The following is a 56,658-nucleotide window of genomic DNA, read 5'->3' as shown; positions in this document are numbered from 1 at the left end:
CCATGTCACGGCCAAGCATGCCCTGGCGCGGGCCGAGCTGGAGCAGCGCTCCGAGCTCGTCAGCCGCGTCGTTTCGGAGGTGCTGAACGATCCGGGCGCCAGCAAGATCGCCCGCAACGAGGGCCAGGTCACGCTGGCGAGCTTCTCGCGCACGCAGGAGCTGGAGGCCGACCGTATGGGCGTGGCCACCATCGGCAGGGCCGGGTTCGATCCTTACGGCGCCTCGCGGTTCCTGGTTTCACTCGGCCGCAACGCCGGCACCTCGGCGGGGCAGCGTCGCCGCGGCATGGACTTCCTGTCCTCGCACCCGTCGACGCCCGAGCGCGTCACCGCCGCCATCGCGGCCGCCCGCCAGATCGGGCCTCCCGGTTCCGGCGACAACGAGCGCAACCGCTATCTCACCGCCATCGAAGGCCTCGTCTACGGCGACGACCCGGCGGAGGGCATGATTCGCGGCCGCCGATTCGCCCATCCCACGCTGATGGTCGGCTTCACCGCGCCGGAGGGGTTCAGCCTGGAGAACACCTCCGAGGCGGTGCTGGGCGTCAATCATGCCAATGGCCAGGCACTGCGTTTTGACAACGTGCAGGTGGCCGAGACGGAGAGCCTGGAGTCGTTTCTGGCCTCGGGCTGGATCGATGGCCTCCAGAATGCCAGCATCCATTCGACGACGGTCAACGGCATGCCGGCCGCCACGGCCGTGGCCAGGGGCAAGGAATGGTCGTTCCTGCTCGGGGCGGCGCGCTCGGGCGGCCGCGTCTTCCGGCTGCTGTTCGCCACCAAGACGCTGACATCGGAAGCGGAGGCAGCGTTCCGCACCGCCTTCCAGAGCCTGCACCAGCTGAGCCCGGACGAGCTCGCGGCGATCAAGCCGTTCAGGATCGAGGTGCTCACCGCGAGCGAAGGCGACACGACGGAAACCATGGCGAGCCGCATGGCCTCCATCGACAACGGGTATGAGCGCTTCCTCGTCCTCAACAGCCTGACCAGGGGCCAGGCGCTGAAGCCGGGCCGGCGCTACAAGGTCATCGTCGAGTAGAGCCGATCCCAAAAGCCCGCTCTCGCCTCAGGCGTAGGCCGCGGCGTCGGCGGGCTGCCAGTCGCAGAGCGCCGCGCGGAGCTTGGCCAGCGCGCGATTCTCGATCTGCCGCACGCGTTCCTTGGAGATGCCGAGCCGCTGACCGAGCGCTTCGAGCGTCGTCGCCTCCTCGTTGAGGCGGCGCTCGTAGACGATCTCGAGCTCGCGCTCGTTCAGCGTCGACAACGCCTGGCGCAGGCGCGCGAGCCGGCGCTCGTTGTCGATCGTCTCGCCGACGCGCTCGTCCGGCAGCGGCTCGCCGTCGACGAGGAACTCGATGTGCTCGGCCTGGTCGGGGCCGGCCAGCGGCGCGTTGAGCGACAAGTCGGGCCCGGACAGGCGCGCATCCATGGCTTCGACGTCCCGCCGCGACACGTTGAGCGCTGCGGCGATGTCGCCGTACATGGCGTCGCCGACGGTTTCGCCGTTGCGCTCGGCGCGCGCCTTGACGCGGCGGAGATTGAAGAAGAGCGCCTTCTGCGACGAGCTCGTGCCGCCGCGCACGATCGACCAGTTGCGCAGCACATAGTCCTGCATCGAGGCGCGGATCCACCAGGCGGCGTAGGTGGAGAAGCGGATGTTGCGTTCCGGCTCGAAGCGCAGGGCCGCCTCGAGCAGCCCGACGCTGCCCTCCTGCACCAGGTCGGAGGCCGACAGCCCGTAGCGGCGGAAGCGGGCGGCGACGGCGAGCACCAGGCGCAGATGAGCGGACGTCAGGCGGTGGAGGGCCGCATCGTCGCGATGGTCGCGCCAGCGAACCGCCAGCTCGCGCTCCTCGTCGTGCTCGAGGTAAGGGGCTTTCGTCGCGGCATGCATGACGTGGCGCGCCACCCCAGCGATCTCACCCATCCTCGCTCCCATGTCCGACGCCCGTCCGGCGAGCGCCGCCTGGCCAAGCAGCCGACGCTCGCCGGACGGTGCACGGATCGCGCACGCTGGAGCATGTCCCGATCGGATCAGCTCCAGCCGCGACCGATGTCCTAAACGCGCCAACCTGACGCAGGTTCCACGGCCGACTGGCGCGCCCGACGGCGGGCAAAAAAAAGCCCGGCCTGGGGCCGGGCTTGTCCGAAGCATGATCCGCAAGGCGGGAGCGCCGCCTGAAGCGCTCACGGGCGCCGTGTCGTCACGAGCGGTGTGACGGCCCGAGGCTCGTCACCTCCGCCCCACGCATGACGGCTCAGGCCGCCTCTTCCTGCAGGTCGTCGCTGTCGGCGTCGATGTCCGCATCCGCCGCTGCCCCGGCCTCGCTCTTAGGGGCGTTGCGCGGGCTCTTCGCCAGGCTCTGATCGACGAGCTTGCGGGCTTCCGTGTCCGTGATGCGGTTGACGGCCGCAAGCTCACGGATGACCCGATCGAGCGCGGCCTCGTAGAGCTGGCGTTCGCTGTAGGACTGCTCGGGCTGCGCCTCGGAGCGATAGAGGTCGCGCACCACCTCGGCGATGGCGACCAGATCGCCGGAATTGATCTTGGCCTCGTATTCCTGCGCCCGGCGCGACCACATGGTGCGCTTGATGCGCGCCCGCCCGGAGAGCGTCTGCAACGCCTTCGACACGATGTCGGTATCGGCCAGTTTGCGCATGCCCACGCTCGCCGCCTTGGCGGTCGGAACGCGCAGCGTCATTTTGTCCTTCTCGAAACTAATGACGAACAGCTCAAGCTTGAACCCGGCAACCTCCTGTTCCTCGATCGCTTGGATGTGTCCTACGCCGTGAGAGGGATAAACAATTGCTTCGCCTGTCTTGAAACCTAGCCGGTGAGCTGTTTTCTTTGAAGTCATGATTCGGAACGCCTCCTGATCACGGTCCTTGAAGGACGCAGCCGACGCCAAATTGTCATCAGGCGTCGATATATGCCGGCCGACAGCTCTCGCTGCCGGCCGCCGAGCAGTCGATGAAGTCAAAACCCGTTCGCTTGCGGCCGGAAAACGTATCCGGGCCACACGTTGGGGGGTATCTATCTTCCGGAAACGCGCAAGCCCTCAGATGCCACGCATTGGGCACGCTCGACTGGAAGCGTTTGTATATCACAAATTAGCGAAGAATCAAAGCACGCGCTATTGACCGCCCTCCGGCGGCCACACCGCAGGGCGTCATTCAGCCTCTCGAATCCACTTGAAGCCGCCGCCTCCGGCAGCCGCCGTTTCAGTCGCCCTGGCCTGGTTCCGGCGAGAGCAGCTTGAGCTTGTCGGGCTTGCCGTCCCACTCCTTGGCGTCAGCGGGCGCGTCGCGCTTCTGGGTGATGTTGGGCCAGCTCTTGGCGTAGTCGGCGTTGAGCTTGAGCCAATCCTCGAGTGACCGCTCGGTGTCGGGTTTGATCGCTTCGGCAGGGCATTCCGGTTCGCAGACACCGCAATCGATACATTCGTCCGGATGGATGACGAGCATGTTCTCGCCCTCGTAGAAGCAGTCCACGGGGCAGACTTCCACGCAATCCATATACTTGCACTTGATGCAATTCTCGGTGACGACGTAGGTCATCGGTGCCTCTCGGGGACCTTTCCGGTGCCGTGGTGGGACGATCGGCCGTTGCGATCGAGGAGTTGCCGTTCGGGCCGAGGCCAGGTGTCCACCCGTGCGCTCTCGAGCGACTCCCGCCCGTCGGGCTTTCGCGAAAGGGCGCTCTAGCGGCTCCGCTCTACCGGCGCAAGCGTCGCTGCGTCGCAATGACTAGAGCGCTTCCAATCAGTGGCCTCGTCCGACCGGCAAGAAGCGCTCCGGATTCGAGGCGCTGGAGCATTTCCGACCGATCGGATCCCCAGCTGATGGGGCATGCCCAAGCGCCTCGCGCAGATCGACCCGCCATCGGGCGGGCGCGTGTCGGAAGCCTGGAGCGTCCCTGGCGACGGTCGCAGCCTGACCGGGAGGGCTCCGGCCGCGACGTCAGCCACCGCCTCCTCCGATGTCGTCATAGAGCTCGACGGCTTCAAGGGCCGGCCCACGCCGCTCGCCGAGATCCTTGATGGCGACCACCCGGGTGGCATGCGGCAGCGCCAGCGTCAGCACGTCGCCGATCTTGACGGCGCGGGCCGGGGCCTCGGCCCGAACGCCGTTGACCCGCACGGCGCCGTCGCTGACGAGCCTGGCCGCGGCGCTCCGCGTCTTGGCCATGCGGGCATACCAGAGCCACTTGTCCAGACGCTGGCGCGCGGGCGCTTCGTTCACCGCTCGCCCGACTCCATGCGCTCCTTCAGGATCAGCAGCTTGGCGAAGGGTGAATTGGGATCCGGCGCCTTGTCGTGCTTGGGGCCGCCGCCCCGCCGGTCACCCCGGTTGTCGGGCCGGAACTCGGGCCGACGATCGCCGCGGCCGCCGTCCTTGCGGCCGCCGCGGCCGCCGTCCCGGTGCTCGCCCGCCCCCGCCTCCGCCGGCCGTTCGGGCCGCTGGTCACGGCGCTGGTCCGGGCGCTGGCCGCCCCGCCAGCGGCCGGGACGTCCCGCCCCGCCGCGCTGCCCGTCGCCCCGGTCGTCACCTTGTCCGTCAGGGCTCTGGCCGGCGCGCTGTTGCTCGCCCTGGGGGGCGCCGCCCTGCGCTGCCCCGTCACGGCGGAAGCCGCGGCCCTGCGAGCGCGCCCCGTCATGCCGTGGCCGGTTCTGCCGCTGGTGCTGGTGGCGGTGCGGACGCCAGACCTCGATCACCTCGGGCTCGGCGGGCTGCGCGGGCGCCGCGGCGACCGCATCGGCCTCCGCCGGGGCCGCCGCCTCGGTCGTGACCTCAGCCTCCGCCGTGACGTCCGTCTCGGCGGTGGCCTCCGTCTCCGCATCGGCCTCCGTCTGCGCAGTGGTCTCCGTCTGCGCAGCGGCCGCCGTCTCGGTCGCGGCCTCGGCCTCCGTCACGGCCGGCTCGTCGGCCGGCCGGTCCGGTTCGGCGGCAGCGAGCTCGGCAGCCGGATGGTCCGTTGCGCCCGCGTCGGCCGCGGCCTGATCGTCGCCGCTCGTCGGTTCGGCCTGCTCCTGAGCCGCCGTCGCCGGCTCCGCGGCCGCAGCGGCCGGCGTCTCGGCCGCCGTTTCGGTCTCGACGGCCTGCGGCGCGTCGGCGTGAGGCGGCTGCGGCTCGGCCGTCACGTCGGCAGCCTCCTCGGGCGCCGTCGCTATCGCTTCGGGTGCCGCCGCGGCGTCGGCCTCGAGCCCCTCGTCCGGGCTTGCGTCGTCGTCCACCGCGGTGCCGGCCAGCGTCTCGACGCCGCCGTCGACCTCATGATCCGCGTCGGCCTCCGGGTCCGCCGCGGCCGCCGCATCGGTGACCACGACCGGCGTCACCGGTGCCTTGGGCACCAGCGGCACGGTGATGGGTGGGCCGGGCCGCCGCTCGGCCACATAGCCGAGCGAGCGCAGGATCGACCCGAAGTCCTCGCCGGAGCAGCCGACGAGCGAGGTCATCGACACCGTCACGACAAAGCCTTCGCCGTCGGCGGCGCCGGCCGGCGGATCGCCGGGCGTGACGCCCGGCCGATAGGTCACGGCGGGACGGATGAGATCCGCCAGCCGCTCCAGAATGTCGACGCGCACGGCGCGGTTGCCGCAGACGCGGAAGCCCGCGGCGCGGTAGAGCTGCCGATCGACCTCCGGGTCCACGGGGATCGACGTGCGGCCGGAGGCGGCGAGGTGCGGCAGGTCGTCGACGCCCTTGGCGGCGGGGCCGCCGTGCTTGAGCGCCCAGAGCTGCACCGAGAGCGCCCGCGGCGCCGGCTTCAGCAGCTGCGGCGCATAGATATGGTAGGCGCCGAAGCGCAGGCCGTGCTTGCGCAGCTGCGCCCGTCCGGCCTGGTCGAGCGCCTTGACGTCCTGCACGACGCGCGAGCGCTCGAGCACGCCCAGCGCCTCGACCACCTGGAAGGCGATGCCGCGGGCGAGGCCCGTCAGGTCGGCGGCCTCCTCGAGGGCGAACAGCGGGCCGAGCAGCTTGGCGACGTGGGCCTTGAGCCACAGCTCGAGCCGTGCCTCGACCTTGTCGTGGGCTGCGCCGGTGAGCTGCTCGTCGGCGATGAGGATGAGCCGCGGCGTCAGCAGCTTCTCGCCGGCGGCGAGCTTGGCGACCGCATCGCCGAGCCAGCGGACGGTGCCGTCGTTGGACAGCACCAGCGCTTCGTCGGCGGCGGCCGAGAGCCGCTCGGCCCGTGCCTCGATCTCGCTCGCCAGCGCCTTCTGGGCGGCGGCGCGCAGTGCTTTCACTTCCGGGCCGCTCGCGTCCGGGTCGGGCGCGAAGTGGAATCCGCTGAGCTGGCCGATGTGCTGGCCTTCTACGCTCACGTCGCCTGCCGGCGTTACTTCTGCTTCCATGTGCGCATTCTCTCTGAGGCGGCGCATCAGAACGCTGGTCCGCCGGTCGACGAAACGGCTCGCCAACCGCTCGTGCAGGGCATCGGAAAGCCTGTCCTCTACCTGACGGGCGCGCCCCTGCCAATGCTCCGGATCAATCAGCCAGTCCGGCCGGTTGGCCACATAGGTCCACGTCCGCACCTGGGCGATGCGAGCAGACAGCGCATCGATGTCCCCATCGGTGCGGTCCACCTGGTCGATCTGGCGCGCAAACCACGTATCGGCAATGACGCCGTCGCGCATGAGCGAGCGGAACAGGGTGCCCACCAGCTCGGCATGCGCCTGCGGCGAGACCTTGCGGTAGTCGGGCACCTGGCAGACGTCCCACAAGCGCGTGACGTCCGCCGGCCGCTTGGCATAGTCGCGCATTTCCGCGTCGGCGGCGAGCACTTCGAGCACCGCCACGTCGTCGGCGATCGGCGCGCGCGTGAGGCCGGGCTCCTTGGGCACCACCGACAGGCTGGCCTGCAGGGCGCGGATGGAGCGCATGTCGAGGCTGGCATTGCGCCATTGCAGCTGGCGCAGCGGATCGAAGCTGTGATTTTCGAGCGCCTGCACCAGCTCGGGCTCGAAGGCCGGGCAGCGGCCGGTGGTGCCGAACGTGCCGTCGCGCATGTGGCGCCCGGCGCGGCCGGCGATCTGGCCGAACTCGGCCGGGGTCAGGCGGCGGAAGCCGAAGCCGTCGAACTTGCGGTCGCCGGCGAAGGCGACGTGGTCGAGGTCGAGATTGAGGCCCATGCCGATGGCGTCGGTCGCCACCAGGTAGTCGACGTCGCCCGATTGGAACAGCTCCACCTGGGCGTTGCGGGTGCGCGGCGAGAGCGCGCCGAGCACCACCGCCGCACCCCCCTTCTGGCGCCGGATCAGCTCCGCGACGGCGTACACCTCCTCGACCGAGAAGGCGACGATGGCCGAGCGCGGCGGCAGCCGCGTCACCTTCTTCTCGCCGGCGAAGGCGAGCGTCGAAAGCCGCGGCCGCGATACGATGTTGGCGCCCGGCAGCAGGTGCTCGACCAGCGGCCGGATGGTCGCCGATCCGATGATCAGGGTCTCGGCGCGGCCGCGCATGTTGAGCAGGCGGTCGGTGAAGACGTGGCCGCGGCCGAAGTCGGCGCCGAGCTGGATCTCGTCGATGGCGCAGAAGGCCACGTCGATGTCGCGCGGCATCGCCTCGACGGTGGCGATCCAGTAGCGCGCTCGCGCCGGCTTGACCTTCTCCTCGCCGGTGACCAGCGCCACCGCTTCGGGGCCGACGCGTTCGACCACGCGCTGGTAGACCTCGCGCGCCAGCAGCCGCAGCGGCAGGCCGATCATGCCGGTCTCGTGAGCCACCAGGCGCTCGATGGCGAGGTGCGTCTTGCCCGTGTTGGTCGGGCCCAATACGGCCGTGACGCCGCGGGCACGCACGGAGGCGGGAAGTGTGGTGATGGTCATGGGCCGGGCAGGGCGCAGACGGCGGCGCCGGGAGGAAGACCGTTCGGGGCAGGGCCTGGAGCGCTTCGCGATCGGATCGCGATGCTCCGGGCCCCACGCCCACGGGGCGAACACGCCGGCCTGCCGGCCGGCCTGCGGGACGCCGTCCGCCGTCGCTACAAGCGGAACGAGTCCCGAACGAAACGCGGCCGAATCGACGACCCGGCCGGAGTCACGTTCTGTTCACCGCTAGATATGGGACCGGATTCGAAATCCGCCACAACGCCAGCGGCGACGCTCAGCCTTGCCGGGCCGCGATGGCGTCGGCCACGGCGACGATCCGCTTGCCGATCTCGGCGTGCAGGATCTCCACCATGCGCCCGTCGAGCGACAGCACGCCCTTGCCGGCGTTCTCCGGCAGGGCGAAGGCGGCGATGATCTTGCGCGCCCGCTCCACCTCTTCGGCGGGCGGCGAGAAGATGTCGTTGGCGGGCTCCACCTGGCTCGGATGGATCAGCGTCTTGCCGTCGAAGCCGAAGTCGCGGGCCTGCTCGCACTCGGCCTTGAAGCCGTCCAGGTTGGCGATGTCGTTGTAGACGCCGTCGAGGATGTCGAGGCCCTCGGCCCGCGCCGCCGTGAGCGCCAGCGACAGCCACGGCAGCATCGGCGCCCGGCCCGGCACCAGGCGTGCCCGTGTCTCCTTGGCGAGGTCGTTGGTGCCCATGACGAAGCAGGCGAGCCTCGTCGACTTGTCGCGCGCCGCCGCGGCGATCGCGGCGATGTCGAGCATGGCAGCGGGCGTCTCGATCATCACCCACACCGCGAGGCCCGCGGGCGCGCCGGCGAGCCGGCGGCCGACGTCGGCGAGCACGGCCGGGCTCGACACCTTGGGCACCAGGATGGCGTCCGGGCCGGCGGCGGCCGCAGCCTCCAGATCCTCGCCGCCCCAGGGCGTGTCCAGGCCGTTGACGCGGATGATCAGCTCGCGCGGGCCGTAGCCGCCGGCCTTGACCGCGGCGCACACCTGCTCGCGGGCGGTCTGCTTGGCGTCCGGCGCCACCGCGTCCTCCAGGTCGAGGATCAGCGCATCGGCCGGCAGCGTCTTGGCCTTTTCGAGCGCACGGGCGTTCGAGCCGGGCATGTAGAGCACGCTGCGGCGGGGGCGGATGGCGGTCATCTATGCTTTCTCCTACCTATGGCGATGCAGCATAGTCATCCGTTGGCCGATGTCAGCCTGCGGCGCAAGCGCTATAGCGAAGGCGGGCGCGCATTGCGACCGGGCGCCATCACCCGGCCGCAGGACCAGCGCCCCTGGCCCGCGACCTCGGTGGATTTCCAGATCGGATGTGCATCCGGTCTGGAAATGCTCTAGGCAACGGGCCTGTCCGCTTCGGTTAAGGAGATGCAATGGCCCGAGCGCTAATCTCATCCGAATTCCCGGCCCAGCTCAAGAACGGCTATCGCGCCTTTCTCGACAGCCGCTTCCCCGGCGAGCGCCGGCGCTTCGAGATCCTGGCCGAGAAGGGCCAGAGCCCCGAGGTCATGATCATCGGCTGCTGCGACAGCCGCGTCTCGCCCGAGGTCATCTTCGATGCCAGCCCGGGCGAGATGTTCGTCGTCCGCAACGTGGCCAACCTGGTGCCGCCGTTCGAGACGGGCGGCGACTACCACGGCACGTCGGCGTCGCTCGAGTTCGCGGTGCAGGCGCTCAAGGTGAGGCACATCGTGGTGCTCGGGCATCAGAGCTGCGGCGGCATCAAGGCCTTCGCCAACAAGGCCGATCCGCTCTCGCCCGGCGACTTCATCGGCAAGTGGATGACGCTGATCGCGCCTGCCGCCGAGCGCCTCGACGAAAGCCTCACCGCGGAACAGCGCACGGCCGCCGACTACGTGACGCGGCTGGAGCTGGCGGCGATCGAGCTCAGCCTGCGCAACCTGCTGACGTTTCCGTGCGTGCGCATCCTCGTCGAGCGCGGCCAGTTGGCCTTGCACGGCGCTTATTTCGGCGTGGCCAACGGGGTGCTGCTGATCCGCGATCCGCAGACCGGCACGTTCGCCCCCGCGGTCGAAGGCGCGGCCGGCAGCGCCGGCCAGGGCATGCGCTGGAGCTGAAGCAGGGGCTTTTGTTGCTCAGCGGATGGATGGCCGGGTCAAGCCCGGCCATGACGCGGAACGGTATGCGCTTCGCCTGGGGTCGTCATGGCCGGGCTTGACCCGGCCATCCATCGTCTAAGGCGAAAGCTTCTCAAGCCGCCTTGCGCTTGGCCTGGATGAGCTTGCGGTTGATCAGCGCCTCGGCGATCTGCACCGCGTTGAGCGCCGCGCCCTTGCGCAGATTGTCCGACACCACCCACATGGCGAGGCCGTTGTCGATGGTGGGGTCCTCGCGGATGCGCGAGATGTAGGTGGCATCCTCGCCGGCCGCCTCGTGCGGCGTGATGTAGCCGCCGGGCTCGTGCTTGTCGATGACGACGCAGCCCGGCGCATTGCGCAGGATGGTGCGCGCCTCCTCCGCCGTGATCGGGTTCTCGAACTCGATGTTCACGGATTCCGAATGGGAGACGAACACCGGCACCCGCACGCAGGTTGCCGTCAGCTTGATCTTGGGATCGAGGATCTTCTTCGTCTCCACCACCATCTTCCACTCTTCCTTGGTGAAGCCGTCCTCCATGAAGACGTCGATGTGCGGAATGAGGTTGAAGGCGATGCGCTTGGGGAACTTCTTGGTCTTGAGCTCGCTCGCCGTGAAGACGGCGCGGGTCTGCTCGAACAGCTCGTCCATGCCGTCCTTGCCGGCGCCGGAGACCGACTGGTAGGTGGCGACGACGACGCGCTTGATCACCGCCTTGTCGTGCAGCGGCTTCAGCGCGACGACGAGCTGCGCGGTGGAGCAATTGGGATTGGCGATGATGTTCTTCTTGGTGTAGCCGCGCACCGCCTCACCGTTGACCTCGGGCACGATGAGCGGCACGTCGGGATCCATACGGAAGGCGGAGGAATTGTCGATGACGACGGCGCCCTGGGCGCCGATGCGCGGCGACCATTCCCTGGAGACATCGCCGCCCGCCGACATCAGGCAGATGTCGACGTCGCCGAAATCGAACGTCGCCAGATCCTTCACCTTCAGCAGCCGGTCACCGTAGGAGACCTCCTGCCCCATGCTCTTGCGCGAGGCGAGCGCCACCACCTCGTCGGCGGGGAAGGCGCGCTCGTCCAAAATGTTGAGCATCTCGCGGCCCACGTTGCCCGTGGCGCCGACGACAGCGACCTTGAAACCCATGACGTCAATCCTTTCGGCGAATCTCGGCTATCCTCCTCGACCGCCCGGCGGCGGGGCGCTTCCTCGCCCGGCGGAGGAAGCGGGGAGGACGTGCGTCAGCGTTTCGCGGCTTTTTTGGCCGCGTGCGTCGTGGTCAACGCAGTCGTTCGTTCGCTGAGCATCATGCGATGCATGTCGGCATGTCCAGTGCGCGGGTCAAGCCCGGCAATCGCCCCAAAAACACCGGCCGCCGCGCCGTGTCAATGTGGATGTCACAGCCACGAGGCCGGGCCCTTCGGCAGGCGGCCCTCGGGGTCGACGACGGTGAGCCGGGCGCCTGCGCCCCGGTTCCAGCGCCAGAGCGCCACGCAAGTGCCGCCGGGCGACATGAAGGAGGGATAGATCACGCCGTCGAGGCCCCTACGTCTGAGCCGCGCCGCCGCCCGATGGGTGGCCGGCACGCGCCCGGCGTCGAGCTCGGCCCGCCATTCCGTCCGATGCACTGCGTCCGATAGTCGGAGGCGTGCGAGCACCTGCGGATCCGTAAGGTCCGCCACGCAGAATTTCCGAACTCCGCCCGCGGGGCGGGCTCGGAAATTCTGCATGATCTCAACATCTTGGCAGAGATTCGCGGGTTGAAACCAAGTTCCGACCCGCGAATCTCTGCTTAGGCTCGCATCGTCGAGGACCAGCTGCACGACGGTCGCGGGATGCTGCACGAAACCCTGATTGTACTCTGCCCAGGCGGTCGAAAGCTCCCGCGCGGCATAGAGGCAGGGCTCCCCCACGCGGTTCCAGCGGCCGCCAAACCGCGCCGCCCCAGCTCCCGCCAGGGGATCGTACGCCCATTGCGGGACGTAGGCGCGCCAGAGGATGAGCCGTTCGGTCGGCTCGGGCTCAGGCATAGACGCCGGAGCGCACCGCTTCGAGGTAGGCGATGACCTTGTCGGCCTTGCGTTCGCGCACAAGATCGTAGGCGGTCTTGCCGGCCCAGCCTGGAATCGGCTGGTGCTTGAACCAGATCGCCGCCCGCGCTTCGTCGCCGGCCATCTCGGCTGCCATGGCGATGATGCGCACCACCGGGCTCAAGGCCTCGTCGACGGTGCGCGACGGACCCTTGGCGCTGAGTGTGTTGCGCGCCACGCCGGCGAGGGCTGCAAGCTCGGTCAGCGTCACGCCGAGGCCATCGGCCACCCGCCGTGCCGAGAGGTATGGAGCATCCGCGTCTTGAAAGCGGGACGTCGCCGCCTGCAGCCTGCCCATGATCTGTTCCTGGCGCATTTTGATCTCTTCCCGCTCAATATGTGCGCAAGATGCGCCCCACTCAAGCGCACGCCACCGCGACGTTTCCCGGATCGGTGAGCGAGGGCCCCGAGGGCCGCGCCGTTGACCGGCCGTTAACCATGTTTTCAGGGCGCCACGCGCGGTAACGGACAAAACACTCCTTTGCGGCAGCTTACGTAACGCAAGGCACGAGCCGCCTGAGACATCCCCTCGGCTCCGCTCCGCCGCGCGACCTCGCCCCGACGAGGCAAGCCAGAGCAACGCAAGGAAGTCGCGTCCATGAACCGTCACGGCCTCGCCCGTCCGGCGGCGGCACGTAGCATGGCCGAGCGCCCGCCCGCGCCCACCGTCGCAGCGCCGATGCCGCGCCGGCGGCCGCGGCGGCCGCCCGCGCGCCGCTCGTCCTGGCGGTCGATCCCCTATCTCATGCTGGCGCTGCTGGCGGGGCTGGGCCTGCTGATGGTGCTCACCTCCCGGAAGCCGTCCCACGACGGTGCGCCCGCGGCCGCCTCCCGGGCGGACGCCGGCCCGAGCGTCGACGCCGCGGCGGACAAGCCTGCCATCGGCGCCGACAGCAGGGCGGCGGCTGCCGGCAAGCCGGCGCCCGATCCCACGCCGGCCAAGGCGGCCATTCCGCAACCGACGGCCACCGGTCGAGCCGCGGCCGCGCAAACGCCTGCCGCCGAGACGGCGGCGGCCGGCGGCGCCGGGGCGCCCGAGCCGGCGGACGGGAGCTGGGAGCGCCTTGCCGACGCGCCCGCCGCCTTCATCCTGAGCGCCCTGCCCGACACCGGCGTCACCGCCGGGCTGGTCGAGCTGCCGCAGCGCGAGGAGGCGGTGCTGCATACCGGCGGCGGCGGCCGCGACGATGCGGTCGGCCTCGGCACGGTCGAAGGCGAGCCGCTGCTGCGCCTGTCGGTCTACCGCCCCGGCAGCGAGGCGTCGGCCCCGCCCTCGTTCTACATCGATCTGGCGCGGCGCGCCGGCGAAGCCGGCCTGTGGGTGCAGCGCCTGGCGGCCATCGCCGACATCGACACGCGTTTCGGCGCGGTCGCCGCGGCCGACGTGGTGTTCGGCTCCCGCCAGGGGGAGCGCGCCTGCATCGCCTTCCGGCGCCTCGGCGCCGAGCCGGCCGTGCGGATCTCCGGCTGGCTCTGCGGGGCCGGCCTGAAGCAGCCGACGCCGGAGGAGCTCGCCTGCGTGCTCGAGGGCGTGCGCTGGACGCGGACGGAGGAGCCGGACCTGGCCGCCATCTTCAACGGCAAGACCGGCCGCTCGGGCTGCAAGCCGGCGGCGCCGGCGACGACCGGGTCGATCGCCACCGGCTCGACCGCGGCCGCCGCCACCGCCGCGTCGGGGGTCGAGCCGGCCGCCGGCCCGCCGCCGCGCAAGCACAAGCGCCGGCATCGCCGCTGGCGGCACTGACCCGGCCATCCATCGACTCAAAGACGCGAAACCTCGGTGCAGGGCTCCCGGCAAATAAGCTGAAGCGGGCGACGATTACCGCGCCTGGGTGTGATAGTCCGGGTTGGGCCGCATATCGACGGCCGAGGCCATGCGGTTCGACATGTTGAAGAACGAGGCGACGGCGCCGATGTCCCAGACGTCGCGGTCGCTGAAGCCGGCGGCCCGCAGCCGCTCGCGGTCGGCTTCGACGATGGTCGCCGGCGCTTCCGTGAGCTTGACGGCGAAATCCAGCATGGCGGTGTGCCGCGGGCTCAGGTCGGCGGCGCGGTAGTTCATGACCATCAGCTCGCCCAGCGCCGGGTCCTCGGACAGCTGCCGCACGGCGGCGCCGTGGGCGGTGAGGCAGTAGAAGCAGCGATTGATGCTGGACACCGCCACCGCGATCATCTCGCGCTCCAGCTTCGATAGTCCCGACGGCGCCAGCATCAGGTCGTTGTAGAACGCGGCGAACGCTTCCAGCTTGGCGTTGTCGAAGGCATAGGCGCGCAGCACGTTGGGCACGAAGCCGAGCTTTTCCATGCACTTGTCGAAGTAGGCCTGCATCGCCGGCGACAGCTCGCCCTGGCCGAGCTCGACCGCCATCAGCCGCGTCTCGTGCTGGCGCGGCGGCCGGTTCGGGTCGATCTTGGGCGCAGCCTTGCTGTTCTTCGTGCGCTTCTTGCTCTCGGTCATGGCAGTCCTCCCTTGGGATCGGAAGCTTGAGTGCGTCGCGATCGCTCCAGCCCGAAAATGGTCGTCATAACGTTGCAGTGTGAGTTCGGCTATCACGGGCGGGCGAACGCGAGCGAGGGAGGACGAGCATGGATCTCGGCGAGACGAGGACGGCCGAGGCCGTGGGCATCGCACCCGGCCAGCCGCTCGAGGTGGCCGACGGCTTTGCACGTCTGATCTACGGCCGCTCCGCCGGCGAGGACATGGCGCACTACGCCGTCGAAGCGCTGGACCAGCTGGCCTGGAGCGCCTGGCAGCATCTGGTGGCGCCCCGCGCGCCGGGCGAGGCGCGCATCCGCCTGGTGGACGTCGAGGTGCAGCACGCCGGCCGCCTGCGAGCCGTCACCGTGCTGGAGGTCGTCAACGACGACATGCCGTTCCTGCTCGATTCGACCCTGGCCGAGCTCGGCGAGCAGGGCCGCGAGCCGCTGCTGGTGGCCCATCCCATCGTCGACGTGGTGCGCGGCCCCGACCACATGGTCGCCCGCTTCATCGGCGCCGCCCACGGCGCCGCGCCCGCCGGCGCCCAGCGCGAGAGCCTGATCCAGATCCACCTGCGCCGCATCCACGAGCCGGCGGCGCGCGACCGCCTGGTGGAGGCGCTCGGCAAGGTCTACGCCGACGTCGCCCATGCGGTCGGCGACTTCAAGGCCATGCGCGCCCGCGTCAAGGATGCGGCGCGCGACTACCGGGGCGGCCGGGCCAGGAAGCTGCCGCTGCCGGACGACGAGGCGGAGGAGGCCGGCAAGTTCCTGCGCTGGCTGGTCGACGACAATTTCACCCTGCTCGGCACCCGCCACTACCGCTACCCGGAAGGCGACGCGGCGGCCGACCCGGTGGAGGGCAGCGGCCTCGGCATCCTGCGCGACCCCGACGTGCGCGTGCTGAAGCGCGGCAACGAGCTGGTGACCATGACGCCGGCGCTACGCGCCTTCCTGCTCAAGCCGGTGGCGCTGATCATCAGCAAGGCCAACGTCAAGTCGCGGGTGCATCGGCGCGTCTACCTCGACTACATCGGCGTCAAGCTGTTCGACGACCACGGGCGGCTGGAGGGCGAGCTGCGCATCGTCGGCCTGTTCGCCTCCAACCTCTACACCCGTGCGGCGAGCGAGCTGCCGTATCTCGGGCACAAGGTGGCGCGCGTCATGGCGCTCGCCGGCTTCGACCCGCAGAGCTACTCGGGCCGGGCGCTGCTGCACGTGCTCGACACCTACCCGCGCGACGAGATGTTCCAGGTCGACGTGGAGGCGCTGCACGGCTTCGCGCTCGAGCTGCTGAAGCTGACCGAGCGGCCGCGGGTGCGGGCGCTGGTGCGCATCGACGAGTTCGACCGCTTCGTCTCCGTGCTCGTCTTCGTGCCCAAGGATCATTACGACACCTCGGTGCGCATCCGCATCGGCGAGCTCCTGGCGGAGGTGTTCAAGGGCCACATCTCAGCCACCTACCCGGCCTATCCGGAGGGGCCGCTCACCCGCACGCAATACATCATCGGCCGCCGTGGCGGGGCGACGCCCGAGATCGATCCGGCCGAGCTCGAGACCCGCATCCGCGCCATCGTGCAGACCTGGAGCGACGCGCTGGCCGACGTGGCGGAAGCCGAGCTCGGCAGCGACAAGGCGCACGAGATCCTGGCCCGCTACGGCGGCCAGGCCTTCAGCGCCGGCTACCGTGAAGGCGCCAGCGCCGAGGTCGCGCTGGCCGACATCCGCATCATCGAGGGCCTGTCGGCCGACCAGCCCCGCGCCGTGGACATCTATCGGCGGCCCGGCGAGCCGGCCCATCGGGCCAACCTCAAGGTGTTCACCCGCTCCAAGCCGATGCCGCTGTCGGAGCGCGTGCCGCTGCTGGAGAACCTGGGCTTCCAGGTCGTCAACGAGCGCACCTTCCGCCTGTTTCCGCCGGCGGCGGCCCAGGACGAGCGCGTCTGGCTGCACGACATGACGCTGGAGCGGCCGGCCGAGCAGCCCATCGACCTCGCCGTGTTGACGCCCCTGCTCGAGGACGCGCTGACGGCGTTGTTTGCCGGCAAATCGGAATCGGACCGGTTCAACACGCTGATCGCCGAGGCGCGGCTGCCGTGGCGGGACGCCGCGGTGCTGCGCGCCTATGGGCGCTACCTGCAGCAGATCGGCACGGCCTATGCGCAGAGCTACATCGCCGGGGCGCTGGTTCGCCACAGCGCCATCGCCGGCCTGCTCGTCGAGCTGTTCCACGCCCGCTTCCGGCCGACGGAGGAGCGCCCGCGGGCCGAGGAAGAGGCGCGCCTGCGCGGCGAGATCGAAGCCCGGCTGGCCGACGTCGCCAGCCTCGACGACGACCAGATCCTGCGCCGCGTCCTCAACCTGATCGTGGCCACGCTGCGCACCAACGTCTACCAGCGCGACGACGCAGGCGGCGAACGGCGCACCATCGCCTTCAAGATCGCCAGCCGCGACGTGGAGCAGCTGCCCCTGCCGCGGCCGCTCTATGAGATCTGGGTCTATTCGCCGCAGGTCGAGGGCGTCCACCTGCGCTTCGGCAAGGTGGCGCGCGGCGGCCTGCGCTGGTCGGACCGGCCGCAGGACTTCCGCACCGAGGTGCTCGGCCTGGTCAAGGCGCAGCAGGTCAAGAACGCGGTCATCGTGCCGGTCGGCGCCAAGGGCGGCTTCTTTCCCAAGCGCCTGCCGCCCGCCTCAGACCGCCAAGCCTGGATGGCGGAAGGCGTCGCTGGCTACAAGACCTTCGTCTCCACCCTGCTCGACCTCACCGACAACATCGTCGGCGACAGCATCGTGCCGCCGGCGGCGACGGTGCGCCACGACGGCGACGACCCCTACCTGGTGGTGGCCGCCGACAAGGGCACGGCGACGTTCTCCGACATCGCCAACGGGCTCTCGGAGGATCACCACCATTGGCTCGGCGACGCCTTCGCATCGGGCGGCTCGCACGGCTACGACCACAAGAAGATGGGCATCACGGCGCGCGGCGCCTGGGAGGCGGTGAAGCGCCATTTCCGCGAGCTCGACGTCGACATCCAGTCGCAGTCCGTCACCGTCGTCGGCGTCGGCGACATGTCCGGCGACGTCTTCGGCAACGGCATGCTGCTGTCGCGGGCGATCAAGCTGATCGCGGCCTTCGACCATCGCGATATCTTCATCGACCCGGACCCCGACGCGGCGGCGAGCTTCGGCGAGCGGCAGCGCCTGTTCGACCTGCCGCGCTCCAGCTGGCAGGACTACGACAAGAGCCTGCTGTCGGCCGGCGGCGGCGTGTTCTCGCGCCAGCTCAAGTCCATCCCCCTGTCGCCGCAGGCGCGCGCCGCGCTCGGCATCGCGCGCGCCGAAGGCACGCCCCAGGAGATCATCAACGCCATCCTGAAGGCGCCCGCCGATCTGCTGTGGTTCGGCGGCATCGGCACCTACGTGAAGGCCAGCGACGAGACCAACGAGGGCGTCGGCGACAAGGCCAACGACGCCATCCGCGTCTCGAGCAGCGACCTGCGCTGCAAGGTGATCGGCGAAGGCGCCAACCTCGGCGTCACCCAGCGCGGCCGCATCGAGGCGGCGCGGCGCGCGGTGAAGCTCAACAGCGACGCCATCGACAACTCGGCCGGCGTCAACACCTCCGACGTGGAGGTGAACATCAAGATCGCGCTCGCCGGCCCGCAGCGTGACGGGCGCCTGGCGGAGGATGCCCGCAACGCCCTGCTGGTGGAGATGACTGACGAGGTCGGGGCGCTGGTGCTGCGCAACAACTATCTGCAGACGCTGGCCATCTCGCTGGCGGAGCGCGGCGGGGTGGGCGAGATCGGCTTTGCCCGGCGGCTGATGCAGACGCTGGAGCAGGCGGGCCGCCTCGACCGGGCGGTGGAGAACCTGCCGGACGATGCCGGCCTCGCCGCCCGCGAGGAGCGCGGCGAGCCGCTCACCCGGCCCGAGCTCGCCGTGCTGCTGGCCTATGCCAAGCTCGACCTCTACGACCAGATCCTCGACAGCGCGGTGCTGGACGAGGCCTATCTCGCCCGTGAGCTCACCCGCTATTTCCCGCCGCAGCTCGTCGAGCGCTTTCCGGCGGACGTTCAAGCCCATCGGCTGCGGCGCGAGATCATCGCCACGCAGCTCGCCAACGCCATCGTCAACCGCGGCGGCCCTACCATCGTGACGCGGCTGGTCGACCAGACCGGCGCCGATGCGGCGACCATCGTCCGCGCCTATGTCACGGTGACCGAGGTCTACCGGCTCGACGAGCTCAACGCCGGCATCGATGCCCTCGACGGCCACATCGAGGGCCAGCGGCAGCTGACGCTGTATGCCGAGGTGCAGGAGCTGCTGATCGGCCGCACGATCTGGTTCATCCGCAACGTCGACTTCGCGCGCGAGGATCTGGCGGAGATCGTCGCTCTCTACCGGGACGGGGTTGCCGCGGTGGCCATGAGCCTCGCCGACACCCTGCCGGCGGACGAGCGGCAGGATCTGCGGCGGCGCGTCGCCGCGCTCGCCGAGACCGGTGTTCCAGCCGCGCTGGCGGAGGACCTGGGCGCCATCTCGTCGCTCGACGAGGCGCCGGAGATCGTGCGTATCGCGCGCCGCACCGGGGCCGGCATCGCCGAGGTGGCGGCCACGCACTTCGCCGTCGCCGGCAGCTTTGGCCTCGAGCACCTGGTGGAAGCGTCGCGCCAGATCGCAGTGGCCGATTACTACGATCGCCTGGCGCTCGGACGGGCCGTCGATGCCATTGCCGCCGCGCACCGGCGGCTGACCGCCGAGGTGCTGGCCGACAGCGGCCGCGGCGTGGATGGGGTGAGGGCCTGGGCGGAGCGGCGCGGCAGCGCCGTCGACCGCATCCGTTCCACCGTGGACGGCATCGCCAGCTCCGGGCTCAGCCTGTCCAAGCTCACGGTGGCCGCGAGCCTGATGGGGGATCTGACGCGCGGGTGACGGCGCCGGCGCCCTCGCACGTCTGCGCGGGCGTCGTCGGCGTGGCGAATGTGGTACGATAGGCGATGTGCGCATCCCGTTCCGTCCCGCCCACCTTTGGCGCGGAGTTCCGTGAACAGCTGGACGAGCTGCTGTGCTGGCGGCGCGACGTGCGGCGATTCCGACCGGATCCGGTCGACGACGCCCTGCTGCGCGAGCTCATCGCGTCCGCACGGCATGCGCCGTCGGTCGGCAACAGCCAGCCGTGGCGGTTCGTCGCCGTCGACAGCGAAGGGTTGCGCGACGGCGTCCGGGCCGAGTTCGAGCGCTGCAATGCCGAGGCGCTGGCGTCCTATGCGGGCGAGCGGGCGGCGCAGTATGCCAGGCTGAAGCTCGAGGGGCTCAAGGTGGCGCCGGTGCACCTGGCCGTGTTCTCCGACCTGGCGACCGGTGCGGGCCACGGCCTCGGCCGCGCCACCATGCCGGAAACGCTCAACTATTCCACGGTAACCGCGGTGCACGCGCTGTGGCTGGTGGCACGGGCCCGCGGCCTCGGCGTCGGCTGGGTGTCGATCCTCGATCCGGCCCGCGTCAAGGCCCTGCTCGAGGTGCCGGAGTCCTGGTGCTTCGTCGCCTACCTGTGCATCGGCTGGCCGCTGGAAGAGCACCTCGACCCGGAGCTGGTCCGGCACGGCTGGCAGGAGATGCTGCCGTTGGAGGCGGTGTTCAGCCGGGTGTGATCGGCGGTGCGCCTCACCTCGCCCCGCTTGCGGGGAGAGGTCGGCTTGCGCGAAAGCGCAAGCGGGGTGAGGGCGGCTTCAGAACAAGGCTCTGCCGGCCACGCATCGCGGGACGCCCCCTCACCCCAACCCTCTCCGCAAGCGGGGCGAGGGGGCGGCGCGTCAATGCCGGAAGTGGCGGTGGCCGGTCAGCACCATGGCGAGGCCGGCCGCGTCGGCGGCCGCGATGACCTCGGCGTCGCGCATCGAGCCGCCGGGCTGGATGACCGCGGTGGCGCCGGCCTCGGCCGCGGCGAGCAGCCCGTCGGCGAAGGGGAAGAAGGCGTCGGAGGCGACCACCGAGCCCACGGCCAAGCTTTGGGGCAGGCCCGCGGTGCGCGCCGCTTCGGCCGCCTTCCATGCGGCGATGCGCGACGAATCGACCCGGCTCATCTGGCCGGCGCCGATGCCGACGGTGGCGCCGTCCTTGGCATAGACGATGGCGTTGGACTTGACGTGCTTGGCGACGCGGAAGGCGAAGCGCAGGTCGGCGAGCTCCTGCGCCGTGGGCTGGCGCTGGGTGACCGTCGTCAGCTCCATGTCGTCGACGACGGCGTTGTCGCGCCCCTGGACGAGAAAGCCGCCGGCGACGGTGCGGAATGTGAGCCCGCGGCCCCGCGGGTCCGGCACACCGCCGGTCAGCAGCAGCCGCAGGTTCTTCTTCGCGGCCACGAGGGCGATGGCTTCCGCGCTGGCGGCCGGTGCGATGATCACCTCGGTGAAGATGTCGACGATGCGTGCCGCGGCGACGGCGTCGAGCGGGCGGTTGAGCGCGACGATGCCGCCGAAGGCCGACACCGGATCGCAGCGCAGGGCCCGCTCGTAGGCTTCGAGCAGGGTCGCGCCTTCGGCCACGCCGCAGGGGTTGGCGTGCTTGATGATCGCCACCGCCGCGGTGCGGGTCGGGTCGAACTCGGCCACGCACTCGAAGGCCGCGTCGGTATCGTTGATATTGTTGTAGGAGAGCTGCTTGCCCTGCACCTGCCGGGCGCTGGCGACGCCTGCGCGCCGCTCGCCGGTGCGATAGAACGCGGCGCCCTGGTGAGGGTTCTCGCCGTAGCGCAGCTCCTCGACCAGCGTGCCGCCCAGCGCCCGGTAGGGCGGCGCCTTCTCGCCGAGCGCGTCGGCCAGCCAGTTGGAGATCGCCGCGTCGTAGGCGGCGGTGCGGGCATAGGCCTTCTGCGCCAGGCGGCGACGCAGCTCCAGGCAGGTGGAGCCGTCGTTGGCGGCCAGCTCGCCCAGCACCGCGCCGTAATCGGCGCCGTCGACCACGACGGCCACGTCGAGGTGGTTCTTGGCGCCGGCCCGGATCATCGCCGGCCCGCCGATGTCGATGTTCTCGACGCAGTCGTCGAAGGAGGCGCCCTTCGCCGCCGTTGCCTCGAAGGGATAGAGGTTGACCACCAGCAGATCGATGGCCTCGATGCCGTTGGCCAGCATCGCCGCCTGATGCTCCGGGTTGGCGCGGATGGCGAGCAGGCCGCCATGCACGGCCGGGTGAAGGGTCTTGACCCGTCCGTCCATCATTTCCGGGAAGCCGGTGACCTCGGAGATGTCGGTCACCGGCAGGCCGGCGTCGGCCAGCGCCTTGCGCGTGCCGCCCGTCGAGATCAGCGTGATGCCGTGCGCCAGAAGGCCCCGGGCGAAGTCGATCAGGCCCGTCTTGTCGGAAACGGACAGCAATGCGCGGGTAGCGCGCCGAAGTTCAGTGGTCATGGCTTGTGAACCGATGCTGCCGCGGCTCTCGAACGAGGGTCAGGAGAGCGGGGGTTTGGCGAGGACGTGCCTTCCAGTCGGCCGGCGGGTTTTCCGGCGCGCGCTCTAGCACATCAAAGCGCCAGCCGACAAATTGCGCGGAATCCGCCATCCTTCGACGTCATGGCCGGGCTTGACCCACGGGTGTCCATCCACTCGAAAAACGAGCCGACAAAGCCGGCCGGGAGCGGCGTTTCCCCGTGGATGGCGGCGGGGAAGGCTTCAGCTAGCCGCGGTCGCGTGGCTGGTGGCGGCCGAGGCGGGCGAAGCGCCAGATGACCTCGTCCACCGCGCCGCCCGCGATGGCGATGACGATCTGCTCGGTGCGACGCGGCCCTTCGGCAGCGGCGAAGTAGACGCTTTCCTCCAGATCGGGCTGGTAGCCGGGCGCCTCGAAGCTCCAGGCCTCGCCGTCGGGCAGCAGCAGCATGACCTTGCGTCCGTCCTGGGAGCGGCTGGCGCGGACGCTCGGATGCAGATGGAAGCGCAGGGCGAAGGACGAGGGCCGGTTCGCCGCCGCGAGCAGGCGGTCGGCGCCGTCGAGCCGCTCGCCGTTGTCGGCCAGCACCAGCCGCCGCTCGTGCACGACGCCGAAGCGCTGCAGATAGCCGTCGTGGGAGGCGACCAGGGTCTGGCCCGCCTCCTCCTCCCCGCGATGCGCCTCCACGCGGCTCGGCCCGGACAGGACGACTGGCCCGAGCCAGCGCCCGAGCCGCTCGCCCAGGGCATCGCCCGTGCCCTCGCCGGCAAAGTGGCAGGAGGACGCGTCGTTGACCACCAGTGTCGAATGCGCTGCGGTGGAGCGCGCGGCGAGCCGCGCCGCCGGCCGTTCCGCGGCGGTGGCACCGCAGTTCACCACCAGGTGGCAGCGCGCCGCCGACAGCTCGAAGGACAGGCAGCCGGCATGCGCCTCGCGTGAGAACAGCCGCGGCGGCGGCTTGCCGACGTCGGTGATCACCAGCGTGCCATTGGCCGCCAGCCGCTCGTAGCCGCTGGTGGGCGCGTGCTCCAGGGGCTGGGCGCGCGCGTCGTCGTAGGCCAGCAAGGTCGCCAGCAGGTCCGGCGCCGAAACGCCCATGCCGTTGAACAGCGCCAGCTCGCCGTCGCCGTGCCGGAACAGCCGCAGCATCGGCATCATGCGGTCGATCGCCGTCAGTAGCGCGATCGGCGGCTCGAGCCCGCGGCCCGCATAGGTCTGGCGCAGCGGCAGCAGATCGCTGAGCAGCTCCGTCAGGCGCCGCGGGTTGCGGCTGATGTGGCCACCGTCGGCGAGGATATGGGCGGCGAGCGCATCGCTGAGCAGGGCGTTGGCCCGCCCCTGCAGCCGCTGCGGATCGTGCAGGCACAGGCCCGCGTAGGCCAGCGCGATGGTGACCAGCAGCCGGTCCTCGTCGGGGCTCCTGGCCAGGATCGAGCGGCGCAGCTGGGTCACCGAGCGGCCCAGCGCCCGCATGAAGCGATGGTAGAAGGCGCGGTCGGCGCCTTCGAGCACGAGCGGCGCCTGCGACAGGAACGAGATCAGCCGTCTGGCGACGATGCGCGGCTCGGCGCCGATGCCGCGGCGATCGCCGTCGTGGCGCAGGAAATCGTCGACCATGGCCCGGCCGTTGGCGCGCGCCAGGGCGCTGTCGGCGGCGCGCAGGTGGCGCAGCCAGCTGAAGCCCATGAGCGCCTCGGCCCAGGCGAGGCTCGGCGGCTCGATGGCAAACGGCGAGCGACCCTTGGCCTCGACCAGCCGCCCCGCGAAGACGAAATAGCCGGCATAGATGTCGCCGGCGACGGTCGGGTCGCTGGTCCTGAGGTCCTGCGGTGCCACCAGCAGCCGCTCGGGGGCGCGCGCCGGCATCGGCCAGAATCCGACCGCGGCTTCGCGCAGGCCGGCGCAGAGACGCCGGATGCCCTCGCGGACGACCAGTGCATAGAGGCTCAGCCTTTCGCCCATGACCCTCTTTATCCACAGCACCGGCATGAACGCGGGGTTCGAGCGGAACTTCGGGCACTTTATGCGGAGATGGTTAACGTTTCGGGCTGGCTGCGTGGACTGCGTCGAGGCCTGCCCCGCGGCGCTGCCGGCGCGACGCCGAGCGGGCGGCGGAGGTGGGCTCAGGCGCGGCGCGGACGTCCTCGAGGGCCGCCGGCTCGGCGGCCCGGGGATCAGCCGGCGCGCACGAGGCGGGCTGCGAAGAAGCCGTCGAGGCCGGCGAGGCGCGGATCGGCGTCGGGCAGCATGGAGGGCAGGGTGCGCAGATCGCCCTGCGGCGTGAGCGCGCCGGTGAGGCCGCCGATCTCGTCGGCGGCGATGGGCAGGCGCCGCAGGGCGGGGGTGCGGGCCAGCAACGCCTCGATCTGTCCCTCGCCCTCCTCGGGCTCCAGCGAGCAGGTGGAGTAGACCAGCCGGCCGCCGGGCCGCAGCAGGGCGACGGCCTTGTCGAGCAGCTTGTGCTGCAGCTCCACGAGGCTGGCGATATCCTCGGGCCGCTTGACCCAGGCCACGTCCGGGTGGCGGCGGATGGTTCCGGTCGCCGAGCAGGGCGCGTCGAGCAGGATGGCGTCGAAGGGATCGGCCTCGAGCGTCAGGACGTCGGCGACGACCTGCTCGGGCGCAAGCCCGAGCCGCTCCATGTTGGCGGCGAGCCGCGCCATGCGCTCGGGAGAGCGGTCGACCGCGACGACGCGGGCTCCGGCGGCGGCGAGCTGGGCGGTCTTGCCGCCCGGCGCCGCGCAGAGATCGGCGACGCGCTCACCGGGGCCGACGCCGAGCAGCCGCGCGGGCAGGGCGGCGGCGGCATCCTGCACCCACCACCGGCCCTCGTCGAAGCCGGGCAGGGCGACGACCGGCCGGCTGTCACGCAGGCGCAGCGTCGCCGTTGCGGCGGGCGGCCCAAGCGGCAGCGCGAGCGCGTCGAGCCGCTCGGCCCAGGCGGCCGGATCGCCGACGACGCTCAGGTCCAACCCCGCTTCGTGCCGGTGGGCCGCCGCGATGGCGCGGGCCTGCTCGGCGCCGTAGGCGGCGGTCCAGCGAGCGGCGAGCCAAGCCGGCGTGTCGTCCGTCAGGGGATCGGTCTCAGCCTCGTCCCCGGCGCGGGGCAGCCGGCGCAGGACGGCGTTGGCGAGGCCCGCGAAGGGCGCCGCGTTACGGTCCGCCTTGGCCAGCGACACCGCGGTGTCGACAGCGGCGTGATCGGGAACGTCGAGGTAGAGGATCTGTGCCGCCGCGGTCACCAGGATCGGCTCCAGCTGGCCGCATTTGCGGGGATAGCCGCGCTCCAGCCGGCGGCCGAGGAGCGCCCGGATCGAGCCGAGGCGGCGCAGGGCGACGGTGGTGATGGCCCGGGCGAGCGCCCGGTCGCGGTCGGGGAGGCCGGCGGTGGCCTCGGCCAGCACGCCGTCGAAGCCTTCTCGCCCGCCGAGCACGGCGGCCAGAGCCGTCACGGCGGCCCGCCGCGGCGCCAGGCCCGCCGCCTCCGCCGGCCGGCGCGCGCCGGCCCCGGCTCTCGCGCCCGCTCGGGCGGGTCGCGCGGCCCCCGGTTTCAGCCCCATGGGCCGGCCCGGCGCGACCACGGATTGCGTGTGGCGGTACCGATGAAGCCGCCGGGTGTGTCGGCGGGCGTGGTCGGCTGCCGGCCCCATGCGGCGGCGAGCGCTTCCAGCTGGGCGACGCGGTTGGCGGTGGAGGGATGGGTGGAGAACAAATTATCCATGCCGCGTCCGGACAGGGGGTTGATGATGAACAGCGGCGCCGTCGCCGGGTGGGCTTCGGCCCGCTCGTCGGGGATCTGCTCGACGCTGCGCTCGATCTTGACCAGGGCCGAGGCGAGCCAGCCGGGATCGCCGCAGATCTCTGCGCCGATTCGATCCGCTTCGTACTCCCGCGAGCGGCTGATCGCCATCTGGATGATCATCGCCGCCATCGGCGCGACCACCGCCATCAGGATCGAGCCGATCAGGCCGGGCCCGCCGTTCCCGCGGTTGCCGCCGCCGAAGAACATGCCGAACTGGGCGATGGACGAGATGGCGCCTGCCACCGTGGCGGCGATGGTCATCGTCAGCGTGTCGTGGTTGCGGATGTGCGCCAGCTCGTGCGCCATGACGCCGGCGAGCTCCTCCCGCGTCAGCGTGCGCAGGAGCCCGGTCGTTGCCGCGACGGCCGCGTTCTGCGGGTTGCGGCCGGTGGCGAAGGCGTTGGGCTGCGGGCTGTCGATCAGGTAGACCCGCGGCGGCGGCAGCCCGGCCCGGCCCGCCAGGTCGTGCACCAGGCCCACGAAATCGGGCGCGCTCGTGCTGTCGACCTCGTGCGCACCGTGCGCGGCGAGCGCCAGGCGGTCGGAGTTCCAGTAAGTGAAGAGGTTCATGGCGACGGCGATGCCGAGTGCGATCACCATGCCGGTGGCGCCGCCCAGCAGCAGGCCGACCACGCCGAACAGAGCGGTCAGCGCCGCCAGCAGCAAGCCGGTCTTGACGTAGTTCATCGCGTCCTCCGAACCCACCCCCGCGATCGACATGATCATCCGATCGGGAGATGCTCCCACACTCTGGAGCGCTGCTCCCGGGACGCGTTGCAGCCGCCGGGCGTCCGCCGCCGGCCCGCGCCTGCTCGCACCGGGATTGCCCGACACCTATGTGGGGGGCATAGGCATGCGGCCGCAAGAACGATGTGGCGGCCGATGCAAGCGCAAGGTGAGCAAGATGAGGAGTTCGCGAGCTTGAAGCGCGTACCGACCCCGCCGCCGGCCGAGGCGGCCGACCGCACCGCCGCGCCGCCGACCGAGGCGCCGGAGCCGAGCCGGGTGCTGAGCCCGGCCGCGCAGCGGGCGCTGGCGGAAGCGGCCGAGCGGCGCGCCGCGCTGGACAGGAAGGCCGAGGAGCTGGGCCGGACCAAGGAGGTCGCCGGCCGCGGCGGCCCTGACCCCGTCCGCTACGACGACTGGGAGGTCAAGGGCATCGCCAGCGACTTCTAATGCCATCGGTCCCGGGCGCTGGCCGGCTCGGAACGGGTTCGCCGAGCGCCGCGCGGGCCGGATCGAGGGCGACGCGTCGAGCCCATCCGCCTCCGGGAAAGGCCGGTCGCCGAATTGTTGTAATTATGAAACAGCCGCGGACCGGTCGCACCGGCGGCGGTGCCGCATTGACCTGGATCAAATCGCGTCAGCCCAGGTTTTTTACAGCTCGCTTCAGTGATTTAGATGCTGGGGCTGCGTTCATCGATGACTGGACCTGATCAGTTGCGTCACCTGGCGTGGGCGCTTTTAGCTGCAACGGCGCTCTCCGGGCCGGCCTTCGCCGCCGATGCGGCGCCGCCTCTTATGCCGGTCGCGTACGCCCCGAGCCCCTGGCAGTTGCGCGTGCGCGGCGTCGTGGTGCTCCCGTCCGCGAGCGCAGATCTCAACGTCGCCGGCGCCCCGGTGATCGGCGGCGACGTGCATATCTCGACGTCGGTCGTTCCCGAGCTCGACATCAGCTATTTCTTCACGCCGAACATCTCGGCCGAGCTGATCCTCGGCGTCACGCCGCACAAGATCAAAGGCAAGGGGGCCCTGGCCGGCACCCCGGTCGGCAACGCCTGGCTGCTGCCGCCCACGCTTCTGCTGCAGTACCACTTCGATCTGGGCGGCCCGCTCAAGCCCTATATCGGCGCCGGCGTGAACTACACCATCTTCTTCGACGAGCAGGCCAGGGGCGACGTCGTCACCAGCCTCGACGTCAAGAACCAGTTCGGCGCGGCGTTGCAGGTCGGCGCCGACTACTTCATCGACGAGCACTGGGCCTTCAACGTCGACGTCAAGAAGCTGTTCCTGCAGCCCGACGTGAAGATCAGCAGCGTCCTCGGACCCATCCGCGGCAAGGTCAAGATCGATCCCTGGCTGATCGGCGCCGGCGTCACCTACCGCTTCTGACCAGCTCTAAGGCAATCCTCCGGCACCGGCGGTTTCGTCCGGCTGCCGCATCATGCCGGCATGCCGCGCCGCCCTTGGGGTTGACGCTTGCCGCCCGAGCGGGTTGAAAGCCGGCTGCGCCGCAGCCGGCACCGCCCCGTGCGGACCAGCCCGCACGCGGGCGCCGCGTGAGGGAGTTGCCATGCAGGCTGTAGACAAGCGGCTCGAGACGCTCAAGAAGCTGCTCGCCCATGTCCACCAGGAGATGCGCCTCGAGTTCGGCTTCTACCTGTGGGACGGCTCGACCGTGCCGGCCACGCTCGCCCCGGGGGCGCTCGGTGTATGGATCGGCGACGAAGGCACCGTCGCTGCCCTGATCCGCCGGCCGAACGCAGAGACCCTGTCCAACCTCTGGGCCTCGGGCCGCCTCGACATCCGCAACGGCACCATCTTCGACATCGTGGCGCGCAAGCCGAAGGTCCGCACCCGCGACTTCCGCAAGAGCCTCAACCGCCTGCTGGCGCTGCGCACGGCCAGCAAGTTCCTGTTCGTCGGTCGCGGCGGCCCCTGGCCGCTGGAGGAGATCTCCGACGAGAAGCCGAGCTCCGGCGACGCGGCCGAGAACAAGAAGAACATCGGCTACCACTACGACGTCTCCAACGCCTTCTACGAGCTCTGGCTCGACCCGGAGATGGTCTACACCTGCTCCTACTACACCGACTGGGACAACAGCCTGGCGCAGTCGCAGCTCGACAAGCTGGAGATGGTCTGTCGCCGGCTGAGGCTGAAGCCGGGCGAGACCGTGCTCGACATGGGCTGCGGCTGGGGCGCCTTCTCGGTCTACGCGGCGACGCGCTACGGTGTGAAGACCTATGGGGTGACCCTGTCGGAGCAGCAGGTCGCCTACGCCAACGACAAGATCAAGCGCCTCGGCCTCACCGACCAGTGCACCATCGAGCTCAAGGACTTCGCCCATATCGAGGGCCACGAGCGCTTCGACAAGGCGGCGGCCATCGGCATGATCGAGCACGTCGGCCTTGCCAACTTCCCCACCTATTTCGGCACCGTGCACCGGGTGTTGAAGCCGGGCGGCCTGTTCCTGCACCACGGCATCGTGCGCCCGGGCAAGAACGCCACCAAGAAGAAGAAGCGCGCGGAGTTCGCGGCGCTGACCAAGTACATCTTTCCGGGTGGCGAGCTCGACTCGATCAGCGGCAACCTGACGGCGCTCGAGCGGCACGGCTTCGAAGTGCACGACGTGGAGGCCTGGCGCGAGCACTACATGCGCACCTGCCGCCAGTGGCACGACCGGCTCTACGAGAACCGTGAGGCGGCGATCCGCGAGGTGGGCGAGGTGAAGTACCGCATCTGGCTCATGTATCTCGGCGCCTGCTCGATCTCGTTCGACCGCAACAACGTGGGCCTCTACCAGACCCTGGCGTCCAAGCGCGTGCGCGGCTCGGCCGGCCTGCCGCCGACCCGCGCCGACCTCTACCGCGAGCCCTGGCAGTACAAGGGCTGAAGCGCGCCGCCGCCGCTCCTCAGCCGCCCTGGCCCGCCCGCCGGGCGGCGACCTTGGCCAATGCGGCGAAGTCGCGGGCGCCGTCGCCCTGGGCGATTGCGTCGACCAGCTGGTCGCGCAGCACGCTCGCGAACGGCATCGGCGCGTGGACGCCTTCGGACGCGGCGAGCGCCAGCTTGATGTCCTTGAGCCCGAGCGTCAGGGCGAAGGCGGCCGGCTCGTAGGTGCCGGCGGCGATCAGGGCGCCGTAGTTCTTGTAGACCGGGCTGGCGAACAGCGTGCCGGTCAGCATGTCCAAAAGATCGCTCGCCGCGACGCCATGGCCGCGGGCGAGCGCCGCCGCCTCGGCCATCGCCTCGATGGCCGACCCCAGCATGAAGTTGCCGGCGATCTTGACGACGTTGGCCCGGTAGGGCTCGTCGCCGAAGGGCCAAGTCTTCTGGCCGACCGCGTCGAGCAGCGGCTGCACCGCCTGGAGCGCGGCGGGCGCGCCGGCTGCGACGACATGGAGCTTGCCGGCCGCGGCCACGTCGGGGCGGCCGAAGACGGGGGCCGCGACATAGCCCACCCCGTGGGCGCGGTGGGTGTCCGTCAGCTCGCGGGCCAGCTCGACGGAGATCGTCGCCATGTTGACGTGGACCGGCGGCTTGGCCGCCTTGGCCGCGGCCGCCAGCGCGCCGCTGTCGAGCACCACGGACCGCACCGCCTCGTCGTTGGCGAGTATCGAGAGGACGGCGTCTCCGGCGAAGGCCTCGGCGACCTCATCCACGACCACGGCACCGTCGGGGGCCGCACCCGGCCGCCGCGACCGGTTCCACACCCGCACCCGGTGGCCGGCCGCCACCAGATTGGCGGCGATGCCGCGTCCCATGGCGCCCAGTCCGATAAAGCCGACGTCCATGGCGGTCTCCCTTCGCCCGCTCGACCGTTCCACCTCGTCAGGCCCGAGCTTGGCGGGGCGGCCGGGTCGAGCCCGGCCGTAACCTGGTCTCAGCCGGCGACGGCGTCCAGCTTGCCGAAGCGCTCGGCGAGCAAATAGTAGAACGTCAGGCGCGACTTGGTCCGGTCGGCCTTCATGGCCTTGCAGGTCTCCTCGATGGCGGCGTCGAGGTCGGCGCTCGACAGGCCGAGCTTTTTCTTGAGGAAGTTCTCACGCACGCGCTCGCGCTCGGCCTTGTCCTCGCAGGCGACGTAGCGGGCGTCGGGCTTGCTCAGCACGAGTCGGTAAGTCTTGAGAAGTCCGGCAACGGCCGCTTCGTTGACGGGACCCTTGGCATACTTCTTCACGTCTTCGAGATGCTCGGTCATCGCTACTCCCCTGGTGATGTATGATTCTATCATTTGCCGGCGTATTCGTCACCTTTTGTCACGCATAAGCTTGGGACGCTCGTCCTGCGGCCCGGGTGCCGCGGCTCACCGCATCGCACCTCGGTTGACGCCGCCGCCAGCGCAGGGCAGACAGCCACCGTGTCGAACACCGCCCGTCATCTCAACCCGCTGCTGAAGTTCGCCCTCGAGCTCGGGCCCCTGGGCGTGCTGCTGCTGGCCAACGCCCGGCCGGCGCTGTTCATTCCGGTGCTCGGGCCGCTGCTGCCGGCGAACCTGTCGCCCGACCAGCTCGGCATCTTCACCGCCACCGCGGCGTTCATGATCGCCACCCTGATCGCGCTGGCGGTCCACTATGCCCTGGTGCGGCAGCTGCCGATCATGCCGCTCGTCTCCGGCGTCGCCGTGCTGATCTTCGGCACGCTGACGCTCGTGCTCAAGGACGAGCTGTTCATCAAGCTGAAGCCGACCATCGTGAACTGCCTGTTCGGCGGCGCGTTGCTGGGCGGCCTGGCGTTCGGCCGGCCGCTGCTGTCCGTGCTGTTCAATTCGGTGCTGCGGCTGACGGACGAAGGCTGGCGCAAGCTGACCTTGCGCTGGGGCATCTTCTTCTTCGTCCTGGCGGCGCTGAACGAGATCGTGTGGCGCACCCAGTCGAACGACGTCTGGCTCAACTTCAAGTCGCTGGGGGTGATGCCGCTGACGATCGTCTTCGCCCTGGCGCAGACGCCGCTGCTGATGCGCTACGCCCCGCCCGAGGACGCGCCGGACGAGCCCGCCAAGAACCCGGATTCGCTGGTCGAGTGAGCGCGGCCGGCCCCGAGCGGGCACGCACGCCCGACGGTCTTGCCGTTTTCGCACTTGCGATAGGCGCCGCCATTGTCCAGGACGGATCCGAGCTGTTCCGATTTGGAGTGCTGACGCGATGACCACGCAACCTTCCGCCCCCGGCAAGCTGGACGAGGCGGCGCTCGACCTCGTCTTCCGCAACGCCCGCACCCACAACGGCTGGCTGGACAAGCCGGTGCCGGAGGCGCTGCTGCGCCAGGCGGTCGATCTGGCCAAGATGGGGCCGACGAGCGCCAACGCCTCGCCGCTGCGCCTCGTGTTCGTGCGCTCGCCCGAGGCCAAGGAGCGGCTGAAGCCGGCGCTCTCGGCCGGCAACCTGGAGAAGACCCTGGCGGCGCCGGTCACCGCCATCGTCGCCTACGACACGCAGTTCCACGAGCTGCTGCCGCGCCTGTTTCCCCACGCCGACGCCCGCGCCTGGTTCGCCGGCAACGATGCGCTGATCGAGGAGACCGCCTTCCGCAACGGCTCGCTGCAGGGGGCCTATCTCATCCTGGCGCTGCGCGCCGTGGGGCTCGACACGGGCCCCATGTCGGGCTTCGACAAGGCCAAGGTCGACGCCGCCTTTTTCGCCGGCACCAGCGTGAAATCCAACTTCCTCGTCAACATCGGCTACGGTGACGAGAGCAAGCTGTTCGCCCGCAGCCCGCGCCTCGACTACGACGAGATCGTCACCACGCTGTAGCGCCGAGGGGCGGCGGCGCCCCGCGCCCTCGCCCCCTTGCGGCTATTCACACGTCCGGGCGAGGCAAGTTCTGGTGGCGTCGAGGTTCACCCCCACCAGTCCCTTCCGCTTCGCACGGGACAGCCTCCCCACAAGGGGGAGGCCGCTCGCCTAGCTTCTCCAAGCTAAAAGGTGAGGCGGCTCCCTCCCCCTTGTGGGGAGGGGTCGGGCTGGGGGTGAACCGCGACGCTTTCAGAACAAGAGCTTAGACTGAACGCCTCACGCCGCCGGCGGGTCGCGGTAGTAGACGATCTGGTGGGTGCTGACGAACAACGTGCCGTCGGCGCCCCACAGCTCGGCCGACTGGTCGTGGAAGCCGCGGTCGAAGACGCGGCTGTCGGCGCGGGCGCGCAGGGGCTCGGTGCCCTGGCGCGCCAGATCCGCCTCCGTGGCGTGGAAGAATATGCTCATCGACACCGTCCCGGCGGGCACGAGCGCGCCGCGCACCACGAAGATGCGGGCGAAGAAGGTGTCGGCGAGCGCCGCCAGCGCGACGAAATCGAGCGGCCGCGGCGGCACGTCGGCGATCCACAGCTCCTGGGCGGCGGGCAGAGGCTCCGTCCGGGGCGTGCGGCCGAGCGGCAGTAGCTCCGCGAAGCGGAAGTCGTAGTTGCGCAGCCAGGCCGAGCCCGCGAGATGGGACGGGAACGGCGCCAGGCTCTCGCGCGGCGGCAGCGTCGGCGGCGTGGCCGGGGCATGGGAAAAGGTCTCGGGCCGGGCGCCGAACACGGCGGTGGCGGTGGTGCTGGGGGGCTCGTCGCCCTGGGTGATCTCCAGCGACCAGTGCTGGGTGGAGCGGTTGGTCCGCGCTTCCCGCGGCGTGATGCGGAAGGCGCCCTCCGCCACCGGCGCGCAATAATTCACCGTGAGCGAGATGGGGCTGCCCTGGCGCCGCGGGTGATCCAGCAGGGCGCGCATCAGGCAGGCGGCGGTGACCCCGCCGAACGGGCCGGTGAAGTTCCAGTAGGCCGCGCTGGTATGGCCGTCATAGCTGCCGTCCGGGCGCACGGCGAGCTGTGTGGCCACATCGAGCGGGTGCAGGTTCGCGGGCTGGTCAGGGTCGGCGATCGTCGGTTCGGTCAGGCTCATCGGTCTCTCAGGGACGGGTGCAGCAACGCTCCGGCAGCATGGCCCGCGGGCGAGCCCGACGGCCATTACCGGCCATGTAATCGACGCGGCGCGGCGGCCGCGCATGATGGGCTCCAGAGCATTTCGTCATTGGATGGGACCATCCACTGACAGAGAAATGCTCATAACGTCCTGAATCTGGAGCGCTTCTCTTGCGATTGGGTGAGTCCACCCAATCGCGAAGCGCTCCAGGCGCCGGCCGATCAGCAGCCTCAGCACGGAGCTCAGCCATGACCGACACGACCGCGATTGTCGACCGCTACATCGACATGTGGAACGAAACCGACGATGCCCGCCGCAAGGCCATCATCGCCAAAACCTGGACGGACGCGGCGACTTACCGCGATCCGATGATGGCCGGCGAGGGCCAGGACGGCATCGACGCGATGGTGCGGGGCGTGCAGGAGCGCTTTCCGGGCTACCGGTTCCGCCGCATCGGCGGCGTCGATCAGGTCGGCGATGCCCTGCGCTTCAGCTGGCAGCTGGCGCCGGAGATCGGCGACGCGCTCGCCGGCGGCACCGATTTCGGCGTGCTCGCCGGCGACGGACGCTTCAAGGCCATGACCGGCTTCATCGACCAGGCGCCGGCCGCGTGATCGCCGCCGCCACCTCTTAGCCCTACCCCCCGCCAGCCTCGTGGCCTGCGCCAGACAAGGACCGCCGCCATGCATACGATCGTGCCCTCCGCTTTCCTCCGCCGCGTGCTCATGGTCAACGCTTTGTCCTGCGCCGGCCTCGGCGTGCTGTTGTTCGGGCTGGGCGGCTTGCTCGAGCCGCTGCTCGGCATCCCCGCCTGGCTCAGCCAGCCGGTGGGCTTCAGCCTGGTCTGCTTCGGCGGCGTGGTGGGGCTCGTCGAGGTCCAGGAGCGGGTCGCGCCCGCCCTGGTCTGGGCGATCATCGCCGTCAACGCGCTGTGGGCGGTGGATTCCCTCGTCGCGCTCGCGGCCGGATGGCTCACGCCCACGCCGCTCGGCATCGCCTTCGTGCTCGCCCAGGCGCTCTGGGTCGCCGTCGCCGCCGAGGTGCTGGCCGTCGGCCTCAACCGGGCGCGCCTGCAGCCGGCCTAGCGCGGCCGCCGATCATGCCGTGACCGTCTAGTTGCGGTCCTCCGGCAGGATCGGCACGGGCAGCACCTCGATGCCTTCTTCGATCAGCGAGGCGATCTCGTGCATGGGCGCTTCGCCGCGGATCGCCCGCTTCTCGATCTCGCCCGTGTGCATGGCCCGCGCTTCGGCCGGGAAGCGGCTGCCCACGTCGTCGGAGTGCGTCTCGACGTAGTGGCGGATGGCCCGCATCATGGCGCCGATCTCGCGCTCCCGCTCGCTCATCAACGCCACCGGCGCGGCGGCGCCGGGCGTCTCCGGGGCTGCGCCGCGGCGCGCCAGGGCCGGAGCCATGATCGACTTATGCACCTTGGCCGAGCCGCAGGTGGGGCACGTGACCAGCCCCGCCTCGGCCTGCGCCGAGAACGCCTCGCTGTCGCGGAACCAGCTCTCGAAGCTGTGCTCTGCCTCGCATACAAGCGAATAGCGAATCATGTCGGGACGACCTCCTCGTCGTCGCAGGGTCTCATTCGATCCGTAAGCAGACGGCTGCCCGCCTGCAGGATCTCTTCATGGCCGCCCTGTCCATTATATGTGGCCGGGCCGGGCCCGGTTCACGTCTGCCCTCGAAAACCGATGCCGCGACGGCCCCCGTGTGTCTTCGTTGCAATTCCGAGACGGGCAGCCGACGAGGCGCGAAAGGATCGACATGATCGAAGTTACGGATGCCGTCAACGCGCCCGGTGCCGCGGTCAATGAAGATCGCATCGGCCACCGGGAGTCGGGCACGCCGGCCGCCTGGGTCATCGATGGGGCGACGGGCGTCGCCGAGCGGGAGCATGTGTCCGGCGGGCCGGGCAGCGACGCGGCCTGGCTCGCCGAGACGACGGGTGCGCTGCTCGCCCGGCGCGATCCGGGCCGCATCCCGGCGCAGGACTATTTCGCCGCCGTCATCGGCGAGGTGCGGGCCGCCTATGCCGCGGCGGTGCCGGGCTTTGCCGCGCTGCCGCCGCACGCCCTGCCGTCCGCGACGATCACCTGGATGCGGCCCGCGCCGGGCGGGCTCGAGTTCGCCCGCCAGGGCGATTGCACCGCGGTCGTCGTCGCCGGCGGGGCGGTGCGCGTCGTCGGCCTCCGCGAGCCCGGCACATGGGAGGCGCTGATCGACGAGCGCGACCGCGCCCTGCTCGCCCGCCAGGGCGACGACAAGGCCCGTATCGCAGCGGTCATCGACGAGCTCCGGGACGCCCGCTCCAAGCTCAATCAGCCCGGCGGCTACTGGATGCTGGGCATCGAGCCCGAAGCAGCCCGGCGCATGACCGTCGAGCACGTGCCGTTCGACGGCGAGGCGACCGTGCTGCTGGCGTCGGACGGCCTGTGGCGGCTGGTCGATGCCTTCCGCCTCTACGATGCCGCGGGCCTGGTCGGAGCGGCGCGCGCCAGAGGCCTCGGCGCCCTGCTGGCTGAGCTGCGGCAGGTCGAGACCGATGATACGGCCGCCACGCGGGCGCCGCGCGTCAAGGTGCACGACGACGCCAGCGGCCTGCTGCTCACGGTGTCGGCCCGATAGCGCGGCGGCCTGCCGGCGTCACGCGTCGAGCGCCGCGGCCACGCCGGCGGACCGCACCATGACCGGCCGGGTGTGCTGCAATGACGGAATGCGCTGGCGCGCCTCGGCCACGGCTGCCGGGTCGATCTCGGCCAGGATCACGCCCGGCTCGGTGCCGCCTTCGGCCAGGACGCGGCCCCACGGGTCGACGATCAGCGAGTGGCCGTAGGTCTCGCGGCCGTCGGCGTGCAGGCCGCCCTGCGCCGCGGACAGGACGAAGGCGCCGTTCTCGATGGCCCGCGCCCGTTGCAGCACGTGCCAATGCGCCTCCCCGGTCTGGCGCGTGAAGCAGGCCGGCGCGGTGAGCACGGTGGCTCCGGCCTCGGCGAGCGCCCGGTAGAGGTAGGGGAAGCGCAGATCGTAGCAGATGGTGACGCCCAGCGCCCCGATCGGCGCGGGCACCACCGGCGCCTCGGCGCCGCCGACGTAGGTCGCCGATTCGCGCCAGCTCTCGCCGCCCGGCAGGTCGACATCGAACAGGTGGATCTTGGTGTAGGTGGCGACGATGTCGCCGGCGGCATCGATGACGATGGCGCGGTTGGCGACCTTGTCGCCGTCCTTCAGCGCCAGCGAGCCGATGTGGACCATGACGGCCCGGGCGCGGGCGATGTCGCGGGCCGCGGCGATCAGCGGATCGTCGGCCTCGGTCCGGATGTTCTCCATCAGGCTGCGGCGCGAGCGCTCCACCAGCCCGGTCATCTCCGGCGTCTGGACATAGGTGGCGCCCGCATCGGCCGCCTGGCGGATCAGCGCGATCGCCGCGTCGCGATTGGCTTCGGGATCGCGGCCCGAGCGCATCTGCACGCAGGCGGCGACGAGCGGCGGGCGGGCGTCCGGGCTCATGGACCGGCCCTCAGCTCGCGACCGTAGCCGCGTCGGCCAGCAGCGGGTCGAGCCCGCCGCGGCCGTCCAGGGCGTAGAGGTCGTCGCAGCCGCCGACGTGGCGCTCGCCGATGAAGATCTGCGGGACGGTGCTGGCGCCACCCGACCGTTCGATCATGGCGGCCCGGGCATCGGCGTTGCCGCTGATCTCGATCTCCTCGAAGGCGACCCCCTTCTCCCGCAGCAGCTCCTTGGCCGCGGTGCAATAGGGGCACCAGGACTTGGTGTAGATGGTGACGGGCGCCAACGCGTGTCTCCTTTGCAGTCGCTCGTCATCATATAGGCGAGCCGGGCACCGCCGCCATCCTTGATCGGTGCCGCGGCATCAGGCGCCGTCGCGCACGACGCGTGCGAAGGTGAGCACGTCGACGGCCGCCGCGCCGCCGCGCAGCAGCGTGCGGGTGGCGGCATTGAGGGTGGCGCCGGTGGTCAGCACGTCGTCGAGCAGGATGACGCGCCGGCCCTCGATCCGGGGCCTGGCGTCATCGGGCACGGCGAAGGCGCCCTGAAGGTTGGTGCCGCGCTCCGCTCGGGTCAGCCCCACCTGGGGCCGCGTGCGCTTGCGCCGGACGAGCGCCGCAGGGTCGCTCGGCACGTCCGCCAGCCGGCTGATGGCGGCGGCCAGCAGGGCCGCCTGGTTGAAGCGGCGCGACCACAGGCGCAGGCGGTGCAGCGGCACCGGCACGATCAGGTCGGCGTCGGCCAGGAGCTCGCGTCCGGCCTGGACCATCAGCCGTCCGAGCAGGCGGGCGAGCTCGGGCCGGTCGTTGTACTTGAGGTCGTGCAACAGGTCGCGGGCGATGCCGTCGTAGCGGGCTGCGGCGCGGGCGCGCGCGAACACCGGCGGATCGGCGATCGCCGCCGGCGAGAGTAGCGGCCCGCCGTAGTCGACCGCGAACGGCGTGCCCAGGCGCTCGCAATAGGGCCGCTCGATGAAGGCGAGGCCGGCCCAGCATGCGGCGCACAGCCCGTGCGGCTCGGCGGTGGCGCCCCGGCAATGCACGCAGGCCGGCGGGTAGACGAGATCCAGCGCGCCGCGGCCGGCGCCGAGGACGGCCGCAGCGACACGGGTGAGCCCGAGCCTGACCGTTAGCGGCACGTCGGCTGCGCGGGCCGGGCTCTGCTCGGGTGCATCGTCAACCGCCATGGCGTCCGCCTGCGTTGCGGGTGTAATAGCCCTGCGCCGTGATTTTGAGCCGCCATGGCCGGGCTTGGCCCCGGCCATCCATCGAAGCTAACGGCGTCAGCCCCCAGAGCTGACATTATACTTTTATTTTCAATAAGATGGATGGCCGGGTCAAGCCCGCCCATGACGCCGGACCCTTGAAGGCCTCGCCACCGATGCCCGCACCGCCACTCGTTTTCGACCGTCCGCTCGCCCGCCGCCGCCTGCAACGGGCGCATGCCGCCGGTTTCGTCGATTTCCTGGAACAGCGTGCGGCCGAGGACCTGGCCTTCCGCCTGTCCACGGTCAAGCGCCGCTTCGGCACCGCCCTCGACCTGGGCAGCGTCACGGGCGCCATCAGCGAGACGCTGGCGCAGGCGGGCAGCGCGCGGATCGTGCGGGCGGCGCCCGCCGTCGGCCTCGGCGGCGACGTGGTCGCCGACGAGGAGGCGCTGCCCTTTGCCGCCGAGGCCTTCGACCTCGTCGTCTCCGTGCTGGCGCTGCAGGGGATCAACGACCTGCCCGGCGCCCTGGTGCAGATTCGCCGCGCGCTCAAGCCCGACGGCCTGTTCATCGCCTGCCTGTTGGGCGGCGGCACGCTGGGCGAGCTCCGCCAGGCGTTCACCGCCGCCGAGGCCGAGGCGGAGGGCGGCGTCAGCCCGCGCGTCGCGCCGTTCGCCGACGTGCGGGACATGGGCGGCCTGTTGCAGCGTGCCGGCTTCGCGCTGCCGGTGGCCGATACCGAGACGGTCACCGTCCGCTATCCCCACGCCCTGGCGCTGCTGGCCGACCTCAGAGGCATGGGGGCCACCAGCACGCTCGTCGACCGCCGCCGGCAGCCGCTGCGCCGCGCCACCCTGATGCGCATGGCGACGGTCTACCGCGACCGCTTCGCCGCGCCCGATGGCCGCATCCCGGCCACCTTCGAGATGATCTGGCTGTCCGGCTGGGCGCCGCACGACAGCCAGCAGCGGCCGCTGCGGCCGGGCTCCGCCAAGGCCCGGCTGGCCGACGCCCTGGGGGCGCACGAGATCAAGGTGCCGCGCGGCGACGGCTGAGAGCCGCGCAGCGACGGCTGAGCCGTCCAGCTGCTGTCGTTTTCGCCCCGCCGGGATATAGGGCTATCCTGAAAGGCAAACCGACGCAGCGGCGAGGAACGAGCGATGCACCCCTTCACCTTCAACACCGCCAAGTCGATCGTCTTCGGCCCCGGCACGATCGGGCAGCTCGGCGATATCGCCAAGGCGCAGCTCGGCGCGCGCGTCATCGTCGTCACCGATCCCGGGATCATCGGCGCCCATCTGCTCGAGCCTGCCGCCGACGCCCTCAAGGCGGCCGACGTCGCCTTCACCGTCTATGACCGCGTGGTCGCCGATCCGCCCGAATCGATCGTGCAGGAGGCGGTTGCCGCCGCCCGCGACTTCGGCGCGACCGGCGTCGTCGGCTACGGCGGCGGCTCGTCGATGGATACGGCCAAGCTGGTGGCGCTGCTGGCGCGGGGCGAGGAGGCGCTCGCCGACATCTACGGCGTCGGCAACGTCAAGGGCGCGCGCCTGCCGCTGGTGCTGGTGCCGACCACGGCCGGCACCGGCTCGGAGGTGACGCCGATCTCGATCGTCACCACGGGTGAAGCGGAGAAGAAGGGTGTCGTGTCGCCGGTGCTGCTGCCCGACGTGGCGCTGCTCGATCCCGAGCTGACCTACGGGCTGCCGCACCACGTCACCGCAGCCACCGGCATCGACGCCATGGTGCACGCCATCGAGGCCTACACCTCCACCAGCGCCAACAACAACCCGCTCTCCAAGCTGCTCGCCAAGGAGGCCCTGCGCCTGCTCAGCGACGGCATCCGCTCGGCCGTGCGCGAGGGCTCGCACCTGGAGGCGCGCGGCCAGATGCTGCTCGGCGCCATGCTGGCGGGCCAGGCCTTCGCCAATTCGCCGGTGGCGGCGGTGCATGCGCTCGCCTATCCGATCGGCGGGCACTATCACGTGCCGCACGGCCTCTCCAACGCGCTGGTGCTGCCGCACGTGCTCCGCTTCAACTGCGAGGTCTGCTACAAGGACTACGCGGCGCTGGCGCCGTACGCCTTTCCGTTCCTCGCCGACGTGGCCGTGGCCAAGCGCGGCCACGCCTTTGCCGACGCGCTGGCGCATCTCTCCGCCGAGATCGGCCTGCAGGCCCGGCTGCGGGAGGTGAACATCCCGGAGCACGACCTGCCGCGACTCGCGGCCGACGCGATGAAGCAGACGCGGCTCCTGGTGAACAATCCGCGCCCGCTGACCGAAGCCGACGCCCTTGCGATTTATCAAGCGGCGTGGTGAGTTAAGGGTATAGATGGACCGGTGCGGGGGCCGGCTATTCTCGGTCGACTTGCGATCGCGAGCGGCCATCCCGTATACAACGATCCGAGCAACAGGCGGCCGCTTCGCCGCCTTCCCGACGTTTCGGTTGCCCCCCAGGCCGCCGCCTATTGGAAATCCGGCTCATGCGAGGTGCTCTTGGTGGCCCCCGCGTGCTCCTGCGCCGCCTCCGGGAGGTCATGGCGGAGCCGGTCAGCGCGCAGGAGAAGCTCGACAGGATCGTTGTCCTGATCGCCGGCAACATGGTGGCCGAGGTGTGCTCGGTCTACGTGCTGCGCGCCGACAACAATCTCGAGCTCTACGCGACTGAAGGCCTGAAGCCCGAAGCGGTCCACCGCACCATCATCTCGACCGACGAGGGCCTGGTCGGCCTGATCGCCTCGAGCGCCGAGCCGCTCGCCCTGTCCGACGCCCAGAGCCACCCGGCCTTCTCCTACAAGCCCGAGACGGGGGAGGAGATCTATCACTCCTTCCTTGGCGTGCCGGTGCTGCGGGCGGGCAACACCCTCGGCGTGCTGGTGGTGCAGAACCGCGCCTACCGCGTCTACACCGAGGAGGAGATCGAGGCGCTCCAGACCACGACGATGGTCATCGCCGAGATGGTCGCGTCGGGGGACGTGCAGGCGTTGGCCCCGCCCGGCCAGGACATCGCCGTGCGGCGCCCCCTGGCGCCCAAGGGCATCAGCCTGTCCGACGGCATCGGGCTCGGCTACGTGGTGCTGCACGAGCCGCGCATCATCGTCCAGAAGATGATCGCCGAGGACGTCAACCAGGAGCTGACGCGCCTCGACCGTGCCGTGCAGGCGCTCAGGGCCTCGATCGACCGGCTGCTGGAGCGCGGCGACGTCGCCCATCACGGCGAGCACCGGGACGTGCTCGAGACCGTGCGCATGTTCGCCAACGACCAGGGCTGGCTCAGGCGCATCCGTGAGGCGGTGATCACCGGCCTCACCGCCGAAGGCGCGGTCGAACGGGTGCAGTCGGACACCCGCGCGCGCATGCTGCGCCAGACCGACCCCTACCTGCGTGACCGGCTGCACGACCTGGACGAGATCGCCAACCGGCTGCTGCACAGCCTGGCGGGCACCTCGTTCGGCACCCACAAGGACGCGCTGCCCGACAACGCCATCCTGGTGGCCCGCTCGATGGGCCCGGCGGCGCTGCTCGACTACGACCGCTCGCGGCTGCGCGGCCTGGTGCTCGAGGAGGGCGGGCCGACCAGCCACATCGCCATCGTCGCCCGCGCGCTCGGCATTCCCGCCGTCGGCGAGGTCGGCAACATCGTGGGCATCGTCGAGACCGGCGACGCGATCATCGTCGACGGCACCAGCGGCGACGTACAGGTCCGGCCGCAGGCCAACGTCGAGGCCGCCTACGCCGAGAAGGCCAGGCTGCGCGCCCGGCGCCAGGAGCAATACCGCCGGCTGCGGGACCTGCCGGCCGTGACCAAGGACGGCGTCGCCATCTCGCTCAGCATCAACGCCGGCCTCATCGTCGACATGCCGCACCTGGCGGAAACCGCGGCCGACGGCGTCGGCCTGTTCCGCACCGAGCTGCAGTTCATGGTGGCCGAGCGGCTGCCCTCGACCAGCGAGCAGCAGGCGCTCTACGAGCAGGTGCTGGCCGAGGCCAACGGCGCACCGGTGACGTTCCGGACGCTCGACATCGGCGGCGACAAGATCCTGCCCTACATGGAGATCACCGAGGAGGAGAACCCGGCGCTCGGCTGGCGGGCCATCCGCATCGGCCTCGACCGGCCGGCCCTGCTGCGCTCGCAGGTCAGGGCGTTGCTGAAGGCGGCGGCCGAGCGCGACCTGCGCATCATGTTTCCCATGGTGGCCACCGTCGACGAGTTCCTGCGCGCCAAGGCCATCGTCGGCAAGGAGAAGGCCTACCTCAAGCGCCACGGCTACCGTAAGCCCGCCAGCGTCTCCCTCGGCGTCATGATCGAGGTGCCGTCGCTGCTGTTCCAGATCGAGGAGATCTGCCGCGAGGCCGACTTCGTCTCCATCGGCTCCAACGACCTGATGCAGTTCCTGTTCGCCGCCGACCGCGAGAACCGCCAGGTCGCCGGGCGCTTCGACCCGCTGAGCCCCGCCGGCCTCAGGGCCCTCAAGATGATCGTCACCCACGCCAAGCAGCACGATTGCAATGCCTCGGTCTGCGGCGAGATGGGCGGCCGGCCGCTGGAGGCGATGGCGCTGATCGGCCTCGGCTATCGGGGCCTGTCGATGCCGCCGGCGTCCGTCGGGCCGGTGAAGGCGATGATCCTGGCGCTCGACGCCGGCGCCCTGACCAAGACCCTCGACGAGGCCTTGCGCAAGGAGGGCGACGTCACCAGTCTGAGGACGAGGCTCGAAACCTTCGCCGCCGACAATGCGATACCAGTCTAGCCGCGGCTCGTTTCTCCTGCCATTGCACGTCCCATGAACGGTTTTACGCCACCTGAGGATCGGCTGGACGCCATCCTCGCCCGCCACGCCCTGCTCACCGCGACGCTCGCCGCAGGACCGGACGCCCAGACCTTCGTGTCCGCCTCGCGCGAGCTGGCGGAGCTCGAGCCCGTCGCCGAAGCGATCCACAACTACCGCGCCGCCTGCCGCAACCGCGCCGAGCTCGAGGCGCTGGCCGGCGACGCGGCGGCCGATGCCGAGCTCCGGGCGCTGGCGGAGGAGGAGCGGTCGGCGGCCGACGACGAAGAGGAGCGCCTCGCCCGCGAGGTGCGGCTGATGCTGCTGCCGCGCGACGAAGCGGACGAGAAGAGCGCCATCCTCGAAGTGAGGGCCGGCACCGGCGGCGACGAGGCTTCGCTCTTTGCCGGCGACCTCTTCGCCATGTATTCGCGCTACGCCGCGCTCAAGGGCTGGACCGTCGAGTTGCTGTCGGCGAGCGAGGGCACCGTCGGCGGCTTCAAGGAAATCGTCGCCGAGATCCGCGGCCGTGGCGTGTTCGCCAAGCTCAAGTTCGAATCGGGCGTGCACCGGGTGCAGCGCGTGCCGGCGACGGAGGGCTCCGGCCGCATCCACACCTCGGCCGCCACCGTCGCGGTGCTGCCGGAAGCCGAGGACGTCGACGTCGACGTCGACGAGAGCGACCTCCGCGTCGATACCATGCGCGCCGGCGGCGCCGGCGGACAGCACGTGAACAAGACCGAATCGGCGATCCGCATCACCCACCTGCCGACGGGCATCGTCGTCCTGGTGCAGGAGGAACGCTCCCAGCATCGCAACCGCGCCAAGGCGATGGCGCTGCTCAGGGCCAAGCTCTACGACGCCGAGCGCGGCCGCAAGGACGCCGAACGGGCGGCCGACCGCCGCTCGCAGGTGGGGTCGGGGGATCGCTCCGAGCGCATCCGCACCTACAACTTCCCGCAGGGCCGGGTGACCGACCACCGCATCGGGCTGACGCTCTACAAGCTGGACGAGGTGATGGCCGGGACCGCGCTCGACGAGCTGGTCGATGCGCTGACCGCCGAGCACCAGGCGGCGCTGCTGGCCGCCGACGGATGAGCCGGGCCGTATCGAGGCCGGCGCCGGCCAACGGCGCGGCGGCCGGGATCGAAGCCGGGACCGGGCGGGCCGACGCGCTGCGCCGGCTGGGCGGCGCCTTCGGGGCTGCCGGCATCGCCACGCCCGAGCTCGACGCCCGCATCCTGCTGACCGAGATCCTCGGCCTGCCGTTTGCCGCCGTGCTGGCCGAGCCCACGGCCCCCCTGGGCGAGGCCGTGGCGGCACGGCTGGCGGCGGCGGCAGCGCGGCGGCTGGCCGGCGAGCCGGTGGGCCGCATCCTCGGCGAACGGGAATTCTGGGGCCTGCCCTTCGCCCTGTCGCCGGCGACCCTGGAGCCCCGGCCGGATACGGAGACGTTGGTCTCGGTCGCGTTGGCGCACGAGCGCCGGCGGGGCGAGGCCGCAACGCGCGTGCTGGACCTGGGAACCGGCACCGGGTGCATCCTCGTGGCCGTGCTGAGCGAGCTGCCCCACGCCTGGGGCCTGGGTGTCGACCGCGCCGCCGACGCCGCCGCGGTCGCCCGGCGCAATGCCCGGCGCAACGGGGTCGGCGACCGCGCGCGCTTCGTGGTGGGCGATTGGGCCGCAGCGGTCGCCGCCCCTTTCAATCTGGTTTTGTCGAACCCACCTTACATAACGAGGAAGAATATCGCGACGCTGGCCGCAGAGGTGCGTGATCACGACCCGCGGCTCGCTCTCGACGGGGGCGACGACGGGCTTGATGCCTATCGCGCCCTGGCTGGCGATCTGCCCCGTCTGCTGGCGCCCGGCGGGCTCGCCGGGTTCGAGGTGGGACAGGGCCAGGCGGCCGAGGTGGCGCGCCTGCTGAGCGGGGCCGGCCTGCGGGATATCACCGTCGTCGCGGACCTTGCGGGCATCGACCGCGTTGTATCGGCGACACGATGACGCTGCATTGGTTGGCAACCAGCGCCCGCAGACCGGAAAATGTGCTTGGCGATGAGGGGCGAAGCAGGTAATGTCCGGCCCATACGGCGCGATAATGATTGTGAATCGGTGTTCCTCGGGCTGGGACACGCGGTTCGCGACGCGACGAGGCAGCAAAAACTGCGCATGTGGCGGCCGATGGACGGGCAAGCCGGACCAGCCGCAAGGCGTGGACACCCGACGAACGGATGCAAGTCGTCATAAAATGAGCGGCGGAAGTGACGCCGGTGCGCTTGAATAAGGAGCGCCAGGGCTCGCTTCCCCTTGGGTTGTCGTCATGGGTTTGGCAACGCTCGCCTTCACTTCGGGACGGTGAAGCGTGTTGCCCCGAAAAGCGGTCGCCCCCGCCTTTTCGGAATGTCAGCGCCGGGCAGGATCCGCACGAGGCGATTGTTGCAACGATCATGCTCCACGCACGTGAACGGAGGCGGTCGCGTTCAACCCCGAAGCGACGCCCTCTCGTCGGACCGTATCGATCCCTCTTGCCGGTCAGCGCATGAAGCCAGCGCGGGACGGGGATCCGAGTAACCAGGACGATGGCTTCACAAGAGAGACAGATGAGACCAGGCCAGAACAGGCGCATGCGGGGACGCAACCGCAAGGGCCCCAATCCGCTGACGCGTAGCTTCGAGTCCAACGGGCCGGATGTGAAGATCAGGGGAACCGCACAGCACATCGCCGAGAAATATGCCCAGCTCTCGCGCGATGCTCAGGTCTCAGGGGACCCGGTCGCCTCGGAAAACTACCTGCAACACGCCGAGCACTATTACCGAATCCTGGCGGCCGCGCAGGTGCAGTTCCAGCAGACCTACGGCGCGTTCCCGCGCTCCTTCGAGGACGGCGACGACCTCGACGGCGAGGAGGAGCCGAACGGCTTCGGCGGCCTGCCGTTGGGCGAGCCGGGCGGCCGTGGCGCCTACGGCGGCTACAACGGCCAGGGCGGAGACGAGGCCTACCCGCAGGGCGCGCCGCAGCCGTCGGCCGCGCCGCAGGGGCGCCAGCCCTACCGCGACCGCGGCGAGCGCCAGGATCGTTCCGAGCAGCCGCAGCGGCAGGCCCGCGGCGAGCGGCAGGAGCGCGGCGACCGCCAGGAGCGCGGTGAGCGGCAAGAGCGCGGTGAGCGGCAAGAGCGTGGTGATCGCCCCGATGCCGGCGAACGGCAGGACTTTGCCCCCGAGGGCCGCCGCGAGCGCCGCGAGCGCTTCCGCCGCGATGACAACCGCGGCAACGCGGCGCCGGTGCAGGACGAGCCCGTCCAGCCGGAACTGCCGGCATTCCTGACGACGCCGGTCCGTTCGCCGGTCGCCGCGGAGGACGCGGCGCCCACCGAGCAGCCCGCCGCGCCGCCGGCGGCCGAGGCCGAGGCGGCGGAGCACTTCCCGGTGCGGACGCGCCGGCGCCGCGGGCGGCCGCGGGCCGACGAGGCGGCCGCAGCCGAGCCGTCCGACCAGGCCTCCGAGCCAAGCGCTGCGGCCGAGTAGGCTTTCGCCATCCCCACCGTCATGGCCGTGGTCAAGCCCGGCCATGACGCCGTGCCGAGCCGGCCCTGCCGCTATCGCGGGCGCGCGGGCCCCAGGATGTCGCCTTCGGCGAGGCGGCCGCCGGCCAGCACCTCCGCGTAGACGCCGCAATCCATGTGCCCGTAAGCTTGCATCAGCGCCTTGGGGATCTCGAGGTCGCGCTTCGCCGTCACCGGGTCGACGTTGGTTGCCGCACAGCGCACGATGCGCTTGACGATCTTCAGGCGGACGCCGGCTGATGTCTCGAGGATGTCGCCGACCATGTCGAGCTCGCGCCAGGCGGGCAGGCCGTCCACGGTGAGGTTGCCGCGAAAGCGCCGCGGGTCGACCGGCGTGCCGAGCAGGCTCGTGATCTCGGCGACGCTCGCCAGGTTGATGATCGAGATGACCTTGGCGGCCACGTCGGAAAAGCTGAACGGCGCAGGCTCGGGCGCCGCCTCCAGCACTTTCGGTGGCCCACGCAGCTCGTCCGGCATGTAGGCGGCGAAGAACGCCTCGGTCGCCGCGCGGCCGGCGGCGGTGGACAGATCCTCGTGCACGAGCTCGCGGCCGTTGGTCCGGTCGCGGATGGTCAGCGTGGTGGCGGCGTCGTCGAAGCGCGTGTCGAGCGCCGCCAGGCGCTCGTTGCGCATCAGCATCAGGAACTTCGCCTTGGGCTGGTAGCTCGGCGCCGCCGGGTCGAAGCCGGACGGCCCGTTCTCGATGGCGTAGCGCCGGTCCCCCCTGATCACCCGCCCGGGCAGCAGGTCGGCGGCAGGCAGCCGCTCCGGGGACAGGCCCTTGACGGGATAGCGGGAGATGGTGACGACGCGCATGGTCTATGCTTTGCCCCGGCCGGTAGCCGGGTCAAGCCTTGGGCCGTCCAGCTGCGGTGCGCTTGCAGAACAAGAGTTCAGCCGCGAGCCGCAGATGTGTCCGTCCGCCAGGGGGTAATCCCATGCGGCGACGGGCGCCATTCGCTTTTCAGAACAATAGCCCACGCGGCAATGCGCGGTCAGATCGCCTTGGCCTCCCTGAGCCGATCGATGTCGGCCGGCGTGTAGCCGACGCTGCGCAGGATCTCGTCGGTGTGCTCGCCGACGGTCGGGGCCCGGTGGCGGATCTCGCCGGGCGTCTCGGACAGGATCATCGGGCTCTGCGGGATCGGCGCCGGTGTGGCGAGGCCGGGAAACTCCACCGGCTTGAGGTAGCCGGTCTCTTTCACGTGGGGGTCGTCCAAGGCCTGCTGGGGCGACAGCACGGGGCCGGCCGGAATGCGTGCCTCCTCGAGAGCCGCGATCGCCTCGGCCGTGGTGCGTTCGGCGCACCACTCCCGCATGCGGGCGCTGATCAACGGAGCATTGTCGCCGCGCGCCAGATCGTCCTTGAAGCGCGGGTCGTTCAGCCAGAAGTCCGTGTTGCCCATCAGCTTGGCCCAGCGCACGTAGAGCGGCTGGCCCACCACGGCCACCAGCACGTAGCCGTCCTTGGTGGGCAGGATGTCGGCGGGAGCCGAGGTCTGACCGCGGTTGGCGGTCGGCACCCGGTTGACCCGTAGCACCGCCTGCTCGATCAGCGTCGGCCCCATCATGTTGAGGGCGGTGCGCAGCAGCGCGCCCTCCACCACCTGGCCGCGGCCGGTGCGGCCGCGCTCCATCAGCGCCGCCAGCGTGCCGAAGGCCAGGCCCAGCGCCGTGCCGAAATCCACGTAGGAGGCGTAGCAGCGGTAGGGTTGGCCGGGCTCGCCGGTCATGTAGACGGCGCCGGACATGGCCTGGCCGATGGTGTCGAAGCCGACGCGCTCGGAATAGGGGCCTTCGGCGCCGAAGGCCGAGGCGGTGGTGAGGATGATGTCGTCCTTGACGGCGCGCAGGCTGTCGTAGTCGAGGCCCATGGTCTTCAGGGTCGAAGCGGGCAGGTTGGCGATCACCACGTCGGCGGTCGCCACCAGCCGGCGCACCACCTCGGCGCCTTCCGGCCGCATCGGATCGAGCGTGAGGCTGCGCTTGTTGCGGTTCATCTGCATGAACATGCCGCCGTCGCCGCCCTCCGCGATGGGCGCGACGAAGCGGTCCTCGCCGCCGCCGCGGCGCTCGATGCGGATGACATCGGCGCCGTAATCGGCGAGCAGGGCGCCGCAATACGGGCCCGCGATATAGCGCCCGAAATCCAATACACGAACGCCAGCGAGCACTTTCGACACGTTGCGCCTCCCTCGATCCTGGTCGCGGCGGCCGGCCACCGGCGCCGCTACGCTCCATCCTGTCGGCGTGCCCCGTCGATGGGCCGCCGCGGGGAGCCTGCACCGCCCAATCTAGAACGCGTCGGCGCGAAGGGGAATCGGCGCGTGCCGCCGAGCCGGCGTGCGCTCTCCGCGCCTGACGCGGAGGCAAAAAGTTGCCCGGCCGGGCCTTGCTGTTGCTGCGGGGCAACACCTACATAGGCTGAGCGGTGGCGCTTACGGGCACCGCCGAGCGGCTAGGTGTGGGCGCCTCCGGGCGCAGCTCCCTGGCCGATCTCACCGAATTGCGTATGCTGCGCGGCGCCGGACATTTGCTCCGGCGCCGCGCCGCGGCGAAAAAGATCCGCGGCGTGGCGAAGATCAAGGGAACGCCATGTCGCTCGTGCGAGGTTGCCTCATCAGAGGGACCACATCTGGGTGCGCCTTCACCGGCGGCCCGCAGGAGTGCGATAGATGAACATCGAGAAATACACCGATCGGTCCAAAGGGTTTCTCCAGTCGGCGCAGTCGGCGGCGCTGCGCGACGGCCATCAGCAGTTCACGCCCGAGCACCTTCTGAAGGTCCTGCTCGACGATCCGGAAGGCCTGGCGGCGGGCCTGATCGACCGGGCCGGCGGCCAGTCGCGGCTGGCCCTGCAGCTGACCGAGCAGGCGCTCGCCAAATTGCCCAAGGTGCAGGGCGGCTCGGGGCAGATCTATCTGTCGCCTCAGCTGGCGCGCGTCTTCGACGCGGCCGAGAAGGCGGCCGACAAGGCCGGCGACAGCTTCGTCACCGTCGAGCGGCTGCTGCTGGCGCTCGCCATCGAGAAGGACAGCGAGGCCGGCAAGGCGCTCGCCGCGGCCGGCGTGACGGCGCAGAGCCTCAACGCGGCGATCGAGGCGCTACGCAAGGGCCGCACCGCCGATTCCGCCTCCGCCGAGCAGGCCTACGACGCGCTGAAGCGCTATGCGCGCGACCTCACCCAGGCGGCCCGTGACGGCAAGATCGATCCGGTCATCGGCCGCGACGAGGAGATCCGTCGCACCATCCAGGTGCTGTCGCGGCGCACCAAGAACAACCCGGTGCTGATCGGCGAGCCCGGCGTCGGCAAGACCGCCATCGTCGAGGGGCTGGCCAAGCGCATCGTCGACGGCGACGTGCCCGAGAGCCTGAAGGACAAGCGGCTGCTGGCGCTCGACATGGGCGCGCTGATCGCCGGCGCCAAATATCGCGGTGAGTTCGAGGAGCGCCTGAAGAGCGTGCTGCAGGAGGTGCAGTCGGCGGAAGGCGACATCATCCTGTTCATCGACGAGATGCACACCCTGGTCGGCGCCGGCAAGGCGGACGGCGCCATGGACGCCTCCAACCTGCTGAAGCCGGCGCTCGCCCGCGGCGAGCTGCACTGCGTCGGCGCCACCACGCTCGACGAGTACCGCAAGCACGTGGAGAAGGATGCGGCGCTGGCGCGGCGCTTCCAGCCGGTGTTCGTCTCCGAGCCCACGGTCGAGGACACCATCTCGATCCTGCGCGGCCTGAAGGAGCGCTACGAGCAGCACCATCGGGTGCGCATTCAGGATTCGGCCCTGGTGGCGGCGGCGACGCTCTCCAACCGCTACATCACCGACCGCTTCCTGCCTGACAAGGCGATCGATCTGATCGACGAGGCGGCGGCGCGCCTGCGCATGCAGGTGGACAGCAAGCCCGAGGAGCTCGATTCGATCGACCGCGAGATCGTGCGGCTGAAGATCGAGGCCGAGGCGCTCAAGAAGGAGAGCGATGCCGCCTCCAAGGACCGCTTGCAGCGGCTGGAGAAGGAGCTCGCCGATCTGGAGGAGCAGTCGGCCGCGCTGACCACCAAGTGGCAGTCCGAGAAGGACAAGCTCGGCCACGCCGCGACGCTCAAGAAGAAGCTCGACGAGGCCCGCAACGAGCTCGCCAATGCCCAGCGCCGCGGCGAGTACCAGCGCGCCGGCGAGCTGACCTACGGCATCATCCCGCAGCTCGAGAAGGAGCTGGCGCAGGTGGAGGCCAACGAGAGCTCGGCGGTGGTGCAGGAGGCGGTGACGCCCGACAACGTCGCCCAGGTGGTGTCGCGCTGGACCGGCGTGCCGGTGGAGCGGATGCTGGAGGGCGAGCGCGCCAAGCTGCTCAAGATGGAGGAGGAGCTCGCCAAGCGCGTCGTCGGCCAGCACGAGGCGGTGATCGCGGTGTCCACGGCCGTGCGCCGCGCCCGCGCCGGCCTGCAGGATCCCAACCGGCCGATCGGCTCGTTCATGTTCCTCGGCCCCACCGGCGTCGGCAAGACCGAGCTGACCAAGGCGCTCGCCGCCTACCTGTTCGACGACGAGACCGCGCTGATCCGCCTCGACATGTCCGAGTACATGGAGAAGCACTCGGTCGCCCGCCTGATCGGCGCGCCTCCGGGCTACGTCGGCTACGAGGAGGGCGGTGCGCTGACCGAGGCGGTGCGGCGCCGGCCCTACCAGGTGGTGCTGTTCGACGAGATCGAGAAGGCGCACCCGGACGTGTTCAACGTGCTGCTGCAGGTGCTGGACGATGGCCGGCTGACCGACGGCCAGGGCCGCACGGTGGACTTCCGCAACACGCTGATCATCATGACCTCGAACCTCGGCGCCGAGTTCCTGGTGGCCCAGAAGGCCGGCGAGGACAGCGAGGCGGTGCGCGACGAGGTGATGGCGGTGGTCCGCTCGCACTTCCGGCCGGAGTTCCTGAACCGGGTGGACGAGATCATCCTGTTCCACCGGCTCAAGAAGGAGCAGATGGGCGCCATCGTCGACATCCAGCTCAGGCGGCTGGAGCGGCTCCTGGAGGAGCGCAAGATCGTGCTCGACGTCGATCCGCAGGCGCGCGAGTGGCTGGCCGACAAGGGCTACGACCCGGCCTACGGCGCCCGGCCGCTGAAGCGCGTGATCCAGAAGAACGTGCAGGACGTGCTGGCCGAGCTCATCCTGTCGGGCAAGATCCGCGACGGCGAGCGCGTGCCGGTGACCGCCGGTCCCCTTGGCCTGGTCATCGGCAACGAGCCGGTGGTGGCGGACAAGCGCCCGGCCGGCGCGGCGCTGAACTGACGTTTTGGGGGGAGGCGTGCCTCCCCCCGAAGCCATTCCGCCTCGGCGCGCGGCACCGATTGCAGATCGCGTTGAGTGAAGAGCGTCCAGCAGATCGCCGTCTGCTGGACGCGATCTGCCAGGACCGGATGAGCCGGATGGCGGCCTGCGTGGCGGGGCGCTCAAAACGCCGCTCCTATGGCACGCCCGGCAGCGCGCTGGAGCCAGCGTGAGGGGCCTTGTCGTCGGCGGCTGGGGCGGCCAGACCTTCTTTCACCAGGCGCTGCAACGACAGCTTGAAGAGCTCGCGGCTAATGAACACGAGGCGCCCTTCGCGGGGCGGCCTGCCGTCATAGGGCTCGATCGTCAGGCGCGTGCGCACGCGCTGAACCTCGCTCCACCGACCATCGACGCGCACGATTCCCTTCATGCGGAAAACCTTGGCGCCGAGCCTGTCCGACAGCGATCGAAGCTGCTGTTCGGTCATGTCGCTCACGGTGCGCGAGACGCTCACATAGCCGTGGGCGGCGTGCCCTGAGGGCTCGCCACTCTCCGCTTCGGCCCTCGACGACGCCAGAAGCGCCGGGAGCGTGGCTTCGGACTTGCGGATGTCGAGCAGAACGGCCTGCGGGTTGAAGCTCGCAGCGAATGCGCGCCAGCTCGAGACGCTGATCGGGTCTGCGATGTCGCTCTTCGAGAGCGCGATGACCCCGGCGCGCGCGAGCGCGTTGCAATAACTTCGGTCGCGCGTCGCCTCATCAGGCGCGAGCGTGCAGTCGCCGATCACCACATGCGCCCGGAGGCTGACGAGGGGCGCCAGCAGAGCGATCTGGCGGCCAACGGGCGCTGAATCGGCCGCTCCCGATGTCTCGATCACGACCACATCCACCGCGTATTTCGTGACGACCTCGCGGACCGCAGGCACCAGCTGATCCTGCGTGACGCAGCAGATGCACCCGTTGCGTATTTCAACGATATCCGGGACGTAGGGGGCGAGAAGATCGCCGTCGACGCCGACCTCGCCAAACTCGTTGACGACGACGCCGAACTTGACCTTCGGATTGTCGCGCACGAGCGCGCGGACATAGGTGGTCTTGCCGCAGCCCAACGTGCCCGACACGAGGATCACGGGCGTCTGCAACGCCATCACAGCAACTCCGCAAATGCTTCGACGGCGCGACCCCGCACGATCACGTCGGCGACCACCCTCCGATACTCCGGCGGGTCGAGGTGCGCGGCGCACATCTGGAGCGCCGCAGGGAGATCGGCGTCGGCCATCAAGGCAAGGCTCGACACGACGGCCGGGATGACATCGCCGGGAGCGCCGTCCGGCGCGAGCAGGACGTCTGACAGGCGCATCCTCATGTCCACCGAATGGCGATGCTCGGCGAGCGCTTCGGCCCGCCGGGTCGTCGACTTGGCGAGCGCCGTCTCGCCGCGCAGGGCGTAGGTGCGTGCGAGAACGACGAGCACGTCGCCGGGCAGCCTATGCTCGACGGCAGAGAGGCGCGACAGGTGGCGCCGACTGACGCTGGCGCTCTGGCCGAGCTCGGAGAGGAGCCGCTCGGCCAGGATGTTGCGGACGGCCCCGGGCATCGCCAGCAAGGCGTCGAGCAGACGGTCGATGTCGTCGGGCGATACGGCCGGCCGCTCCGCGAAGCGCCGGATGAGGATGGTGAGTATGCGAAAGCGCCGATCGAGATCGATCCTTGCCCAGGCCGCGCCGCGAAGAGGACGGACATCGTCATCCGAGAGGCGGGCTGCGGCGATCTCGGCCGCGAGATCGGCATGGCCGAGCCCGAATGCGAAGGGCGAGATGCGAAGCCTGAGTGCGAGCGCGCGGCGCAGGAGCATGATCCGCACCTCGCGCCGCCAGGTCGGTCCCGCCAGGGCCGACGCAGCCTCGATCAGCCCTGCGATCTCTTGGGGCTCCGCCCGTTCGGCGCGGCGGCTGAGGAGGTGCACCGGGCTCGGCGCATCGCTCATTCCACCGGGCGCGGCAGGCGGGCGCGAGAGCTTGATGCCGGCGTCGGCTTCAACGAGCCCCGTAGCGTCGCGCGCCGACAGATAGATCTGCGCGCCGGAGGCGGAGAGCTCGACGGCACGACCGCGAACGCTCCGTTGCAGATCGCGCCAGGCCGCATCGGTGAGCCGGCCGGATGCGGTGGCAAACTGTTCCGCATGGCGCCCGCACAGGAGCCCGAAGCAGAACGCCGCAAAAGCGCCCGCGACCGCAGACTGATCGTCGCTCCCGATGAAATCGGGAGCGGGAAGGCCGTCGTTGCGGCCCGCCCGTTCGGCAAGCGCGACCGCGAGCCGCGTGCGCGCCGGATCCAGAAGGACCGGCAGGCAGGCATCGCTTTCGGCGACGACGCTGCTCTCGAGCGCCATGGCGACCTGATCGTGAAACCAGGGATCGCGGGAGTGCGCGAGGAGGCCGCTCAGGCAACGTGCGCCCAGAATGCGAACCGCCATCTGCGGCTGGACGGCGAGCATGCCCCGCGCCAGATCAAGACGCGCATGCGGCCGCAGGTCGGCCAGAAATTCCTGCGCTCGGGCGCCGTCGAGGCGTGCCAGGAATGCGAGCGTAAGGCCGGCGGCGGCCGGGTCACCGCCGTCGCTCTCGGCCAAACGCACAAGCCTCTCATCGGCTGACGGCTCGAGGGCGCCGGCCGCGGCCAGCGCCTCCATCTCGACCGCAAGCTCGATGATCCTCTCAGGCGATCCGGCCTGCATCAGCACGGCTTCCTAGGCCTTGGTGCTCGTCACGATGCGCTTGCCGAGCGCTCCATTGTCGTAGGGCGAACGGTGAGTCAGCAACTCGTCGAGCGTCTCCAGCTTTTCGAGCTGGGCCATCATGGTCGCGCGCGAGACGGGAACGGCGCGGTTGTTCTCGGCCGACAGCTTGCCCTCGAGATACACCTTCTCGATGACGCCCGGCCTGGTCAGCACCGCAATATCCGCGAGCGGATCTGCCCCGAGCACGAGGACATCGCCGCGCTTGCCAACCTCGATCGTGCCGGTGCGGTCGTCGATCCACAGCGCCTTCGCGGCCCGCCCGGTGGCGGCCTGGAGCGCCTCGTTCGTCGACATGCCGAAGCGGACGAAGAGGCCGAGCTCCCACGCCGCGTCGCCGTGGTAGGTGAAGGGCATGCCGGTATCGCTGCCCAGAACGATCGGCACGCCGGCCTCATGGGCGAGGCGGAAGTTTCGCTCGATGCTCTCGCCGACGAGCTGGGCGCGGCCGACGATGAACGGGTTGATCTTGCGCTGGAATTCTTCCCAGTGCTCAAAATAGATCTTGTAGAAATAGCTCAGCGTCGGGGCCCAGAACGTGCCCTTCCGGGCCATCAGGTCGTAGTTCCCCATGTAGTCGGTGTCGTCGAACTTGCCGCCGTCGATGCGCCGCTGCAGCTGCCAGCTTCCATGCGCAAGGTTCGGCTCGAATTCCCAACCGATGGGCGCTCCATGGACGATGAGGTCGACGCCGTTCTCGACGGCAAGCTTGACGCCGGGGCCGCCATAGGCGTGGCAGTGGACGGGCGCGCCGGCCTTGTGCGCTTCGTCGACCATGGCGGCGATCTCGTCCGCGGTGAGCTGGACGCGGCTTTCGACATGGCCGGTGAGCATCTCGCTCGTGGCCATGATTTTTACGATGTCGGCGTTGCGATAGATGCTGATCTGCTCGCGGACGGCGCGGCGCGCGTCGTCGACGCCGGTGACCTCGCGCGGGCCGAAGAACATGCCGCGGGCACCCGTGCCGACGATGGCGGGGCCCGACACGAGCAGGCGGGGCCCCGGGATCACGCCGTCGCGCAGCGCGCGGCGCATCTCGAAGGGCAGGTCACGGCGCGCGAGCGGCTCGAAGATCGTCGTGAAGCCGTTCTGAATCCACCACCGCAGATACGTGGTGGCGCGCATCGCCAGGTATTCGTCGGGGATGTCGAGAATGTTGCCCCAGTCCACCTCGCCCGCCCACATCGCGATGTGGACGTGGACGTCGATCAGGCCCGGCATCACCACCTTTCCGGTGCAATCGACGATATCGGCACCTTCCGCCGGCAGGTCCCGGCCGATCTTCGAGATGGTGTGTCCGTCCATCAGCACGGACACATGCTCGAGCACGTCGCCGTTTCCGACAATGACCTTGGCGGCGTCCTTCAACAGGGTCGGCATCGCGTTCTCCTCGAGAGCTATTCGGCGGGGGCGCGGACGGGCGCGCCGGCAGGTTCTTGCGCGTCGGCGCTGTCGTCTTCGAACGGATCGATCAGCGCTTCGAGTTTTCTTTGGGCGTCTGCGAAGGCCGGCGAATAGCGGTCCTTCAGCTCCGGCGCGGATACGTCGAGGTCCTCGACGATCCTGGAGGGCCGTCCACCGAGCACGATGATGCGCTCGGCGCACACCAGCGCCTCCTCGATGCTGTGCGTCACCATGATCATCGTGGTGTTGCGGCTCTCCCAGAGGCTGCGGACGAACCGCTGCATGCGGCGGCGCAGCGCGACGTCGAGGGCGCTGAACGGCTCGTCGAGCAGGAGCGCTTCAGGCTCCGCGGCAAGGGCGCGCGCGATGGCCGTGCGCTGGCGCATGCCGCCGGAGAGCTGGTGCGGATAGCGCGAGCGCGCCTCATGGAGCCCGACGGTCCTGAGCAGGTCGTCGATCCGAGCGGCCGTGGCGGAATCATATCTGCCGGACATGCGCGGGCCGAAGGCGACGTTCCTCTCCACGGTGAGCCAAGGAAACAGGTTCGGCTCCTGGAAGATCATCACCAGTTGCGATGTGGGCGCGGAGATCTGCTTGCCGCGATACAGCGCACCACCCGCGCTCGGCAGCTGAAAGCCACCCAGAATCTTGAGAAGCGTCGTCTTCCCCGAGCCCGAGGGGCCGAGCAGGCAGACGAATTCGCCCGCCTCGATCTTGAGGTCGATGTCGTCGAGGGCAACGACCGTGTCGCCCTTGGAGCCCTTGTAGGCCACCGTG

The 56,658-nt window shown here is 70.4% G+C and carries 47 protein-coding genes (2 of these 47 only partly in view); 20 read left to right on the top strand and 27 right to left on the bottom strand.

Translation table 11 applies throughout. The annotated features are described in order from the left end of the window. Positions 1-1,039, top strand: the 3' portion of a protein-coding gene (locus tag ACZ5PO_RS07175; RefSeq protein WP_464196732.1) for a M48 family metalloprotease. 416 nt of this gene lie to the left of the window's left edge; 1,039 of the gene's 1,455 nt are visible here — the last part of the coding sequence; its start codon lies off the left edge, out of view; it ends in the stop codon at positions 1,037-1,039. 27 nt (positions 1,040-1,066) lie between these two features. Here ACZ5PO_RS07175 and ACZ5PO_RS07170 read toward each other — a convergent pair whose 3' ends face one another. The 6 genes from ACZ5PO_RS07170 to ACZ5PO_RS07145 all read right to left on the bottom strand — a co-directional run bounded on the left by ACZ5PO_RS07170 (position 1,067) and on the right by ACZ5PO_RS07145 (position 8,985). Beyond that, positions 1,067-1,927, bottom strand: coding sequence for an RNA polymerase factor sigma-32 (locus ACZ5PO_RS07170; protein WP_464191727.1), 861 nt, complete (start codon positions 1,925-1,927; stop codon positions 1,067-1,069). Between the two features lie 331 nt (positions 1,928-2,258). Continuing rightward, on the bottom strand, positions 2,259-2,861 hold the full coding sequence (locus tag ACZ5PO_RS07165; protein ID WP_464196730.1) for a CarD family transcriptional regulator: 603 nt from the start codon (positions 2,859-2,861) through the stop codon (positions 2,259-2,261). A gap of 361 nt (positions 2,862-3,222) precedes the next feature. After that, positions 3,223-3,558, bottom strand: coding sequence for a ferredoxin FdxA (fdxA, locus tag ACZ5PO_RS07160; RefSeq protein WP_464191725.1), 336 nt, complete (start codon positions 3,556-3,558; stop codon positions 3,223-3,225). A 402-nt stretch (positions 3,559-3,960) separates the two neighbouring features. Then, on the bottom strand, positions 3,961-4,242 hold the full coding sequence (locus ACZ5PO_RS07155; RefSeq protein ID WP_464191722.1) for an RNA-binding S4 domain-containing protein: 282 nt from the start codon (positions 4,240-4,242) through the stop codon (positions 3,961-3,963). Continuing rightward, complete coding sequence (locus ACZ5PO_RS07150; protein WP_464191720.1) at positions 4,239-7,829, bottom strand: helicase-related protein; 3,591 nt, start codon at positions 7,827-7,829, stop codon at positions 4,239-4,241. Before ACZ5PO_RS07150 ends, ACZ5PO_RS07155 begins: the two co-directional genes overlap by 4 nt. A gap of 277 nt (positions 7,830-8,106) precedes the next feature. Next, positions 8,107-8,985 (bottom strand): HpcH/HpaI aldolase/citrate lyase family protein, encoded by an 879-nt coding sequence (locus ACZ5PO_RS07145; RefSeq protein WP_464191718.1) that lies wholly within the window; start codon positions 8,983-8,985, stop codon positions 8,107-8,109. Positions 8,986-9,215: 230 nt separating this feature from the next. On the opposite strand from ACZ5PO_RS07145, the gene ACZ5PO_RS07140 reads away from it, so the two are divergent. Continuing rightward, on the top strand, positions 9,216-9,920 hold the full coding sequence (locus ACZ5PO_RS07140) for a carbonic anhydrase (protein ID WP_464191716.1): 705 nt from the start codon (positions 9,216-9,218) through the stop codon (positions 9,918-9,920). Between the two features lie 133 nt (positions 9,921-10,053). On the opposite strand, the gene ACZ5PO_RS07135 is transcribed toward ACZ5PO_RS07140, so the two are convergent. From ACZ5PO_RS07135 to ACZ5PO_RS07125, 3 genes are all read right to left on the bottom strand, one after another. Continuing rightward, entirely contained in the window at positions 10,054-11,088 is a 1,035-nt protein-coding gene (locus ACZ5PO_RS07135) for an aspartate-semialdehyde dehydrogenase (RefSeq protein ID WP_464191714.1), read from the bottom strand. A gap of 251 nt (positions 11,089-11,339) precedes the next feature. After that, positions 11,340-11,972 (bottom strand): RES domain-containing protein, encoded by a 633-nt coding sequence (locus tag ACZ5PO_RS07130; protein WP_464191712.1) that lies wholly within the window; start codon positions 11,970-11,972, stop codon positions 11,340-11,342. Continuing rightward, positions 11,965-12,330: an antitoxin Xre/MbcA/ParS toxin-binding domain-containing protein gene (locus ACZ5PO_RS07125; RefSeq protein ID WP_464196728.1), complete on the bottom strand. Its 366-nt coding sequence runs from the start codon at positions 12,328-12,330 to the stop codon at positions 11,965-11,967. The genes ACZ5PO_RS07130 and ACZ5PO_RS07125 overlap by 8 nt, the downstream gene beginning before the upstream one ends. Positions 12,331-12,630: 300 nt before the next feature. Between ACZ5PO_RS07125 and ACZ5PO_RS07120 the strand changes: the two genes are divergently transcribed. Then, positions 12,631-13,776: a hypothetical protein gene (locus ACZ5PO_RS07120; RefSeq protein ID WP_464191710.1), complete on the top strand. Its 1,146-nt coding sequence runs from the start codon at positions 12,631-12,633 to the stop codon at positions 13,774-13,776. A gap of 75 nt (positions 13,777-13,851) precedes the next feature. Here ACZ5PO_RS07120 and ACZ5PO_RS07115 read toward each other — a convergent pair whose 3' ends face one another. Further along, positions 13,852-14,400, bottom strand: coding sequence for a peroxidase-related enzyme (locus tag ACZ5PO_RS07115; protein ID WP_464196726.1), 549 nt, complete (start codon positions 14,398-14,400; stop codon positions 13,852-13,854). A 218-nt stretch (positions 14,401-14,618) separates the two neighbouring features. Here ACZ5PO_RS07115 and ACZ5PO_RS07110 point away from each other — a divergent pair, with 218 nt between their 5' ends. Both ACZ5PO_RS07110 and bluB read left to right on the top strand, forming a co-directional pair. Next, on the top strand, positions 14,619-19,445 hold the full coding sequence (locus ACZ5PO_RS07110; protein ID WP_464191708.1) for an NAD-glutamate dehydrogenase: 4,827 nt from the start codon (positions 14,619-14,621) through the stop codon (positions 19,443-19,445). Positions 19,446-19,510: 65 nt separating this feature from the next. Further along, entirely contained in the window at positions 19,511-20,164 is a 654-nt protein-coding gene (gene bluB / locus ACZ5PO_RS07105) for a 5,6-dimethylbenzimidazole synthase (RefSeq protein WP_464191706.1), read from the top strand. Positions 20,165-20,326: 162 nt separating this feature from the next. Here bluB and purH read toward each other — a convergent pair whose 3' ends face one another. The 4 genes from purH to htpX all read right to left on the bottom strand — a co-directional run bounded on the left by purH (position 20,327) and on the right by htpX (position 26,427). Further along, positions 20,327-21,919 (bottom strand): bifunctional phosphoribosylaminoimidazolecarboxamide formyltransferase/IMP cyclohydrolase, encoded by a 1,593-nt coding sequence (gene purH / locus ACZ5PO_RS07100; protein ID WP_464191704.1) that lies wholly within the window; start codon positions 21,917-21,919, stop codon positions 20,327-20,329. A gap of 265 nt (positions 21,920-22,184) precedes the next feature. After that, a complete protein-coding gene (locus ACZ5PO_RS07095) occupies positions 22,185-23,900 on the bottom strand; it encodes a heparinase II/III family protein (protein WP_464191702.1) in 1,716 nt (571 codons plus the stop codon). Positions 23,901-24,112: 212 nt separating this feature from the next. Continuing rightward, positions 24,113-25,498 (bottom strand): RsmB/NOP family class I SAM-dependent RNA methyltransferase, encoded by a 1,386-nt coding sequence (locus tag ACZ5PO_RS07090; protein ID WP_464191700.1) that lies wholly within the window; start codon positions 25,496-25,498, stop codon positions 24,113-24,115. After that, positions 25,489-26,427, bottom strand: coding sequence for a zinc metalloprotease HtpX (gene htpX / locus ACZ5PO_RS07085; protein WP_464191697.1), 939 nt, complete (start codon positions 26,425-26,427; stop codon positions 25,489-25,491). Before htpX ends, ACZ5PO_RS07090 begins: the two co-directional genes overlap by 10 nt. Positions 26,428-26,661: 234 nt before the next feature. Here htpX and ACZ5PO_RS07080 point away from each other — a divergent pair, with 234 nt between their 5' ends. The 3 genes from ACZ5PO_RS07080 to ACZ5PO_RS07070 all read left to right on the top strand — a co-directional run bounded on the left by ACZ5PO_RS07080 (position 26,662) and on the right by ACZ5PO_RS07070 (position 29,353). Continuing rightward, positions 26,662-26,916 carry a DUF1674 domain-containing protein gene (locus ACZ5PO_RS07080; protein ID WP_464191695.1) on the top strand — a complete coding sequence of 85 codons (255 nt, stop codon included), beginning with the start codon at positions 26,662-26,664 and terminating at the stop codon, positions 26,914-26,916. 246 nt (positions 26,917-27,162) lie between these two features. Then, the gene (locus tag ACZ5PO_RS07075; RefSeq protein ID WP_464191693.1) at positions 27,163-27,852 is read left to right on the top strand and encodes an OmpW/AlkL family protein; all 690 of its coding nucleotides are present in this window, start codon (positions 27,163-27,165) and stop codon (positions 27,850-27,852) included. A gap of 181 nt (positions 27,853-28,033) precedes the next feature. Continuing rightward, on the top strand, positions 28,034-29,353 hold the full coding sequence (locus ACZ5PO_RS07070) for a class I SAM-dependent methyltransferase (protein ID WP_464191690.1): 1,320 nt from the start codon (positions 28,034-28,036) through the stop codon (positions 29,351-29,353). Positions 29,354-29,372: 19 nt separating this feature from the next. Here ACZ5PO_RS07070 and ACZ5PO_RS07065 read toward each other — a convergent pair whose 3' ends face one another. After that, on the bottom strand, positions 29,373-30,287 hold the full coding sequence (locus ACZ5PO_RS07065; RefSeq protein ID WP_464191688.1) for an NAD(P)-dependent oxidoreductase: 915 nt from the start codon (positions 30,285-30,287) through the stop codon (positions 29,373-29,375). 56 nt (positions 30,288-30,343) lie between these two features. Then, positions 30,344-30,661 (bottom strand): DUF2853 family protein, encoded by a 318-nt coding sequence (locus ACZ5PO_RS07060; RefSeq protein WP_464191686.1) that lies wholly within the window; start codon positions 30,659-30,661, stop codon positions 30,344-30,346. A gap of 159 nt (positions 30,662-30,820) precedes the next feature. Here ACZ5PO_RS07060 and ACZ5PO_RS07055 point away from each other — a divergent pair, with 159 nt between their 5' ends. Both ACZ5PO_RS07055 and ACZ5PO_RS07050 read left to right on the top strand, forming a co-directional pair. Beyond that, complete coding sequence (locus tag ACZ5PO_RS07055) at positions 30,821-31,486, top strand: septation protein A (protein ID WP_464191684.1); 666 nt, start codon at positions 30,821-30,823, stop codon at positions 31,484-31,486. Positions 31,487-31,604: 118 nt separating this feature from the next. Continuing rightward, positions 31,605-32,213, top strand: coding sequence for a malonic semialdehyde reductase (locus ACZ5PO_RS07050; protein WP_464191681.1), 609 nt, complete (start codon positions 31,605-31,607; stop codon positions 32,211-32,213). Positions 32,214-32,471: 258 nt separating this feature from the next. On the opposite strand, the gene ACZ5PO_RS07045 is transcribed toward ACZ5PO_RS07050, so the two are convergent. After that, positions 32,472-33,341, bottom strand: coding sequence for an acyl-CoA thioesterase (locus ACZ5PO_RS07045; protein ID WP_464191679.1), 870 nt, complete (start codon positions 33,339-33,341; stop codon positions 32,472-32,474). 269 nt (positions 33,342-33,610) lie between these two features. Between ACZ5PO_RS07045 and ACZ5PO_RS07040 the strand changes: the two genes are divergently transcribed. Both ACZ5PO_RS07040 and ACZ5PO_RS07035 read left to right on the top strand, forming a co-directional pair. Further along, positions 33,611-33,976, top strand: coding sequence for a nuclear transport factor 2 family protein (locus ACZ5PO_RS07040; RefSeq protein ID WP_464191676.1), 366 nt, complete (start codon positions 33,611-33,613; stop codon positions 33,974-33,976). Positions 33,977-34,045: 69 nt separating this feature from the next. Further along, on the top strand, positions 34,046-34,447 hold the full coding sequence (locus ACZ5PO_RS07035; RefSeq protein WP_464191674.1) for a hypothetical protein: 402 nt from the start codon (positions 34,046-34,048) through the stop codon (positions 34,445-34,447). 27 nt (positions 34,448-34,474) lie between these two features. Here ACZ5PO_RS07035 and ACZ5PO_RS07030 read toward each other — a convergent pair whose 3' ends face one another. After that, complete coding sequence (locus ACZ5PO_RS07030) at positions 34,475-34,918, bottom strand: DUF1178 family protein (RefSeq protein ID WP_464191671.1); 444 nt, start codon at positions 34,916-34,918, stop codon at positions 34,475-34,477. Between the two features lie 214 nt (positions 34,919-35,132). On the opposite strand from ACZ5PO_RS07030, the gene ACZ5PO_RS07025 reads away from it, so the two are divergent. Further along, complete coding sequence (locus tag ACZ5PO_RS07025) at positions 35,133-35,993, top strand: hypothetical protein (protein WP_464191669.1); 861 nt, start codon at positions 35,133-35,135, stop codon at positions 35,991-35,993. Positions 35,994-36,011: 18 nt separating this feature from the next. On the opposite strand, the gene ACZ5PO_RS07020 is transcribed toward ACZ5PO_RS07025, so the two are convergent. From ACZ5PO_RS07020 to ACZ5PO_RS07010, 3 genes are all read right to left on the bottom strand, one after another. Continuing rightward, the gene (locus tag ACZ5PO_RS07020; RefSeq protein WP_464191668.1) at positions 36,012-36,875 is read right to left on the bottom strand and encodes a carbon-nitrogen hydrolase family protein; all 864 of its coding nucleotides are present in this window, start codon (positions 36,873-36,875) and stop codon (positions 36,012-36,014) included. Positions 36,876-36,885: 10 nt separating this feature from the next. Beyond that, positions 36,886-37,161, bottom strand: coding sequence for a glutaredoxin 3 (grxC, locus tag ACZ5PO_RS07015; protein WP_464191666.1), 276 nt, complete (start codon positions 37,159-37,161; stop codon positions 36,886-36,888). 78 nt (positions 37,162-37,239) lie between these two features. Next, positions 37,240-38,061, bottom strand: a complete 822-nt coding sequence (locus tag ACZ5PO_RS07010; RefSeq protein WP_464191664.1) for a ComF family protein — start codon at positions 38,059-38,061, stop codon at positions 37,240-37,242. Positions 38,062-38,255: 194 nt separating this feature from the next. On the opposite strand from ACZ5PO_RS07010, the gene ACZ5PO_RS07005 reads away from it, so the two are divergent. From ACZ5PO_RS07005 to ACZ5PO_RS06980, 6 genes are all read left to right on the top strand, one after another. After that, positions 38,256-39,137 carry a methyltransferase domain-containing protein gene (locus tag ACZ5PO_RS07005; protein WP_464191662.1) on the top strand — a complete coding sequence of 294 codons (882 nt, stop codon included), beginning with the start codon at positions 38,256-38,258 and terminating at the stop codon, positions 39,135-39,137. 105 nt (positions 39,138-39,242) lie between these two features. Next, positions 39,243-40,400 (top strand): iron-containing alcohol dehydrogenase, encoded by a 1,158-nt coding sequence (locus ACZ5PO_RS07000; protein WP_464191661.1) that lies wholly within the window; start codon positions 39,243-39,245, stop codon positions 40,398-40,400. A gap of 164 nt (positions 40,401-40,564) precedes the next feature. Continuing rightward, entirely contained in the window at positions 40,565-42,832 is a 2,268-nt protein-coding gene (ptsP, locus tag ACZ5PO_RS06995) for a phosphoenolpyruvate--protein phosphotransferase (protein ID WP_464191659.1), read from the top strand. A gap of 33 nt (positions 42,833-42,865) precedes the next feature. Next, entirely contained in the window at positions 42,866-43,948 is a 1,083-nt protein-coding gene (gene prfA / locus ACZ5PO_RS06990; RefSeq protein ID WP_464191657.1) for a peptide chain release factor 1, read from the top strand. Continuing rightward, positions 43,945-44,853: a peptide chain release factor N(5)-glutamine methyltransferase gene (prmC, locus tag ACZ5PO_RS06985; protein WP_464191655.1), complete on the top strand. Its 909-nt coding sequence runs from the start codon at positions 43,945-43,947 to the stop codon at positions 44,851-44,853. The genes prfA and prmC overlap by 4 nt, the downstream gene beginning before the upstream one ends. A 596-nt stretch (positions 44,854-45,449) precedes the next feature. Further along, positions 45,450-46,373, top strand: coding sequence for a DUF4167 domain-containing protein (locus ACZ5PO_RS06980; protein ID WP_464191654.1), 924 nt, complete (start codon positions 45,450-45,452; stop codon positions 46,371-46,373). Positions 46,374-46,444: 71 nt separating this feature from the next. Here the strand turns inward: ACZ5PO_RS06980 and ACZ5PO_RS06975 are convergent, their stop codons facing one another. Next, the gene (locus ACZ5PO_RS06975; RefSeq protein WP_464191652.1) at positions 46,445-47,227 is read right to left on the bottom strand and encodes an MOSC domain-containing protein; all 783 of its coding nucleotides are present in this window, start codon (positions 47,225-47,227) and stop codon (positions 46,445-46,447) included. A 179-nt stretch (positions 47,228-47,406) separates the two neighbouring features. After that, positions 47,407-48,594: a CaiB/BaiF CoA transferase family protein gene (locus ACZ5PO_RS06970; protein ID WP_464191650.1), complete on the bottom strand. Its 1,188-nt coding sequence runs from the start codon at positions 48,592-48,594 to the stop codon at positions 47,407-47,409. Positions 48,595-49,086: 492 nt separating this feature from the next. Between ACZ5PO_RS06970 and clpB the strand changes: the two genes are divergently transcribed. Continuing rightward, positions 49,087-51,702 carry an ATP-dependent chaperone ClpB gene (clpB, locus tag ACZ5PO_RS06965; RefSeq protein ID WP_464191648.1) on the top strand — a complete coding sequence of 872 codons (2,616 nt, stop codon included), beginning with the start codon at positions 49,087-49,089 and terminating at the stop codon, positions 51,700-51,702. A 175-nt stretch (positions 51,703-51,877) separates the two neighbouring features. On the opposite strand, the gene ACZ5PO_RS06960 is transcribed toward clpB, so the two are convergent. The 4 genes in view from ACZ5PO_RS06960 to ACZ5PO_RS06945 are tightly spaced (at most 17 nt apart) and all read right to left on the bottom strand, a layout consistent with a single transcriptional unit that may run on beyond the window. Beyond that, positions 51,878-52,828, bottom strand: a complete 951-nt coding sequence (locus ACZ5PO_RS06960; protein ID WP_464191646.1) for a CobW family GTP-binding protein — start codon at positions 52,826-52,828, stop codon at positions 51,878-51,880. Further along, positions 52,828-54,417, bottom strand: coding sequence for a hypothetical protein (locus ACZ5PO_RS06955; RefSeq protein WP_464191644.1), 1,590 nt, complete (start codon positions 54,415-54,417; stop codon positions 52,828-52,830). The genes ACZ5PO_RS06960 and ACZ5PO_RS06955 overlap by 1 nt, the downstream gene beginning before the upstream one ends. 12 nt (positions 54,418-54,429) lie before the next feature. Beyond that, positions 54,430-55,857: a metal-dependent hydrolase family protein gene (locus ACZ5PO_RS06950; protein ID WP_464191642.1), complete on the bottom strand. Its 1,428-nt coding sequence runs from the start codon at positions 55,855-55,857 to the stop codon at positions 54,430-54,432. Between the two features lie 17 nt (positions 55,858-55,874). Further along, on the bottom strand, positions 55,875-56,658 hold the 3' portion of the coding sequence (locus ACZ5PO_RS06945) for an ABC transporter ATP-binding protein (protein ID WP_464191640.1). It continues 53 nt past the right edge of the window; only the last 784 of its 837 coding nucleotides appear in the window; its start codon lies off the right edge, out of view; the stop codon is at positions 55,875-55,877.

It is taken from the genome of Chelatococcus sp. KU-N122 (assembly GCF_055391085.1).
The sequence above is the reverse complement of the archived record's forward strand: the minus strand, read 5'-3'. Positions and strand labels throughout refer to the sequence as shown.

Excerpts from the sequence above, each read along its gene's own strand:
- ACZ5PO_RS07130 (WP_464191712.1), bottom strand. The coding sequence starts at position 11,972 with ATGCCTGAGCCCGAGCCGACCGAACGGCTCATCCTCTGGCGCGCCTAC.
- ACZ5PO_RS07140 (WP_464191716.1), top strand. The coding sequence starts at position 9,216 with ATGGCCCGAGCGCTAATCTCATCCGAATTCCCGGCCCAGCTCAAGAAC.
- ACZ5PO_RS06980 (WP_464191654.1), top strand. The coding sequence starts at position 45,450 with ATGAGACCAGGCCAGAACAGGCGCATGCGGGGACGCAACCGCAAGGGC.
- ACZ5PO_RS07045 (WP_464191679.1), bottom strand. The coding sequence starts at position 33,341 with ATGAGCCTGACCGAACCGACGATCGCCGACCCTGACCAGCCCGCGAAC.
- ACZ5PO_RS07060 (WP_464191686.1), bottom strand. The coding sequence starts at position 30,661 with ATGACCGAGCATCTCGAAGACGTGAAGAAGTATGCCAAGGGTCCCGTC.
- ACZ5PO_RS07125 (WP_464196728.1), bottom strand. The coding sequence starts at position 12,330 with ATGGGCAGGCTGCAGGCGGCGACGTCCCGCTTTCAAGACGCGGATGCT.
- ACZ5PO_RS06955 (WP_464191644.1), bottom strand. The coding sequence starts at position 54,417 with ATGCAGGCCGGATCGCCTGAGAGGATCATCGAGCTTGCGGTCGAGATG.
- prmC (WP_464191655.1), top strand. The coding sequence starts at position 43,945 with ATGAGCCGGGCCGTATCGAGGCCGGCGCCGGCCAACGGCGCGGCGGCC.
- ACZ5PO_RS06975 (WP_464191652.1), bottom strand. The coding sequence starts at position 47,227 with ATGCGCGTCGTCACCATCTCCCGCTATCCCGTCAAGGGCCTGTCCCCG.
- ACZ5PO_RS07050 (WP_464191681.1), top strand. The coding sequence starts at position 31,605 with ATGACCACGCAACCTTCCGCCCCCGGCAAGCTGGACGAGGCGGCGCTC.
- purH (WP_464191704.1), bottom strand. The coding sequence starts at position 21,919 with ATGACCACTGAACTTCGGCGCGCTACCCGCGCATTGCTGTCCGTTTCC.
- ACZ5PO_RS07150 (WP_464191720.1), bottom strand. The coding sequence starts at position 7,829 with ATGACCATCACCACACTTCCCGCCTCCGTGCGTGCCCGCGGCGTCACG.
- ACZ5PO_RS07075 (WP_464191693.1), top strand. The coding sequence starts at position 27,163 with ATGACTGGACCTGATCAGTTGCGTCACCTGGCGTGGGCGCTTTTAGCT.
- clpB (WP_464191648.1), top strand. The coding sequence starts at position 49,087 with ATGAACATCGAGAAATACACCGATCGGTCCAAAGGGTTTCTCCAGTCG.
- ACZ5PO_RS07010 (WP_464191664.1), bottom strand. The coding sequence starts at position 38,061 with ATGGCGGTTGACGATGCACCCGAGCAGAGCCCGGCCCGCGCAGCCGAC.
- ACZ5PO_RS07030 (WP_464191671.1), bottom strand. The coding sequence starts at position 34,918 with ATGATTCGCTATTCGCTTGTATGCGAGGCAGAGCACAGCTTCGAGAGC.
- fdxA (WP_464191725.1), bottom strand. The coding sequence starts at position 3,558 with ATGACCTACGTCGTCACCGAGAATTGCATCAAGTGCAAGTATATGGAT.
- prfA (WP_464191657.1), top strand. The coding sequence starts at position 42,866 with ATGAACGGTTTTACGCCACCTGAGGATCGGCTGGACGCCATCCTCGCC.
- ACZ5PO_RS07020 (WP_464191668.1), bottom strand. The coding sequence starts at position 36,875 with ATGAGCCCGGACGCCCGCCCGCCGCTCGTCGCCGCCTGCGTGCAGATG.
- ACZ5PO_RS07145 (WP_464191718.1), bottom strand. The coding sequence starts at position 8,985 with ATGACCGCCATCCGCCCCCGCCGCAGCGTGCTCTACATGCCCGGCTCG.
- bluB (WP_464191706.1), top strand. The coding sequence starts at position 19,511 with ATGTGCGCATCCCGTTCCGTCCCGCCCACCTTTGGCGCGGAGTTCCGT.
- ACZ5PO_RS07040 (WP_464191676.1), top strand. The coding sequence starts at position 33,611 with ATGACCGACACGACCGCGATTGTCGACCGCTACATCGACATGTGGAAC.
- ACZ5PO_RS07000 (WP_464191661.1), top strand. The coding sequence starts at position 39,243 with ATGCACCCCTTCACCTTCAACACCGCCAAGTCGATCGTCTTCGGCCCC.
- ACZ5PO_RS07070 (WP_464191690.1), top strand. The coding sequence starts at position 28,034 with ATGCAGGCTGTAGACAAGCGGCTCGAGACGCTCAAGAAGCTGCTCGCC.
- ACZ5PO_RS07110 (WP_464191708.1), top strand. The coding sequence starts at position 14,619 with ATGGATCTCGGCGAGACGAGGACGGCCGAGGCCGTGGGCATCGCACCC.
- ACZ5PO_RS07005 (WP_464191662.1), top strand. The coding sequence starts at position 38,256 with ATGCCCGCACCGCCACTCGTTTTCGACCGTCCGCTCGCCCGCCGCCGC.
- ACZ5PO_RS07090 (WP_464191700.1), bottom strand. The coding sequence starts at position 25,498 with ATGGGGCTGAAACCGGGGGCCGCGCGACCCGCCCGAGCGGGCGCGAGA.
- ACZ5PO_RS07135 (WP_464191714.1), bottom strand. The coding sequence starts at position 11,088 with ATGGGTTTCAAGGTCGCTGTCGTCGGCGCCACGGGCAACGTGGGCCGC.
- ACZ5PO_RS06950 (WP_464191642.1), bottom strand. The coding sequence starts at position 55,857 with ATGCCGACCCTGTTGAAGGACGCCGCCAAGGTCATTGTCGGAAACGGC.
- ACZ5PO_RS07025 (WP_464191669.1), top strand. The coding sequence starts at position 35,133 with ATGATCGAAGTTACGGATGCCGTCAACGCGCCCGGTGCCGCGGTCAAT.
- htpX (WP_464191697.1), bottom strand. The coding sequence starts at position 26,427 with ATGAACTACGTCAAGACCGGCTTGCTGCTGGCGGCGCTGACCGCTCTG.
- ACZ5PO_RS07095 (WP_464191702.1), bottom strand. The coding sequence starts at position 23,900 with ATGGGCGAAAGGCTGAGCCTCTATGCACTGGTCGTCCGCGAGGGCATC.
- ACZ5PO_RS07115 (WP_464196726.1), bottom strand. The coding sequence starts at position 14,400 with ATGGCGGTCGAGCTCGGCCAGGGCGAGCTGTCGCCGGCGATGCAGGCC.
- ACZ5PO_RS07170 (WP_464191727.1), bottom strand. The coding sequence starts at position 1,927 with ATGGGTGAGATCGCTGGGGTGGCGCGCCACGTCATGCATGCCGCGACG.
- ACZ5PO_RS06960 (WP_464191646.1), bottom strand. The coding sequence starts at position 52,828 with ATGGCGTTGCAGACGCCCGTGATCCTCGTGTCGGGCACGTTGGGCTGC.
- ptsP (WP_464191659.1), top strand. The coding sequence starts at position 40,565 with ATGCGAGGTGCTCTTGGTGGCCCCCGCGTGCTCCTGCGCCGCCTCCGG.
- ACZ5PO_RS07120 (WP_464191710.1), top strand. The coding sequence starts at position 12,631 with ATGAACCGTCACGGCCTCGCCCGTCCGGCGGCGGCACGTAGCATGGCC.
- ACZ5PO_RS07035 (WP_464191674.1), top strand. The coding sequence starts at position 34,046 with ATGCATACGATCGTGCCCTCCGCTTTCCTCCGCCGCGTGCTCATGGTC.